Origin of the sequence: Nonomuraea sp. NPDC003804, assembly GCF_040610675.1 — a bacterium.
In the GTDB taxonomy this organism is placed as follows: Bacteria; Actinomycetota; Actinomycetes; order Streptosporangiales; family Streptosporangiaceae; genus Nonomuraea.
Window position 1 is genome coordinate 55868 of record NZ_JBEXMT010000020.1, and the last position, 56793, is coordinate 112660.

The 56793-nt window shown below is 71.0% G+C and carries 51 protein-coding genes and 1 tRNA gene (2 of these 52 only partly in view); 27 read left to right on the forward strand and 25 right to left on the reverse strand.

All coding sequences use genetic code 11. The features are described from left to right. The 8 genes from ABZX22_RS26130 to ABZX22_RS26165 all read left to right on the forward strand — a co-directional run. A protein-coding gene (locus tag ABZX22_RS26130) for a GNAT family N-acetyltransferase (protein WP_354913600.1) crosses the window boundary here: on the forward strand, positions 1-292 show its 3' end. It extends 839 nt beyond the left edge of the window; 292 of the gene's 1131 nt are visible here — the last part of the coding sequence; its start codon lies beyond the left edge, outside the window; the stop codon is at positions 290-292. 220 nt (positions 293-512) lie between these two features. Next, positions 513-1349: a glycosyltransferase family 2 protein gene (locus ABZX22_RS26135; RefSeq protein ID WP_354913602.1), complete on the forward strand. Its 837-nt coding sequence runs from the start codon at positions 513-515 to the stop codon at positions 1347-1349. A 9-nt stretch (positions 1350-1358) separates the two neighbouring features. Further along, positions 1359-2300, forward strand: a complete 942-nt coding sequence (locus tag ABZX22_RS26140; protein ID WP_354913604.1) for a glycosyltransferase family 2 protein — start codon at positions 1359-1361, stop codon at positions 2298-2300. Then, the gene (locus tag ABZX22_RS26145) at positions 2297-3100 is read left to right on the forward strand and encodes a polysaccharide deacetylase family protein (RefSeq protein WP_354913605.1); all 804 of its coding nucleotides are present in this window, start codon (positions 2297-2299) and stop codon (positions 3098-3100) included. Before ABZX22_RS26140 ends, ABZX22_RS26145 begins: the two co-directional genes overlap by 4 nt. After that, positions 3093-4418, forward strand: coding sequence for a hypothetical protein (locus ABZX22_RS26150; RefSeq protein WP_354913607.1), 1326 nt, complete (start codon positions 3093-3095; stop codon positions 4416-4418). Before ABZX22_RS26145 ends, ABZX22_RS26150 begins: the two co-directional genes overlap by 8 nt. Before the next feature lie 8 nt (positions 4419-4426). After that, on the forward strand, positions 4427-7330 hold the full coding sequence (locus ABZX22_RS26155) for a hypothetical protein (RefSeq protein WP_354913608.1): 2904 nt from the start codon (positions 4427-4429) through the stop codon (positions 7328-7330). A gap of 50 nt (positions 7331-7380) precedes the next feature. Further along, positions 7381-8568: a DUF418 domain-containing protein gene (locus ABZX22_RS26160; protein WP_354913610.1), complete on the forward strand. Its 1188-nt coding sequence runs from the start codon at positions 7381-7383 to the stop codon at positions 8566-8568. Positions 8569-8618: 50 nt separating this feature from the next. Further along, complete coding sequence (locus ABZX22_RS26165; protein WP_354913612.1) at positions 8619-9425, forward strand: SDR family NAD(P)-dependent oxidoreductase; 807 nt, start codon at positions 8619-8621, stop codon at positions 9423-9425. Here the strand turns inward: ABZX22_RS26165 and ABZX22_RS26170 are convergent. The 3 genes from ABZX22_RS26170 to ABZX22_RS26180 all read right to left on the reverse strand — a co-directional run bounded on the left by ABZX22_RS26170 (position 9422) and on the right by ABZX22_RS26180 (position 12755). Then, positions 9422-10804 (reverse strand): xylan 1,4-beta-xylosidase, encoded by a 1383-nt coding sequence (locus ABZX22_RS26170; protein ID WP_354913614.1) that lies wholly within the window; start codon positions 10802-10804, stop codon positions 9422-9424. The two genes, ABZX22_RS26165 and ABZX22_RS26170, sit on opposite strands and share 4 nt — an antisense overlap. 108 nt (positions 10805-10912) lie before the next feature. Next, the gene (locus ABZX22_RS26175; RefSeq protein ID WP_354913616.1) at positions 10913-11665 is read right to left on the reverse strand and encodes an SDR family oxidoreductase; all 753 of its coding nucleotides are present in this window, start codon (positions 11663-11665) and stop codon (positions 10913-10915) included. A gap of 43 nt (positions 11666-11708) precedes the next feature. Beyond that, positions 11709-12755 carry a phosphotransferase family protein gene (locus ABZX22_RS26180; RefSeq protein ID WP_354913618.1) on the reverse strand — a complete coding sequence of 349 codons (1047 nt, stop codon included), beginning with the start codon at positions 12753-12755 and terminating at the stop codon, positions 11709-11711. A 260-nt stretch (positions 12756-13015) separates the two neighbouring features. Between ABZX22_RS26180 and ABZX22_RS26185 the strand changes: the two genes are divergently transcribed. Together ABZX22_RS26185 and ABZX22_RS26190 are read left to right on the forward strand one after the other, a co-directional pair. Next, a complete protein-coding gene (locus ABZX22_RS26185) occupies positions 13016-14035 on the forward strand; it encodes a GNAT family N-acetyltransferase (protein ID WP_354913619.1) in 1020 nt (339 codons plus the stop codon). Beyond that, positions 14032-15153, forward strand: a complete 1122-nt coding sequence (locus ABZX22_RS26190; protein WP_354913621.1) for a DegT/DnrJ/EryC1/StrS family aminotransferase — start codon at positions 14032-14034, stop codon at positions 15151-15153. Before ABZX22_RS26185 ends, ABZX22_RS26190 begins: the two co-directional genes overlap by 4 nt. Here the strand turns inward: ABZX22_RS26190 and ABZX22_RS26195 are convergent. Continuing rightward, positions 15134-16516: a PLP-dependent aminotransferase family protein gene (locus ABZX22_RS26195; protein WP_354913830.1), complete on the reverse strand. Its 1383-nt coding sequence runs from the start codon at positions 16514-16516 to the stop codon at positions 15134-15136. The genes ABZX22_RS26190 and ABZX22_RS26195 overlap by 20 nt on opposite strands. A gap of 71 nt (positions 16517-16587) precedes the next feature. On the opposite strand from ABZX22_RS26195, the gene ABZX22_RS26200 reads away from it, so the two are divergent. The 8 genes from ABZX22_RS26200 (at position 16588) to ABZX22_RS26235 (ending at position 25540) form a co-directional block, all read left to right on the forward strand. Beyond that, positions 16588-17223, forward strand: coding sequence for a pyridoxamine 5'-phosphate oxidase family protein (locus tag ABZX22_RS26200; RefSeq protein WP_354913622.1), 636 nt, complete (start codon positions 16588-16590; stop codon positions 17221-17223). A gap of 65 nt (positions 17224-17288) precedes the next feature. Continuing rightward, on the forward strand, positions 17289-19625 hold the full coding sequence (locus ABZX22_RS26205; protein WP_354913624.1) for a serine/threonine-protein kinase: 2337 nt from the start codon (positions 17289-17291) through the stop codon (positions 19623-19625). Between the two features lie 139 nt (positions 19626-19764). After that, positions 19765-21396, forward strand: coding sequence for a protein kinase (locus tag ABZX22_RS26210; RefSeq protein WP_354913625.1), 1632 nt, complete (start codon positions 19765-19767; stop codon positions 21394-21396). A gap of 25 nt (positions 21397-21421) precedes the next feature. Further along, positions 21422-22750: a hypothetical protein gene (locus ABZX22_RS26215; RefSeq protein ID WP_354913627.1), complete on the forward strand. Its 1329-nt coding sequence runs from the start codon at positions 21422-21424 to the stop codon at positions 22748-22750. Between the two features lie 39 nt (positions 22751-22789). After that, positions 22790-24364: a DUF2510 domain-containing protein gene (locus ABZX22_RS26220; protein WP_354913629.1), complete on the forward strand. Its 1575-nt coding sequence runs from the start codon at positions 22790-22792 to the stop codon at positions 24362-24364. Positions 24365-24437: 73 nt separating this feature from the next. Then, positions 24438-25034, forward strand: a complete 597-nt coding sequence (orn, locus tag ABZX22_RS26225; protein ID WP_354913630.1) for an oligoribonuclease — start codon at positions 24438-24440, stop codon at positions 25032-25034. A 62-nt stretch (positions 25035-25096) separates the two neighbouring features. Next, positions 25097-25172, forward strand: a tRNA-His gene (locus tag ABZX22_RS26230). Between the two features lie 185 nt (positions 25173-25357). Beyond that, a complete protein-coding gene (locus tag ABZX22_RS26235) occupies positions 25358-25540 on the forward strand; it encodes a LuxR C-terminal-related transcriptional regulator (protein WP_354913631.1) in 183 nt (60 codons plus the stop codon). A 205-nt stretch (positions 25541-25745) separates the two neighbouring features. Here ABZX22_RS26235 and ABZX22_RS26240 read toward each other — a convergent pair whose 3' ends face one another. From ABZX22_RS26240 to ABZX22_RS26270, 7 genes are all read right to left on the reverse strand, one after another. Next, on the reverse strand, positions 25746-26675 hold the full coding sequence (locus tag ABZX22_RS26240; RefSeq protein WP_354913633.1) for an alpha/beta hydrolase: 930 nt from the start codon (positions 26673-26675) through the stop codon (positions 25746-25748). Then, positions 26672-27214 carry a PadR family transcriptional regulator gene (locus ABZX22_RS26245; RefSeq protein WP_354913634.1) on the reverse strand — a complete coding sequence of 181 codons (543 nt, stop codon included), beginning with the start codon at positions 27212-27214 and terminating at the stop codon, positions 26672-26674. Before ABZX22_RS26245 ends, ABZX22_RS26240 begins: the two co-directional genes overlap by 4 nt. 111 nt (positions 27215-27325) lie before the next feature. Beyond that, positions 27326-28597: an L-lysine 6-transaminase gene (lat, locus tag ABZX22_RS26250; RefSeq protein WP_354913636.1), complete on the reverse strand. Its 1272-nt coding sequence runs from the start codon at positions 28595-28597 to the stop codon at positions 27326-27328. 129 nt (positions 28598-28726) lie between these two features. Further along, positions 28727-29302 carry an HdeD family acid-resistance protein gene (locus tag ABZX22_RS26255; protein WP_354913638.1) on the reverse strand — a complete coding sequence of 192 codons (576 nt, stop codon included), beginning with the start codon at positions 29300-29302 and terminating at the stop codon, positions 28727-28729. Beyond that, positions 29299-29664, reverse strand: a complete 366-nt coding sequence (locus tag ABZX22_RS26260; protein ID WP_354913640.1) for a PPOX class F420-dependent oxidoreductase — start codon at positions 29662-29664, stop codon at positions 29299-29301. Before ABZX22_RS26260 ends, ABZX22_RS26255 begins: the two co-directional genes overlap by 4 nt. After that, positions 29661-30314 (reverse strand): hemolysin III family protein, encoded by a 654-nt coding sequence (locus ABZX22_RS26265; protein ID WP_354913641.1) that lies wholly within the window; start codon positions 30312-30314, stop codon positions 29661-29663. The genes ABZX22_RS26260 and ABZX22_RS26265 overlap by 4 nt, the downstream gene beginning before the upstream one ends. A 20-nt stretch (positions 30315-30334) precedes the next feature. After that, the gene (locus ABZX22_RS26270) at positions 30335-31852 is read right to left on the reverse strand and encodes a penicillin-binding transpeptidase domain-containing protein (RefSeq protein WP_354913643.1); all 1518 of its coding nucleotides are present in this window, start codon (positions 31850-31852) and stop codon (positions 30335-30337) included. A gap of 77 nt (positions 31853-31929) precedes the next feature. Here ABZX22_RS26270 and ABZX22_RS26275 point away from each other — a divergent pair, with 77 nt between their 5' ends. Together ABZX22_RS26275 and ABZX22_RS26280 are read left to right on the forward strand one after the other, a co-directional pair. Continuing rightward, complete coding sequence (locus tag ABZX22_RS26275) at positions 31930-32757, forward strand: fused MFS/spermidine synthase (protein WP_354913831.1); 828 nt, start codon at positions 31930-31932, stop codon at positions 32755-32757. Positions 32758-32810: 53 nt separating this feature from the next. Continuing rightward, positions 32811-33779 (forward strand): pirin family protein, encoded by a 969-nt coding sequence (locus tag ABZX22_RS26280; protein WP_354913645.1) that lies wholly within the window; start codon positions 32811-32813, stop codon positions 33777-33779. Positions 33780-33928: 149 nt separating this feature from the next. Here ABZX22_RS26280 and ABZX22_RS26285 read toward each other — a convergent pair whose 3' ends face one another. Genes ABZX22_RS26285 through ABZX22_RS26305 form a run of 5 tightly spaced genes read right to left on the reverse strand, consistent with a single transcriptional unit; the run spans position 33929 to position 39419 of the window. Continuing rightward, entirely contained in the window at positions 33929-34861 is a 933-nt protein-coding gene (locus tag ABZX22_RS26285) for an oligopeptide/dipeptide ABC transporter ATP-binding protein (RefSeq protein WP_354913647.1), read from the reverse strand. Further along, entirely contained in the window at positions 34861-35805 is a 945-nt protein-coding gene (locus ABZX22_RS26290; protein WP_354913649.1) for an ABC transporter ATP-binding protein, read from the reverse strand. The genes ABZX22_RS26285 and ABZX22_RS26290 overlap by 1 nt, the downstream gene beginning before the upstream one ends. Next, the gene (locus tag ABZX22_RS26295) at positions 35795-36787 is read right to left on the reverse strand and encodes an ABC transporter permease (RefSeq protein WP_354913650.1); all 993 of its coding nucleotides are present in this window, start codon (positions 36785-36787) and stop codon (positions 35795-35797) included. The genes ABZX22_RS26290 and ABZX22_RS26295 overlap by 11 nt, the downstream gene beginning before the upstream one ends. Then, a complete protein-coding gene (locus ABZX22_RS26300; RefSeq protein WP_354913651.1) occupies positions 36784-37731 on the reverse strand; it encodes an ABC transporter permease in 948 nt (315 codons plus the stop codon). The genes ABZX22_RS26295 and ABZX22_RS26300 overlap by 4 nt, the downstream gene beginning before the upstream one ends. Further along, entirely contained in the window at positions 37728-39419 is a 1692-nt protein-coding gene (locus ABZX22_RS26305; protein WP_354913653.1) for an ABC transporter substrate-binding protein, read from the reverse strand. Before ABZX22_RS26305 ends, ABZX22_RS26300 begins: the two co-directional genes overlap by 4 nt. Before the next feature lie 203 nt (positions 39420-39622). Between ABZX22_RS26305 and ABZX22_RS26310 the strand changes: the two genes are divergently transcribed. The 3 genes from ABZX22_RS26310 to ABZX22_RS26320 all read left to right on the forward strand — a co-directional run bounded on the left by ABZX22_RS26310 (position 39623) and on the right by ABZX22_RS26320 (position 44705). Continuing rightward, a complete protein-coding gene (locus ABZX22_RS26310; RefSeq protein ID WP_354913655.1) occupies positions 39623-41920 on the forward strand; it encodes an immune inhibitor A domain-containing protein in 2298 nt (765 codons plus the stop codon). Positions 41921-42011: 91 nt separating this feature from the next. Further along, positions 42012-44027, forward strand: a complete 2016-nt coding sequence (locus ABZX22_RS26315) for a prolyl oligopeptidase family serine peptidase (protein ID WP_354913657.1) — start codon at positions 42012-42014, stop codon at positions 44025-44027. Positions 44028-44177: 150 nt separating this feature from the next. Next, complete coding sequence (locus ABZX22_RS26320; RefSeq protein WP_354913659.1) at positions 44178-44705, forward strand: hypothetical protein; 528 nt, start codon at positions 44178-44180, stop codon at positions 44703-44705. Between the two features lie 88 nt (positions 44706-44793). Here ABZX22_RS26320 and ABZX22_RS26325 read toward each other — a convergent pair whose 3' ends face one another. The 7 genes from ABZX22_RS26325 to ABZX22_RS26355 all read right to left on the reverse strand — a co-directional run bounded on the left by ABZX22_RS26325 (position 44794) and on the right by ABZX22_RS26355 (position 51669). Beyond that, complete coding sequence (locus ABZX22_RS26325) at positions 44794-45321, reverse strand: superoxide dismutase family protein (RefSeq protein WP_354913660.1); 528 nt, start codon at positions 45319-45321, stop codon at positions 44794-44796. Positions 45322-45376: 55 nt separating this feature from the next. Further along, positions 45377-45625 carry a 4a-hydroxytetrahydrobiopterin dehydratase gene (locus ABZX22_RS26330; RefSeq protein WP_354913662.1) on the reverse strand — a complete coding sequence of 83 codons (249 nt, stop codon included), beginning with the start codon at positions 45623-45625 and terminating at the stop codon, positions 45377-45379. 10 nt (positions 45626-45635) lie between these two features. Then, positions 45636-46544, reverse strand: coding sequence for a carbohydrate ABC transporter permease (locus ABZX22_RS26335; RefSeq protein ID WP_354913664.1), 909 nt, complete (start codon positions 46542-46544; stop codon positions 45636-45638). 1 nt (position 46545) lies between these two features. Continuing rightward, a complete protein-coding gene (locus tag ABZX22_RS26340) occupies positions 46546-47466 on the reverse strand; it encodes a sugar ABC transporter permease (protein ID WP_354913666.1) in 921 nt (306 codons plus the stop codon). Positions 47467-47521: 55 nt separating this feature from the next. Continuing rightward, a complete protein-coding gene (gene ngcE, locus ABZX22_RS26345; protein ID WP_354913668.1) occupies positions 47522-48970 on the reverse strand; it encodes an N-acetylglucosamine/diacetylchitobiose ABC transporter substrate-binding protein in 1449 nt (482 codons plus the stop codon). Between the two features lie 567 nt (positions 48971-49537). Beyond that, complete coding sequence (locus ABZX22_RS26350; protein ID WP_354913670.1) at positions 49538-50755, reverse strand: aminotransferase class III-fold pyridoxal phosphate-dependent enzyme; 1218 nt, start codon at positions 50753-50755, stop codon at positions 49538-49540. Continuing rightward, a complete protein-coding gene (locus ABZX22_RS26355; RefSeq protein WP_354913672.1) occupies positions 50752-51669 on the reverse strand; it encodes a PfkB family carbohydrate kinase in 918 nt (305 codons plus the stop codon). The genes ABZX22_RS26350 and ABZX22_RS26355 overlap by 4 nt, the downstream gene beginning before the upstream one ends. Before the next feature lie 48 nt (positions 51670-51717). On the opposite strand from ABZX22_RS26355, the gene ABZX22_RS26360 reads away from it, so the two are divergent. Together ABZX22_RS26360 and ABZX22_RS26365 are read left to right on the forward strand one after the other, a co-directional pair. Continuing rightward, on the forward strand, positions 51718-52302 hold the full coding sequence (locus ABZX22_RS26360; protein WP_354913673.1) for a TetR/AcrR family transcriptional regulator: 585 nt from the start codon (positions 51718-51720) through the stop codon (positions 52300-52302). Beyond that, entirely contained in the window at positions 52299-52949 is a 651-nt protein-coding gene (locus ABZX22_RS26365) for a class II aldolase/adducin family protein (protein ID WP_354913675.1), read from the forward strand. Before ABZX22_RS26360 ends, ABZX22_RS26365 begins: the two co-directional genes overlap by 4 nt. A 107-nt stretch (positions 52950-53056) precedes the next feature. Here the strand turns inward: ABZX22_RS26365 and ABZX22_RS26370 are convergent, their stop codons facing one another. Then, complete coding sequence (locus ABZX22_RS26370) at positions 53057-54631, reverse strand: DUF885 domain-containing protein (protein WP_354913677.1); 1575 nt, start codon at positions 54629-54631, stop codon at positions 53057-53059. A 22-nt stretch (positions 54632-54653) separates the two neighbouring features. Here ABZX22_RS26370 and ABZX22_RS26375 point away from each other — a divergent pair, with 22 nt between their 5' ends. After that, positions 54654-55862 carry a DUF4032 domain-containing protein gene (locus tag ABZX22_RS26375; RefSeq protein ID WP_354913679.1) on the forward strand — a complete coding sequence of 403 codons (1209 nt, stop codon included), beginning with the start codon at positions 54654-54656 and terminating at the stop codon, positions 55860-55862. A gap of 82 nt (positions 55863-55944) precedes the next feature. Here ABZX22_RS26375 and ABZX22_RS26380 read toward each other — a convergent pair whose 3' ends face one another. Then, the gene (locus ABZX22_RS26380) at positions 55945-56550 is read right to left on the reverse strand and encodes an NAD(P)H-binding protein (RefSeq protein WP_354913681.1); all 606 of its coding nucleotides are present in this window, start codon (positions 56548-56550) and stop codon (positions 55945-55947) included. 54 nt (positions 56551-56604) lie between these two features. On the opposite strand from ABZX22_RS26380, the gene ABZX22_RS26385 reads away from it, so the two are divergent. Beyond that, a protein-coding gene (locus ABZX22_RS26385; RefSeq protein ID WP_354913683.1) for a helix-turn-helix domain-containing protein crosses the window boundary here: on the forward strand, positions 56605-56793 show its 5' portion. It continues 171 nt past the right edge of the window; 189 of the gene's 360 nt are visible here — the first part of the coding sequence; it begins with the start codon at positions 56605-56607; its stop codon lies beyond the right edge, outside the window.

Sequence of the window (56793 nt, forward strand, 5' to 3'; positions counted from 1 at the left end):
AGCCGGACTGCTCGCCGTGGACATGGGCAAGGGCGGCAAGGAGTACAAGGACTGGCTGAAGAGCGGAGTCCTCTACGTCTCCGAGGGACGGGTGTCCCGCCCGTCCGCAGCCGCCGCCGTCCACTGGATCGGCAGGACTCCCGTGAACAAGGCGCGAACAATCGTGCTGGACCGACCGTCTCTCTATAAGGTGGCCGATCGCGTACTGAAGGGATTCGGGCGGGTGCGCACGACTCTGCAGTCCGATTCGTCATCGGAACGAGTGGCCAAGGAACCTACGGGAGCGCGCTGAGCGCCCCCGTCCCTCGGCAGCACAGCACCACCAGCACGAGCACCAGCACCATTTGCACCACCAGCACCACTGGCACCACCAGCAGCACCATTGGCACCCTCACTCCACTTGGACCCTTCATGCACCGTTCGTCACTTCTGCCATTCCTGACGATCCGTGTGATCGCGGATGGCCCCGGGTCCGTACGGCAGCGACAGGTCCCGGAAGGAACTAGCGCACCATGAGTCCCGACATCATCAAGACCAACGGCCACAAGGTCCAGGGCGCGGCCCTGCGATCGATGCCGCCGATCGAGCGGTTCACACCGCTCACGCCTCACCTGGCCATCTCCCCGACCGTCAGCGTGGTGGTGCCCGCGATGAACGAGGCGGAGAACCTGCCGCACGTCTTCGCCACCATCCCGCAGTGGATCGACGAGATCGTGCTCGTCGACGGCAACTCCGTCGACGACACCGTGGCCGTGGCCCGCAGGCTCAGGCCGAACGTCAAGATCGTCACCCAGACCGGCAAGGGCAAGGGCGACGCCCTGGCGGCCGGGTTCGCCGCGTGCACCAGCGACATCATCGTGATGATCGACGCCGACGGCTCCACCGACGGCCACGAGATCATCTCGTTCGTGGGCGCGCTCGTCACCGGGGCCGACTTCGTCAAGGGCTCGCGCTACATCTCCGGCGGCGGCAGCGACGACCTGACCTTCAGCCGCTACTTCGGCAACAAGGTGCTGACCACGCTGGTCAACGTCTTCTACCGGACCAAGTACACCGACCTGTGCTACGGCTACAACGCCTTCTGGACCCGTCACCTGCCGGTGCTCGACCTCGACTGCGACGGCTTCGAGGTGGAGACGCTGATGAACGTGCGCGCCGCCAAGGCGGGCCTGCGCGTGCACGAGGTGCCCAGTCATGAGCGCTGCCGGATTCACGGTGAGAGCAACCTGCACGCCGTCCGCGACGGCATCAGGGTGCTGAAGACCATCCTGCGCGAGCGGCGCCGCCGTCCCGCGCGGCCCGTGCCCGAGCCCGCCACTCGCCCGGCGGCTGATCGGGGCGTCGCGTAAAGGTCCGTCATGAAAAGTTCGGTCGTCATCTGCGTCTACACCGAGGACCGCTGGGAGGACATCAGGGAAGCGGTGGAGTCCGTCGAACGCCAGCGGCGTCCCGCGCATGAGCTGATCCTGGTCGTCGACTACAACCCGGATCTGCTGCTCAAGCTGAAGCGGGCCTATCCACGCGCCATCGTGGTGGAGAACGCCCACGACAAGGGGTTGTCGGGCGGCAAGAACACCGGGGCCGACGTGGCGACCGGCGACATCGTCGCCTATCTCGACGACGACGCCGTGGCCGACGCGGGGTGGTTGGAGGCTTTGGAGGAGGGCTTCCAGGACCCCGCAGTGGTCGGCGTGGGAGGCAGGACCGACCCGCTCTGGCAGACCGGCAGGCGCCCCGGCTGGTTCCCCCACGAGTTCGACTGGACCGTGGGGTGCAGCTACCGGGGCATGCCCGCCGTACGGTCGCCCATCCGCAACGTCATGGGCGGCAACGCCGCGTTCAGGCGTCAGGCCGTCGGCGAGGTCGGCGGCTTCCACAGCGGCATCGGCCGCAGCGTGCAGGGCCGCAAGAGCCGCCCGCTGGGCTGCGAGGAGACCGAGTTCTGCATCAGGCTCGCCCAGCGCAGACCCGGTTCCGTCATGCTGTACGAGCCCGCCGCGGTGATCGGCCACAAGGTGCCGGCCCAGCGGGCCACCTTCGCCTACTTCCGTTCCCGCTGCTACGCCGAGGGCCTGTCCAAGGCCCTGGTCACGCAGAGCGTCGGCACGCAGGACGGACTGAAGAGCGAGCGCGCGCACGCGCTGAAGGCGCTGCCGCTGGGCGCGCTGCGCGGCCTGGGCGACGCGGTGCGCGGCGACGCGTCGGGGCTCGGCAGGGCCTTCGCGATCGTGATCGGGCTGGCCTGGACGACCTGGGGTTACGTGGTCGGCTCGGCCCGGCTGAAGGCGGTGCGCACATGATCAGGGTGCCGATCCTGATGTACCACTCGGTCACCGAGCGGCCCAACCAGGACACCAGGCCGCACGCGGTGCGCACCTCCGACTTCGCCGAGCAGGTCGACTACCTGTCGACGCGGGGCTTCACCCCGCTGACGGTGGCCGACCTGGTCGCCGCCGTCCACAAGAACAACGGCCGGTCGCTGCCCGACAAGCCGGTCGTGCTCACCTTCGACGACGGCTACGCCGACTTCCACACCAACGCGCTGCCGATCCTCGAGCAGTACGACTTCCCCGCCACGGTCTTCCTGACCAGCGGCTGGGTCGCCGACGCGGGCAAGGACGCCGCGGGCCGCCCGCTCGACGACATGCTCACCTGGGGCCAGGCGCGCGAGATCGCGCAGTCCGGCATCGAGATCGGCGGCCACAGCCACAGCCACCCCCAGCTCGACCAGCTGCCCGACGCCGAGCTGCGGCAGGAGCTGCGCAGGAACAAGGGGCTGCTCGAGGACAGGATCGGCGCGCCGGTCGCCACGATGGCCTACCCCTACGGCTACTCCAGCGCCAGGGTGCGCCGCGAGGTGCGCAGGGCGGGCTACTGGGCGGCCTGCGCGGTCAACAACGCGCTGGCCGCCGACCGCCACGACCTGCTGGCCATCCCGCGGCTCACCGTGGGCAGGCAGACGTCGATGAGCATGTTCAGGCGCGCCGTCGAGGGCTCCGCGGTGCCGTTGATCTACCTGCGGGAAAGGGTGCTCACCAAGGGCTACGCCGTGGTGCGGCGGACCAGATACGGGCTGCAGCGGGTACGCGGGAATGTCTGAGCGAACGGTCCTGCACAAGCTCCTGCAGGACCTGCGCAACCCGCTGTTCCGCAACGGCTACGCGCTCATGGCCAACACGGCGATCACCGCCACCCTCGGCATGGGCTACTGGCTGCTGGCCACCCGCTTCTACACCCCCGAGGAGTTCGGCAGGGGCCAGGCGCTCATCACCGCGATGCGGCTGTTCGCCTCGCTGACCGCGCTCGGCTTCGTGGGCGCGCTGGCCAGGTACATCCCCGTCGCGGGCCGCGGCACCGGCGCCGTCATCCTGCGCGGGTACGGCATGGCGGCCGCCACGGGCGGCGCCGCCGCCGTCGGCTTCCTGCTGACGCTGCCGGTGTGGGGCGACATCTACGCGGTGCTCGGCACTCCCGCCATGAGCCTGTTCTTCCTCGGCTCGGTGCTGGTGTGGTCGGTGTTCACCCTGCAGGACGTGGCGCTCACCGGGCTGCGCCAGGCCACCTGGGTGCCGGTGAACAACCTGGTCTTCGGCGTGGTCAAGATGGCCCTGCTGGCGGTTCTCGCGAGCCGGCTGCCCGACGGCGGCATCTTCGTCTCCTGGATGATCCCGACGGCGATCGCGCTCGTCCCGATCAACTTCCTGATCTTCGGCATCCAGGTGCCGCGGCACATCCGCGCGACGGCCGAGCAGAACGCCGATCCGCCGCGGCTGCGCGAGATGGGCAGGTTCCTGGCCGGCGACTTCCCCGGCACGCTGTCGATGCTGGCGATCGTCTACCTGGTGCCCGTGCTGGTCGCGGCCAGGCTGGGCGAGGCCGCCTTCGGGCGCTTCTCCATGGCGCACACGCTGGGCTGCATGATCGAGCTGCTGGCGATGAACATGGCGGTCTCGCTGACGGTGGAGGGCTCGTTCGACCGTTCGAGCCTGGCGGCCAACGCGAGGAGGTCGCTGAAGCGCGCCCTGATGATCATCGGACCGATCATCGGCGTGGCGCTGGTCGCCGCCCCGCTCATCCTGACCATCTTCGGCTCGGAGTTCGCCGTCGAGGGCACCACGCTGCTGCGGCTGATGGCGCTGGCGGTCCTGCCGAGGGTGCTCATCGAGGTCTACCTGAGCTCGTTGCGCGCGCTCGGGCAGGCGCGGAAGCTGGCGGTGGTGCAGATCGGGCTGGCGGTGCTCGTGCTCGCCTCGATCATGGCGCTCTTCCCGGTCGCAGGCGTGAACGCCGTGGGATACGGTCTTCTCTTCAGCGAGATTTTGGTAGCGTTGTTGATCTTCAGAAGTCTCCGTAAAATTCTCAGACATGGCGATACCGGGCAACCACGCGTCACGCAAGCGTCGCCCGAGGTCGCATGATGGTCAACGTGAGGCAACCGGCGGGCGAGGCGATGGCAAGGGACACGACCGGCACGTCCGCGGCTTCTGACGCCGCGGAGGTGGAGGAGAGCGACGTGTCGGAGGAGCCCGGCTTCGACCCCGACGCCACCGGCGTGATCCCCCGGATCACGATCCCCCTGGACGAGCCCGCCACTCCCGAGACCGGTGCCCGTGAGCCCGGCGCCCAGGACGAGGACGCCGCCCCGCCACCCGGCGACCCGGAGACCGACGATCCGGAGACCGCCGAGGACGAGGCCACCCAGGAGAGCGCCCTCCCGCGGCTGGCGCAGGCCTCCGACGACGAGACCACCGGGGAGAGCGCCCTCCCGCAGGCGGCGCAGGACAACGACGAGGGCGACGTCACCCTGGAGACCGCCCCGCCCGGGCGGGACGAGGGCGACGGCGACGAGACCAACCCGGTCATCCGGCCGCCCGAGCCGGAGCCGGAGCTCGACGACGTCACCGAGGTCACCCAGGTCGTACGCCTGCCCTCGCCTGCGTCCCGGACCGGCGCGCAGCCCGAGGAGTCCGCTGACGAGCAGGAGGACGGCACCGAGGCCACGACCGTCGCCAAGCGCGTCCCCGTCGCCGAGTTCGCGCACGTCGGCCGTGCCCCCGGAGCCCCCGAAGCCCCCGGAGTCCCTGAAGCCCCTGAAGCCCCCGGAGTCCCCGAAGCTCCAGAAGCGCCCAGGACGCCTGCCGTACCGCAGCGGAAGCCCGCCGCCCCGGGGTGGGGCGCGCGGCTGGCGGCGCTGGCGCAGAGCGCGCCCCGCTGGCTGCCGGTCGTGCTGGTCATCGAGGGCCTGCTCATGTACGTCCTGGCGCTGCGGGTCTCGCCGGGGCCGCTGCGGGGCGTCGACCCCGCCGACATCAGCGGGCTCGGGCTGATCTCCGCGATGCCGTTGAGCGCGTTCTTCGCGATCATCCTCATGATCGTCTCGTTCTTCATGACGGTCACGCAGAGCACCGACCGCAAGTTCCTGCTGCTGTTCCAGATCGCCGCGATCACGTTCGCCCTGCACGGAGCGGGGGCGATCGTGGCCGAGGCGCCACGCTTCCCCACCGCGTACGTGCACGCCGGCTTCGTCGACTTCATCTCCAGAACCGGCGAGACGGCCATCTCCCTCGACGCCCGGATGGCCTGGCCCGGCTTCTTCGCGCTCTTCGCGTTCGTCGGCAAGGCGGCGGGCATCACCGACTTCACGACGATCCTCAACTGGACGCCGCTGCTGTCGAACCTGCTCTACCTGCTGCCCTTCGTGCTGATCCTGCGCCAGGTGGTGGCGACCACGCGGGCAAGGTGGTTCGCGGCGCTGCTGTTCATCCTCGTGCAGTGGATCGGCCAGGACTACTTCTCACCCCAGGGCTTCACCTTCGCCCTCTATCTGGCCTTCGTGGCGATCCTGCTGCGCTGGTTCGGCAAGGTGGAGACGCGCGCCAGGCCGCTGCCGGCCAAGGGCCGCATCCGCAGGCTGCTGGCCAAGCTCGACACGATGCTGCCCGGCGAGCTGGCCTACACCGGCACCTTCAGGGCCGACAAGCTGCTGATGCTGCTCATGCTGATCGCGCTGTTCTTCGCCGCGACGGCCTCGCACCAGATCACCCCGTTCATGATGCTGGGCGTGCTGACCGCCTTCCTGCTGGTCAAGCGGACCTCGCTGACGTGGGCGCTGCCGTTCTTCTTCGGCCTGGTGGTGCTGGCGTGGATCAGCTACCAGACGGTCGGGTTCTGGCAGGGCAACATGGACGCCATCTTCGGCGGCATCGGCCGGCTGCTGGAAAACCTCCAGCGCGGCACCGGTGACCGGATCGCGGGTAGCGACCCCATCCACGCGCTGGTCCTCAAGACGCGTCTCGGCATCTGCGCGGTCGTGCTGCTGCTGGCGGCGGCGGGCCTGTTCAGGCGGCTGCGCCGGGGCGTGTTCGACAGGGCGGCGCTCGTCCTGCTGTGCGTGCCGGTGCTGGCCATGGGCCTGCAGAGCTACGGCGGCGAGATGGGCCTGCGGGTCTACATGTTCATGCTGCCCGGCGCCTGCCTGCTGGCCGCCTACGCCTTCTTCCCCAACCTGCCCGCCGACAGCGAGGACGCCTCCGACGAGACGGTGCCCTTCCGCAAGCGCAACGTCAGGTTCCACCCGCGGACCACCAGGATCGTCTCGATCGTGCTGGCCGCGTGCGTGGCGGTCACCCTGTCGATGGCCTTCCTCATCGCCCGCTACGGCAACGAGAAGTTCGAGCGGGTGACCGCGGGCGAGGTCGCCGCGATGCGCTACGTCTACGAGCACGACCAGCCGAGCGCCAGGGTGCTCTACCTGACGCCCAAGCTCGGCCCCGAGGTCACGCCGATCCTGCCGTGGGGCGAGAAGGACTTCGAGAAGGTCGACTTCACCCAGCAGGCGCTGGTCCACAAGGACCCGACCGACATCAAGGGCGTGGTCGACAAGCTCAAGAGCAGCGAGCGCAACACCTTCCTGGCCGTCACCCGGGGGCAGGCCGCCTACCTGCAGCTGAACGAGGGCTACCCGGACGACTGGTACCAGCGGTTCGTGGCCGCGCTCGACGGCTCCAAGGAGATCAAGAAGGTCTACTCCAACGAGAGCGCCGCGCTCTACACGTGGAAGAAGTTCGTCAAGGGCACCGAGATCCCGTTGCCCCGTTACTCCAGCGGCGGTCCCGGCGATCCGGGCTCTCCCTGGAGCGTCGTCGGCGTGCTGGCCCTGGCCGTCACCTGGCTGGCCCTGTTCTCCTACGAGGTGATCCGCCTGCACGGCAGGGACAAGGCGCCGCGAGCCCGCCGCAGGCTGCTGTGGGTGGCGGTGCCGGCGTTCGTGATCGCGCTCGCCGTGATCGTGGAGCGATTCCTCTACATCGGTCTAAATATGTTCCACTAAATTCCGAAAAGTCACAGCAAACCCTCAGGTTGCGAGATGATGTCCCCTTGATGTGGACATCATCTCGCGCGTCCGGAGACCGGATCGCCGCCGTCGACGCGCTGCGTGGCTTCGCGCTGCTCGGCATCCTTGCCGTCAACATCGCCTTCCTCGGCTCCGGCTACCGGATGGCGGGCCTGCCGGAACCAGGGTTCGACGGCCCCCTCGACTGGGGGGTGCGCTGGTTCGTCACCATGTTCCTGGAGAACAAGTTCTACCTGCTGTTCTCCTTCCTGTTCGGCTACAGCCTCACCCTGCAACTCGACTCGGCCGCCAGGCGCGGCGCGGCGTTCTCGCCGATGTTCCTGCGCCGGCTGGCCGGGCTGTTCCTGCTGGGCCTCGCGCACGGCGTGCTGCTGTTCCCCGGCGACATCCTGGCCACCTACGCCGTGGTCGGGCTCGCGCTGCTCGCGTTACGGACGCTCCCGGCACGGACCGCGCTGATCGCGGCAGTCACGCTGACGTCGTTGCTCGCCGTCGCCTTCGTCCTCGCCGCCGTGGCGGCCGGCCTCGGCTTCCACGTGCCGGGCACGGGTTCGGGCGGGGCGGCCGAGGCGCTCAGGACCGACATGCTGCTGCGCGGAGGACCCGGGATGATCATCGCGGAGCACCTGCACGAGCTGTCGATGATCGCCGTGCTGCGCGTGCTGTTCCAGGGGCCCGCCGTCCTGGCCGCGTGCCTGGTCGGGCTCGCCCTCGGCAAGCAGGGCGCGTTGCGCGCGCCGAACCCGGCGACGCTGCGCACGCTCCAGCGCTACGGCTTCACGGTGGGGATCGCCGGCCAGGCCATCCACGCCTACTCGACCTGGGGCGGCTCGAGCGGGGTGCTGCGCCTGCTCGGCCAGGCGGTCGACCTCGTCACCGCGCCCCTGCTGGCCGCCGCCTACGCGGCCACGCTGCTGCGCCTGTTGCCGCACCTGCCGCGCCTGGGCCGGCTGCTGGCCGCTCCCGGCCGGATGGCGCTGACCAACTACCTCGGGCAGTCGGCCATCTGCTCGCTGATCTTCACCGGGTACGGCCTGGCGCTCGTCGACCGGGTCAGCCCGCCCGCCGAGATGCTCGTCGCGCTCGCCGTCTTCGCCTTCCAGGCGGCCGCCAGCCACTGGTGGCTGCACCGCCATCGCTACGGCCCCGTGGAGTGGCTCCTGCGCGCGCTCACCTACTGGAAGATTCCCGCGAAAAAAGTGCAACCGACCTGAGGGGGCCGGTGTTTCAGGGGATGTATCGACATTCACTGAAAGGTTCACTCATGGATCTGCAGCTCTCCGGCCGCGTGGCCGTCGTCACGGGGGCCTCCAAGGGCATCGGCCTTGCCACCGTCGCCACTCTCCTGCAGGAGGGGGCGAAGGTCGTGGCCGTCTCCCGCAAGAGCAACCCCGAGCTCGACGCGCTGGCCGGACCCAACCTGACGCACGCCGCCATCGACCTGATGGACCCCGACGGGCCCGCCGCCGCGGTGCAGCGTGCCGTCGAGGTCTACGGCGGGCTCGACATCCTGGTGAACAACGCCGGCGGCCCGCCGCCCGGCGTGAAGCTCCCCCGTTTCAGCTTCCTGGCACCGACGGACGCCGACTGGCGGGAGATGTTCGAGTTCAACCTGTTCGCGGTCGTGCGGGCCGTACGGGCGGCGATCCCGCACCTGCTGGAGCGCGGCGGCGGCGCGATCGTGAACGTCACCACCGGCGCGGTGCGGCAGCCCGGCGCGATGAACGTCGACTACCAGGCGGCCAAGGCGGGCCTGCTGAACGTGTCGAAGGCGCTGTCGGAGGAGTACGCGCCGCAGGGCATCAGGGTCAACACCGTGGCCCCCGGCCCGGTCAGGACCGCGTGGTGGACGGAGGAGGGCGGCGCCGCCGACATCCTCGCCGGAGTCACGGGCGCCGACCGTGACAGCGTGATGGACACGGTGGCGCCGCAGATGATGAACCTGGCGACGGGCCGGCTCGTCGAGCCGCAGGAGGTCGCCGACGTGATCGCCCTGCTGGCCTCGCCCCGCTCGGCCAGCACGACGGGCGCGGAGTTCGTCGTCGACGGCGGGTTCCTCAAGGCCGTCTAGCCGGTGCTGCCGCGCTGGCTCCACTTGATCTCGTAGGGCCCGAAGGTGAACTGCTGCCCGTCCACCGTCGCCGTCAGCTGCGCATCGGTGGTGTTGACCATCACCATCTGCTGCGGCTGGGCGAGCACGCGCACCTTCGGGTCGCTCGAGGTCACCTGCTCGAGCCGCACGTCCGCGGGGAACCACTTGACGAACCCGCTCAGCAGGCCCGCCATCGGCATCTCCTCGCCGGTGCCGGGCACCCACAGGCAGGCGTGGCACGCGCCGGCGTCCTTCTTGTGCGGGTTCCAGTAGAGCGCGGTGGTCACGCCGCTCTTGGCGAACTCCATCATCGCGGTGGCCTGCACCGCGGCGGTCCGCTCCTCGGTCCAGCCGGTGTTCTCCGGCTCCATGTAGTACTCGGCCCACCAGACGGGCAGGTCGGGGGCCTGCTGCCGCAACCACGCGGTGATCGCGGTGAACTTGGCCGTCGCGCTGAACTCGTCGGGGGTGGGCGGCTGGTCCCTGGTCATGGTGGCGCCGTCGATGACGACGAAGTCGGCGCCCTTCTTGTTCTTGATCCAGTACTCGATGGCGCCGAGCACCCGCCGGTCGACGGTGCCCCACGGGCCGGTGACGGGCGACTCGCCCGCCGTCGGCGCGTGATGGTCGATCGGCACGTACGGCCCGCCGACCTTGATCTCCGGGTTGACCTGCTTCAGCGCGTCGTAGACCTTGTTGTAGAGGTCGGTGTAGGACTCGGCGTCCCAGGTGTTGGTGGCCTGGTTCCAGAAGCCCTTGAACTCGTTCCAGACCATGAAGTGCTTGACGGTCGGGTAGCGCTTGGCGACGGTCGCGGCCAGCTTGGCGTAGTCGTCGAAGTGCTCGCGCCGGGGGGCGGTGGTGGCGTTCTTCGTCCAGTCGGTACGGCCCGGCGTGCCGCCCCTCATCCAGTCGGGGGCGCAGCACAGCGTGATGATCGGGATGCCCCGCGTCTCGGAGATCAGCTTCATCCGCCGGTCGAGGTCACGGAAGTCGTACCGGCCGGGGCTCGGTTCCGGGTTGCCCGCTCCCCAGCCCATGACGTGCTGGTTCTGCAGCATCGGCTCGCGGCCGAGCACGTTGGCCGCGCCGTTCTTGCCCTCGTCGGTGTCCTGGTCGGCGCTGTACTGGGTGTGGGTGACGCCCCAGCGCGGCCAGCCCTCCGTGACGGGCGGCGCCGCCAGCGTGGGCGCCGCCTGCGACGGCGGGATGGTGGCCGGTTCGCCCGAGGCGCCCCTGGTCCTGGTTCCCGCGTAGATCATGATGCCGGCGACCAGGATCACCGCGACGACTCCGGCGGCCAGGGCGATCGGCCACGGGGAGCGCCGTTGCGCGTGACGGCCGTTCGTCGGTATCACCGGGGTCCTCCTGAAGCGTTCCAACATGACAGAGCCGGGTCGATGTGCCCGGCTTTCCACCAAAGGTAACCGGCTCGGTTACAGAACGCTTGAATGTTGCTCTACCGATTAGCTGGGAATCGGCGGCCGCTGCCCTCCGGCGGGCCCCGGCACGCCAGCATATCGGTAGGGCACCGGCGGCCTGCCTGGCTGGACGATCAGCAGGGTACCGGGGTCGTTGGTGTAGAAGGCCGCTTCCACGGCGCCCGCGACGTCCTCCGCCGTGAGCAGCGGGAAGCCCGCGCCGACGAACATGTCGCGCTGCCCGGCGACGAGCGGGGTGTCGGTGAAGCCGGGACACACCGCGCTGATCCTGATCCCCGTCCTGGCCAGCGGTTCGGCCAGCGCCCTGACCAGGCCGACGACGGCGTGCTTGGTCATCGTGTAGACGGGGTCGCCGTCGTAGCCGACCAGGCCGGCCAGCGAGGCGGTGACGACGATCGCGCCGCCGCCCGAGCCCGCCAGCACGGGCACGGCGGCGTTGACGCCGAAGACGACACCGTCGACGTTGACGCCCATGGCGCGGCGGTAGCGCTCCAGGTCGAAGGCGGCCAGGTCGACGCCGCCGGCGATGCCTGCGTTGAGGTGGACGAGGTCGAGCCTGCCGTACCTCTCGACGGCCAGGTCCACCGCGCGCCGCGAGGTCTCGGGGTCGCTGACGTCGCCGGCCAGCCACGCCCCGCCGACCTCCTTGGCGACGCGTTCGACGCCCGCCTCGTCGAGGTCGACGAGGAGGCATCGCGCCCCTCCCGCCGCCATCCTGCGCGCCACCGCGGCGCCGATGCCGCTGGCGGCTCCGGTGATGAGGACAACGCTGCTCATCGGATCTCCTTCGCTGTCGCTGGTGCGCCCTGCCCCGGCCGGATCACGAGATGCCGTGGTCGAGCGTGCGGTGGTCGAGCGTGCGGTGGGCGCGGGCGAGCAGGAGGGGCACGGCGTCGCCGATGCGGTCGAACCCCTCCCCCACGGTCTTACCCTGCCGGAACCTGGCGTGGATACCCTGCACGATGACCGCGAGCTTGAAGTTGCCGAACGCCACGTAGAAGTCCAGGTCGGCGAGGTCCCTGCCGGACACCTTGGCGTAGTGGGCGGCGAACTCGGCGGCGCTGAGGAAGCCGGGGGCGAGCGTGACGTCGCCCGCCACCGGGATCGAGGCGCGCTCGTCGTCACCGTGGTCGTGCCAGTAGGTGAGCGTGAGACCCAGGTCGGCCAGTGGGTCGCCGAGCGTCGACATCTCCCAGTCGACGACCGCGCGGATCTCCGGTGGGGCGAGCCGTACCAGCGTGTTGTCGAGGCGGTAGTCGCCGTGCACGAGCGTGGCGGCCGAGGTGGCGGGCATGCGCTCGCGCAGGCGGGCCACGAGGCGGTCGTAGACGGGGTCCTCGCGGTCCGCGGAACGGGCCCACTGCTGGCACCAGCGATCGAGCTGCCTGGCCAGGTAGCCGTCGGGGCGGCCGAAGTCGCCGAGGCCCACGGCCGTGTAGTCGACCGCGTGGATCTCGGCCAGCACCTCGGCCAGCCGCTGCGACAGCCGCCTGGTCTCCTCCACCCCCGGGGCGCCCAGCTCGTCCCTGTCGCGGACGGCCGCGCCGTCGACGTGGCCCATGAGGTAGAACGGCGCCCCGATCACGTCCTCGTCGGAGCAGAAGGCGAGCGGCGGGGGGACCGGTACCGGCGTGCCGTCCAGGGCGGAGATGACCCGCCACTCGCGGCGCATGTCGTGCGCGGTCGGCAGGACGTGGCCGAGCGGAGGGCGGCGCAGCACCACCCGCTGTTCGGTCGCCTCGACCAGATAGGTCAGGTTGGACCTGCCGCCGGAGATCAGCGACACCGAGACGGGCGCGCCCGCCGCCGGCACGTGCTCGCCCATCCACGCGGCCAGACGCGGCCAGTCAATGCCAGGTACCGTCATGGAACCACATTAGAACCTGGTTCTGTTCACGCCACCAACATGAGAACTCCCTAAATTTGCCAGCAGTGGCGGCCCACCACTCCCCCTCATCCCTTAACGTTTGCTGTGAACCGCCATGCATGGTCTGCTCAGGAAGTACCCCCGACACCCGACCATGCCGCACGGCGGGCGGGGACCGCACACCCCAGTAGGAGCCCATGCGCATCACTCTTGTTCACCCCCGTGACCTGGGGCGCCCGGAAGTGGACCGATGGAGGGCCTTGCAGGAGGCCGACCCGTCCTTCGACAATCCCTTCCTCTCGCCGGAGTTCACGATCGCGGTAGGCGAGTCGCGCGACCAGACACGCGTCGCCGTCCTCGAGGACGGCACCGACGTGGTCGGATTCTTCCCCTTCGAGCGGCATCCGCTCGGCATCGGCAGGCCGGTGGCCGCCGGCCTGACCGACGCCCAGGGCATGGTCATGCACACCAAGGCGGAGATCGACGCGCAGAAGCTGATCAAGAGCTGCGGGCTGGGCGTCTTCGAGTTCGACCATCTGGTGGCCGGGCAGCCGATGCTGGCCGAACGACACGAGCTGCACCCCTCGCCGGTCATCGACCTGAGCGACGGCTGGGCGCCGTACACCGACTACCTCATGGCCAACTCCGGCAAGACGTACAAGAGCACGCTGGCCAAGTCGCGCAAGCTCCAGCGCGACGTCGGGCCGCTGCGCCACGACTACGCCGTCACCGATCCGGCGCCCCTCCACACGCTGCTGGCCTGGAAGACCGACCAGTACCGCCGCACGGGCCGCACCGACAGGTTCGCCACCCGCTGGATCGTCGAGCTGGTCGAGCGGCTGCTCGCCACGCAGACCGAGGCGTTCGCCGGCGTGCTCGACATGGTCTACGTCGACGGCGTCCCGATGGCGGGCCACTTCGGCCTGCGCACCAGGCACACGCTCGTGGGCTGGTTCCCCGCCTACGACACCGCCTACGCCAAGTCGTCGCCCGGCCTGATCCACCACCTGGCCATGGCCGAGGCCGCGGCGGCCGCCGGGATCAGGCTCATCGACATGGGCCGGGGCCCCAAGGAGTACAAGGAGAAGCTCAAGACCGGCGACCTCCACGTCGCAGAGGGCAGGGTCGCGCGCGCCAGCGCGGGGGCCGGCGTCCACTGGATGATCAGGGTTCCGGTGCGCAAGGCGCGCGGCGCGGTCATGGCCAACCCGCTCCTGCTGAAGACCGCCGACCGCGCGCTGAAGACCTACGGCCGCCTGCGCACGGCCCTGCAGGCGTGAGCGCCGTCCGGGCGCTCGAGGAGCGCACCGGCCGGCACTGTCTCGCGCTGCCGTCCAACCGGCTGGGCCTCTACCTCGCGCTGCGCCACTTCTGCGCGCCGGGGCAGCGGCTGCTGATGTCGCCGATCTCCGCCGACGAGATCCTCTTCCTCGTCCTCGCGGCGGGCCTGGTGCCGGTGATCGCGCCGCTGTCGCGCCGTACCGGCAACATCGACCCGGCCCGCGCGGACCTGTCCGACGTCGACGCCGTGCTCACCACCAACCTGTACGGCCTGCCCGACGATCTGCCCGCCTTCGACGGCAAGCTCCTCATCGAGGACGTCGCCCACGCGATGGAGACCACGGTCGGCGGCCGGCCGCTCGGGACGTTCGGCGCGGCGGGGGTCTACAGCCTCTCCAAGCACGCGGGCGCGGGCTCGGGCGGAGTGCTGGCCGTCGCGGACGCCGCCGACGCCAAGGCGCTGGCGCAGGCGCGCGACCTGCTGCTGCAGCCCGGGTCCTGGCGTGCCGAACTGCTGAGCGTGGCCAGCTCGATGGCCCGCCAGGCGGCCCTCACCTTCGACCTGGTCCGTCCCGCGCTGAGGCTGATGCGGGCCCTCGGCATGGAGGAGGAGCGCGAGGGCTACCGCATCGCGCTGCGCGCCCCCGAGCTGCGGGCGGCCATGGCGGGCGGCCCCGCGCTGCCGCCCTTCGACCCGTGGGTGCGCGCCGACCTCCACTCCTACCGCACCAGGCGCGGCGGGCCGGCCCGGTGGTACCAGGGCCGCAAGGTGGCCAAGGTGGCGCGCGTGCGGCCGCGGCGGCTGGCCGGGGTGCGGCGGCTGGCCGAGCTGCCGAGCGTGGCCGAGGGTGTCCTCGACCACCTGGACCAGCCCCTGTTCAGGGTGCCGCTGCTGGTGGAGGAGCGGGATCGGGCCATCGCCGCGCTCGAACGCCGCGGCGTGGCCACCGGCTACCTCTACGCGCCGCCCTACGACGACTACGCCCCCGGGTTCACGACCCCCTCGCCCGCTCCCGCCGACGCCCGCTGGTGGGCCGAGCACGTGCTGCCCGTCGATCCGGTCTACGCCGACCGCGCCCTGCCCGTGCTGAGGGAGCTCACTCCAGCCCGCGGATGAGGTCGGCCAGGATCTGGCAGCCGCGCCGCACGTCGGCGAGCGAGGCGGAGCCGTACCCGATGACCAGGCCGTGCACCCGTGGCGGCCCGTGGTGGTGGCGGGCGGTGGTGTCGAGCAGGACGCCCGCCGCGGCCGCCGCCGTCACGAGACCGGCCACCGCCGAGGGTCGCAGCTCGGCCAGGACGTGCAGGCCCGCCGTGTCGCCGTGCAGGCGGCAGACCGGGCCGAGGAGCTCCACCACGGCCGCGCGGCGGCGGGCGTACTCCAGGCGCATCCTGCGCAGGTGCCGGTCGAGGTCGCCGCGCTCCAGCAGGGTGGCGACGGCCTGCTGGACCGGGCCGCTGGTGCGATCGGACAGGTCGTCCCTGATGGCGGCGATCCGCCGCAGCAGCTCCGGTTCGCCGACCAGCCAGCCCACCCCCACGTCGGGGGCCAGCGACTTCGACAGCGTGCCGAGCAGCACCACGCGGGCCGGGTCGAGGCCGTACAGGGCGGGCAGCGGGGCCACGTCGTAGCGGAACTCCGCGTCGTAGTCGTCCTCCACGACCGTCGCCCCGGTGCGCCGCGCCCAGGCCAGCAGCCGTTCCCTGCGCGGGATCGGCAGGCGCCCGCCCATCGGGTACTGGTGGGCGGGAGTGGTGTAGAGGACGCGCAGATCGCCGGGCAGGTCGTCGACGATCACGCCGTCCTCGTCCACGGGGCACGGCACGATCGCCGCACCCCTGGCGGCGAAGACGGCGCGGGCCACCCGGTAGCCGGGCTCCTCGACGCCCGCCCGCGCCCCGTGGCCGAGCAGGGCCATGGCGACCAGGTCGAGGCCGTTGCCGGTGCCCCTGGTGACCAGGACGTTCTCCGGGCCCACCGCGATCGCCCGCGTCCTGCGCAGGTGCTCGGCCAGCAGCTCCCGCAGGAACGGCAGGCCGTAGGGGTCGGGGTCGGCGCCCGGTGGCAGGTCGGCGGCCCTGCGCCAGGCCCGCTTCCACGCCGCCGGGTCGTAGTCCTTGACCCACGGCCCGCCGGGGGTGAGGTCGATCAGCGGGGCGGCCCGCCGTACCGGGGGGACCACGGCGGGGGCGGGCGCGGGTGCGGGGCGGGGCGTCTCCTGCGACAGGTCGGCCACGTAGGTGCCCGAGCCGTGGCGGCCGTCGAGCCAGCCCTCGGCGTAGAGCTGCTGGTAGGCCTCCGTGACCACGGTACGGCTGACGCCGAGCTGCGCGGCCAGCCCCCGCGAGGACGGCAGGCGGATCCCCGCGGTGAGGGCGCCCGCGCGCATGGCGTCGCGCAGCCAGTCGCCGAGCTGCACGGACAGCGGCACCGCCGAATCCCTGGTCAGGACAACGGGCAGGTCGACGAGGGTGCGCACCGAAGTGGTCTCCAAGAAGCGGTTATTAGTGGACATTAACGACAGGTCCACTATCTCAATAGCGTGACGGCATGCTCTCCACCACACCCCGCACGACGCTCGGACGCGAGAAGCACCGCGGCAGCACCGACAGGAACGACCTCTACGAGGTGCTCGACTCCGGCCTCATCTGCCATCTGGGCGTGGTGATGAACGGTCACCCCATGGTCGTGCCCACCGGCTACGGCCGCATCGGCGACACCCTCTACCTGCACGGCTCCACCGGCGCCCGCTCGCTGCGGGCGGGGTCGGGCGAGCAGGTCTGCGTCACCGTCACCCACCTCGACGGCCTGGTGCTGGCCCGCTCGGTCTTCAACCACTCCGTCAACTACCGATCGGCGATCATCTACGGCGCGGCCAGGCTGGTCACCGACGAGGAGGAGCGCATGGCCGGCCTGCGGGCGCTGACCGAGCAGCTCGCCCCCGGCCAGTGGGACTACGCCAGGCAGCCGACCCGCAAGGAGCTGGCTGCCACGGCGGTGCTCGCGCTGTCGCTGGAGGAGGCGTCGGTCAAGGTGCGCGGCGGCGCGCCCGTCGACGAGGACGAGGACTACGCGCTGCCGGTCTGGGCCGGGGTGCTCCCGCTGGTCACCTCGTGGGGGGCGCCCGTGCCTGACCCGGTGCTGCCCGAGGGGATCGACACACCGGGCCATATCAAGGAGCGTTGACCGCCAACCAGAACGGCGGATCGTACGTCTCATCAGGTGGGCCAGACTCCTGATGGGAGAGCGCCATGGTTTGGAGCGCCCCCGGCTACACCGAGATACGGCAACTCGGGGCGGGCGGAAGCGGCAGGGTCGTGCTCGCCGTGCACGACGACACGGGCGTCAGCGTCGCCGTCAAGTACCTTTCGGAGCGGGTGCGCCACGAGCCCGGGGCGCTGGCCGCCTTCAGGGCCGAGGCCGAGGTGCTGACCACGCTGGTGGATCCGCACATCGCCAGGATGTGGGAGTACATCCAGGAGCCCGACGGCGCCGCCATCGTCATGGAGCTGGTCAACGGCGTGTCGCTGCGGGCGCTGCTGCGCGAGCACGGCACGACCGGGCCCGAGGCGGCGCTGGTGGTGCTCAAGGGTTCCCTTCTCGGCCTGGAGCGGGCGCACGCGGCCCACCTGGTCCACCGTGACTACAAGCCGGAGAACGTCATCGTCAGGGACGACGGCGTCAGCAAACTCGTCGACTTCGGCATCGCCGTACGGCACGGCACCGCCACGCGGGCGACGGGCACCCCGCCGTACATGGCCCCCGAGCTGTGGTCGGGCCGGCCCGCCTCCCCCGCGACCGACGTCTACGCGGCCACCGTGGTGTTCTACGAGTGCCTGACCGGGCACCGGCCGTACCGCTCGACGGAGTCGCACGTCCTCGGCTACCAGCACCTGCACGCGCCCATCCCCCTGCGCGACGCGCCCGAGGGCGTGCGGGAGCTGATGGCGCGCGGCCTGGCCAAGGACCCCGCCGACCGCCCGGCGAGCGCGGCCGCGTTCGTGGGCGAGGTGGAGCGGGCGGCGCTGGCCGCCTACGGCGAGGAATGGGAGGAGGACGGCAGGCGCCGGCTGGCCGCCCTGGTGGGGCTGCTGGCGCTGCTGCTGCCGCAGCCGGCGACCCCGCCGCCCGCCACGAGCTCGTCCTTCTTCCGGACCGTCTTCAGGAACACCGGACGTACGGCCCGGCGGCACGGCAAGCGGCTGCTGATCGGCACCACGGCGGTCGCGGTGGCCGCGGGCGTGACCGGCTACGTGCTGGCCGGCAGGGACCGGCCGCCCGCCGCGACGATCGACGTGGTGGCTTCGGAGCCCTCGGCCGCGGCCGTGCCGCCGAGCCCGGCGACGCTGCCGACCGGCACGCCGGAGGCCGGCGGCGAGCCGACCGGCGAGCCGGACGTCGGCGCCGGATCGAACACCGGCCAGGAGACGCAGGCCCCGCCCTCTCCCACCGGTTCACCGGCGGGGCCGCCCTCCGCCTCACCGTCGCCGAAGCCGCCCACAACGACTCCCACGCCGCGGCCGTCCACCCCGACCCCGACACCGACGCCGACCCGCACCCCGACACCCACGCCCTCCCCCACTCCCACACCCACTCCCACACCGACGCCCGGCACCCCGACGCCGCGGCCGGTGACGAACGTGTCGGCGCTGAACGTCGGCGCCCTGTCGGTCGACGCGGCCGGGCGGGCCGCCGCCACCGTCTCCCTGCGCACCACGGGCACCGGGCCCGTCACGATCACCACCCGCCTGGCCGTCGACGGCCAGGTCGTGCGCACCGCACGCAACCGGGTCAGCGGCGCGACCACCTACACCCGCCCCGTCGGCCACGACCTCGGCGAGCGGCGCTGCGGCAGGATCGTCACGCTCACGGTCACCACCTCACCCGCCGCGCCAGGCGGCGCGAAGACCGTCAGCGCGCCGCTGCCCGCGTGCCCGACGACCGTCACCGGGCTGCGGGTCTCCCTCGCCGTGGCGCAGGCGCCCGGACGGGCCGCGCGCGCCAGGATCGCCGTCGAGACCAGCGGCACGGGCGAGGTGCCCGTCACCGCCACGATGGCGCTCAACGGCGACCAGGTCGCCGCCAAGACGCTCTCGCTGTCGGGGGACACCTCCTACACCGGCGCGTTCGACCACACCTTCGGCGAGCGGCCCTGCGGCGGGACGGTCACGGTGGCCGTACGGGCGGGCGACAGGCAGGACAGCGCCAGCGCCGACGTGCCGTGCCCCGCCGCGGTGCGGCAGGTCTCGATCGCCAGGGCCGCGCTGAACGCGCGCGGCCGTGCCACCGTGATCGTCACCGTCGCCGCCGCGAACACCCAGCCGGTACGGCTGAGCGTCGCCTTCGGCGTCGCCGGCCAGGTCCGGCACACCGAGTCGGTCGAGCTGTCCGGCCAGACCGCCTACACCGCGACGGTCGGCTTCACCGTCCCCGACCTGCCCTGCGGATCGTCCTGGACGGTGACGGCGGGCACCAGCCCGGCCGCCGCGAACGGCACCGCCTCCGCCGGCGGCAAGACGCCCACGTGCGAACCGCCGGCCGAGACGCCCACTCCACAGCCGGGCGAGAGTGATGATCACTCCTCATGAGAATCGTGGCCCCTGGACTGCCGATACGGCGCTGAGCTGCGAAAAGAAATGGCCGGAAGTCCGATAGCCACGTTTCTCCTGAGTAAGCTACGATCCGTTCTGATGTGGGTGGGGGCCCAGAGGATTCAGAGGTGATCTGATGGACCGGTGGGGGGTCCCCGGCTACACCGAGGTGCGCGAGCTCGGCTCCGGCGCCTCGGGACGGGTGATGCTGGCCAGGCGTGACCACGACGGTGTCGAGGTCGCGATCAAGTACCTGTCCGACCGGCTGCGTGACGACGTCGGGTTCGTGGCCAGGTTCCGGCACGAGGCTCGGATGCTCGGCAGCATGCGCAGCCCGTACAACGTCCGCCTGCTCGGCTACGTCGAGGACGGCCAGGGCGCGGCGATCATCATGGAGCTCGTCGACGGCGTCTCGCTGCGGGCGCTGCTCGACTCCGAGGGGCCGACGGGGCCTGAGGCGGCCCTGGCCGTGCTCAAGGGGGCGCTGAAGGGTCTGGCCGCGGCGCACGCGATCGGCGTCGTGCACCGCGACTTCAAGCCCGAGAACGTGATGGTGCAGGGCGACGGCAGCAGCAAGCTGGTCGACTTCGGCATCGCCGTCCGGCAGGGCGAGGGCGCCAACTCCGCGGGGACCCCCGCCTACATGGCCCCCGAGCAGTGGTCGGGCGGGCCCGCCACCGCCGCGAGCGACGTCTACGCGGCCACGATCGTCTTCTTCGAGTGCCTGACCGGCATGCGGCCCTTCCGCGCCGCCACGGTCGCCGCGCTGGCCCGGCAGCACCACGCCACCCCGCCACCGGTCGACGAGGTGCCCGAGGCGCTCCAGCCACTGGTGGAGCGCGGGCTGTCCAAGCACCCGGTCGAGCGCCCGGCCTCGGCCGACGACTTCCTCGACGAGCTGGAGGTCGTGGCCGCCCGCGCCTACGGCCCCGACTGGGAGGAGCGGGGCAGGCGCCGCCTGGCCAGGCTCGCGGGCCTGCTGCTGGTGCTCTTCCCCGGCACCCGCGAGGAGACGCTGGAGACCAGCACGACGCTGGCCGAGAGCGAGTTCGCCGAGCCGCGCGGAATCGTCTCGAGGCTGGGCGTGAAGACGCTGGTGTGCGTCGGCCTCGTCGTCGTGATCGGCACGGTCACCACCATGCTGCTCACCTCGGGCGACGACGACCCGGCGCTGAGGGCGCAGACCTCGCCCGCGACGCCGGCGATGTCGCTGATCGAGGCGCCGTCGCCGACGGAGTCCGCCACGGAGGAGCCCACGGCCGAGGAACCGTCCGCCGAGGAGACGGTCGCGCCGGCCACCACCTCGACGCCGACGCCGACGCCCTCGCCGACCGTCGCCGCACCCAAGAAGACCACCGCGACGCCGAAGCCGCCGAAGCCGTCGAAGCAGCCGGTGCGCCGGTCCACCCCGCCGCCCCCGCCGCCCACCGCGAGCAAGAAGCCGACGCCCACTCCTGAGCCGGACGTGACACTGCGCGGCAGGTCCGACAACGACCCCGCGCCGTCGCGGACGCCCTCGCAGACGGCGACCACGTCCGCGCCGCCGCCTCCGCAGAACACCCCGTCGGAGACGCCCAGGGAGACGACCTCCTCCGAGCCGTCCCCGTCCAACTCCGACGACGGCGGGGAGACGCCCAGGGTCACCGAGACCCCGTCGGCGACGGCGGTCCCGGGGCTGCTGGCGATCGGCCTGATGACGTCCGGCGCGGTACCGGTCACACTTGCGGTGAAGCGCCGTGTCGCTGGACGGCACAGGAAGCAGAGGTAGCGGGGGCGAGGCACCGGGGGAACTGATGAGCATGATCGCCGGCTTCCTGCTCACGGACCGGAAACGGATCACCGAGCTCGGTACGTGGATCGAGGCGACGGGCCCCGGCGGCAGCCGCGGCGGGGCCCTGCGGTTCGACTCCCGGCTCGTGTCCGTGCCCGGCGCCCGCGAGCGCCTGGTCGAGGCCGTGCTGGCCGACCGCGGGCTGGCCGCAGGCGGGATGACGGGGCTCGTCCCGGTCGCCGACCTGGTCACCGCCGGACCCGAGGTGTGGCTGCTGACCGGCCACGGGATCTCACCCGTCCTGTCGGACCTGCTGACCACGCCCGCGATGGACGCGGCCGGCGCCGCCGCCGTCCTCGTCGAGACGGCGCAGACCCTCGCCGCGCTCCACGCGGCGGGACTGGCCCACGGCTCGCTCCATCCCGGCACCGTGGTGATCGCGGAGGACGGGGCGGCGCTGCTGTCCGAGCGCGGGCTCGCCGACGCCGTCCGGGGCCTGCCGCCCGCCCCCGACCGGGACGTCGCGGCCTGGGCCGCGCTGGCCCGCGGCCTGGCCGCCACGTGGGCAGCGGGCTCCCCCGGCGCGGCGGACCTGCTGGAGAGGGTCGCGGCCACCGCCACCACGCACGGGCTGGCCGCGGCCAGAGACACCCTGCTTGCCGGACGGGACGCCCTGCCCGGCGGGCTGATCAGCCGCGACGTGCTCGCCGAGACCGCACGCCGCTGGGCGACCCCGGCGACACCGGGCACGTCCCCGGTCAGGGACGAAGGCGAGATCGCCACCATGCTGCGGGTCCCCGGGCCGACTCACGGGCCGGCCCGTTTCGGCCCCGGTGTCACCTCCTCCGGCACCCACGGCCAGACCACCGCGGAGAAGATCTGGCGGGACGGCAACCGCCCCGGCCCTCCCACGTACGGCGAGCGGGCGCGCAAGGCCGCCCGGGCACGCCGCCGCAGGACCGTGGTGTCGGCGGCGGTGCTCGCGCTGGTCATCGCGGGCGCCGTGCTGGCGTGGTTCTCCGTGCGCTCCCCCGCCGACCTGGTCGTGCAGTCCGCGACGGTGAGCGCGCCCAAGACGCTGGGCTGCCGCAAGACCGCCACCATCACAGGAAACCTGGTCACCAACGGCTCGGGCGGCAGCGTCAGGTTCCAGTGGCTGCGCAGCGACAGGAAGGAGCCGATCGAGCAGACCGAGACCGTCCCGTCGGGCAAGACGACCCACACGGTGTTGCTGAAGTGGACGGTCAAGGGAGAGGCGACGGCCAAGCTGACGGCCCGGCTGCGGGTCCTGTCTCCAGTGCCCCAGGGACAGAAGATCGAGGATAAGGCGACATTCACCTACAAGTGCTGATCTACCCACTGCCAAGCGGTTGTCATTAGTCTGGCGGCCATGACCACGCAGACCCCCGCAGGCTGGTATCCCGACCCCTACGGCTCGCCGCAGCTGCGGTGGTGGGACGGCACCCAGTGGACCGACGCCACACACCCGACCGAGCCCGGCGCGCGTCCTCAGGCGCACGGCGGCGGCCCTACCCAGACGGCCGGGCCGGGTCCCATCGTGGGAAGCACGCCGTACCACGGGGCGGACGGGCCGGGTGCCGGGCAGCCCGACAGCGGCCCCGGACCGGCGTACCAGGCGCCCTCCGGAGGGCCCGAGGCGGGGCGGGGAGCGTGGGATTCGCCCGGTGGCGGTCCTGCTGCCGGCGGGGACCAGGGCTCCGGTCCGTGGGCGCCGCCTCAGGGGCCGGGCGCGGGCCCCGCGGCGCAGCCGTACCAGGGGCCGGGAGCGGGCCCTGACGCGCGGCCTGAGCACGGGCAGGGCTTCGGCCCGCAGTTCCAGCCGCCAGGACCGGGCGCGCAGTTCCAGCCGCCGGGATCCGGCCCTCAGTACCAGGTACCGGGATCCGGCCCGCAGCACCAGGCGCCCGGCCCCGGTCCGGGCCCGCAGTACCAGCCGCCGGGATCGGGCCCGCAGTTCCAGGCGCCGGCACCGGGTGCGCAGTTCCAGGCGCCCGGATCAGGTCCGGGCCCGCAGTACCAGGGGCCGGGACCGGGTGGGCAGTACCAGGGGCCGGGACCGGGTGGGCAGTACCAGGGGCCGGGGCAGCAGTACGGGCAGCAGCCCTACGGCGGCGCCACGATGCGGCTGCCCGCGCCCGACTTCGGGCCGCCGCCGAAGTCGGGCGGCGCGATGCCGTGGATCCTCGGCGGCATCGGCGCGGTGCTGGTGATCGCGCTGATCGCGACGGCGGCGATCTTCATCGCCAACCGGGGCGGCCAGACGACGACCATGCCGAGCCCCAGCCCCACGAGCGAGGCGCCGACCGCCGAGACACCCACCGAGTCCCCCACTGAGTCCCCTACTGAGTCGCCTACCGAGTCACCCACGGACTCGCCCACCCAGGGGGCCGGCGCCGACCTGCCCACCCCGGCCGACGGGCGCATCACCGACCCCACGACCGGGCTGTCCTACCCGGCGCCGGGCGAGCCGTGGAGCGTGCCCTCGTCCGCCGAGATCAACCCCAACCCGAACGCCCAGCAGTGGTCGGCCGGGATGAGCGCCGTCTCGCAGGAGAAGTACGACGGCGAGAGCGACTGGACGGGCAGCCTCTACTCCGGCGAGCTCGACGAGAGCTACCCCTACCAGGGTGAGGCCGACCTGCGCTCGGCCATGGGCACGGTCTTCATCGACTTCGCCCGCTTCTACCCGATCAAGCACGAGCGGAAGATCCTCCAGGACAAGGCGATCACCGTCGACGGCCACGCGGGCCGCGTTCTGGAGTTCGAGATGGACTTCAGCGCCGAGTCGGCCAAGAAGAGCTACCAGTGGAAGAAGGAGCGCGCGGCCATCGTCCTCGTCGACAGGGGCGAGGGCAAGCGGCCCGCGCTGCTCTACGTCTCGGTGCCGGACAATCTGGATACCGGTCTCGTCACTCAGACGCTGAACTCTCTCAAGCTCTCCTGACCTGGGCACTACGCTGGAGTCAATGAGCAAGCGGGCGGGTAGCTCCGAGCCGCTGGGCGAGGAGATTGATCGTATGAGTGAGTTGCTGGTCTGGATCGACTGTGAGATGACGGGGCTCGACCTCGGGCGCGATGCGCTCATCGAGGTGGCCTGTGTCGTCACCGACAGCGAGCTCCGGCAGCTGGACGAAGGCGTCGACGTGGTCATCAAGCCGCCGTCCGAAGCGTTGGAGCAGATGTCGGAAGTGGTCCGCGAGATGCACACCGCCTCGGGCCTGCTGCCGGAGCTGGCCGAGGGGGTCACGCTCGCGGAGGCCGAGTCGCTCGTGCTCGACTACATCCGCGGCCACATCCCCGAGCCGAAGAAGGCGCCGTTGTGCGGCAACTCCATCGGCACGGACCGCACGTTCATCTCCCGTGACATGCCGGCCGTGGACGCCTACCTGCACTACCGCATGATCGACGTGTCCTCGATCAAGGAGCTGGTCCGCCGCTGGTACCCGCGTGTCTACTTCGCGGCGCCCGAGAAGCAGGGCGGGCACCGGGCGCTGGCCGACATCACCGAGAGCGTCAGGGAGCTCCGCTACTACCGCGCGGCGGTGTTCGTGGGCCAGCCCGGACCCGACTCGGCGACCGCGAGAACCCTCGCGGACAGTGTGTCACTCGGCTGAGTGGCGCAAAGGGTCCCGAAGACCGCTACACTTTTCCATGTGCTGCTGCGGCAGTGCGCATGGTGGGTGTAGCTCAGTTGGCAGAGCGCCAGGTTGTGGTCCTGGATGTCGGGGGTTCAAGTCCCCTCACTCACCCCACATCAGAAAGGCCGGTCCCGTACGGGATCGGCCTTCTGCTTTTCTCCGATGACTTTGGCCCCAAATCAGGACAATGCGAGTTATGCTCGCTGTCAACCGCTGACGCCGGGAGCACGGGGGCCAATCGGCGATCTGACCGACTTCGCTGTTCCGGAGGCCGGATGAGAGTCGACCACGTCGCACGCTTGAGCAAGCGTGAGGCTGAGGTGATGGACCTGATCGCGACCGGTCAGTCCAACGGGGAGATCGCGCAACGACTGTTTCTCAGTGAGAAGACGGTCAAGAACCACGTCAACAGGATCTACGCCAAGCTCGGCGCCGACTGCCGGGTCACCGCCATAGGTTTATGGCTCAACAGGGACACGTAGAGGCTCCGCCTGTTGCGGGACCGGCGTTTCCCGCTGCCGGGAAGCGCCGGTGATCACGCGGTTCGCCGTACGGTGACGAACCTCACAGCTAGCCGCTGGGGCGGATGTCGCCGTGCCGTTCCCCACCACATTCCGCAAGGCGTGCCGCCCGTTTTCGGGCTCGCGATGTCGTGCAGGGGCTCGCCGAAGGGCGGGGGTGCGGGGGTTACTCCGCGGCGATCCGCGCCAGGATCTCGTCCTGGTAGGCGAACGCCGCGAAATGCCCGCCGGGCACGAATCGCGCGGTCCCGCCGGGCAGCCGGTCGGCCAGCCGGCGCGCCAGCGCCACCGGCACCTTCGGGTCCTCCAGCCCGTGCCACAGGTGCACGGGCCCCCGCACACCGGCCGGGTCGAACCCCCACGGCCGCAGGTAGTCCAGCAGGTCGCCGGCCATGGCCGCCCCACCCTGCCCGCAGCTCTCCTTGACGTCCGCGACGAAGGCCGCCTTCGCGGCGTCTCCCCCGTCAGCGAGCAGCCGCCGGAAGACGCGCAGGTCCGCCGGGATCAGCGACCGCTCGACCCGCCCGACGAGCCGGTCGGCGTCGCCGCGGGCGCCTGCCGACATCGTCGTGGCCGCCAGCGAGCACAGCCGGCGCAGCAGCCGCGGAGCCCGCCGTGCCAGCCGCCAGTAGAAGGCGTCGGCCCGGCTGTCGGGGGCCCAGCGGCCCACGCCGTCCACGGGGGCCATCCCGCCCAGGATCGTCGTGCTGGTGACGAGGTCGGGCCGCTTGGCCGCCAGCGCCAGGACGGGCCCCGCCCCCATCGACACGCCGATCGTCGCGACCCGGTCGAGCCTCAGGTGGCCGGCGAGCGCCGCGGCGTCGTCGGCCCACCCGGGGAAGCCCGCTCCCGGAGCGGCCGTGGACCTGCCGTACCCGGGCCGGTCCACGGAGACGACCCGCAGGCCGTGGCGGCGCAGCACGGCGTCGGACAGCGCCCACCCGGCCACCCACCTGGACGAGCCGTATCCGTGGACGAGCAGGCACGGCCGCCCCGCCGGGTCGCCGAAGACGGCGTAGCCGATCCGCCTGCCGTCCGCGAGGGTGAGGCTCTCCGCCGCGGTCGTGCCCATCGCCGCCCTCAGTTCCTCGGTCATGAAGCCGCCGCCTCGCCGGTGGCGGGCCAGGTCCCCACCACGTCGATCGCCCATGCGGCCCAGGAGATCATCGCCTCCAGCCGCCGCACGCCCGCCTCGAGGCCGAGCAGCGACGCCCGGTCGGCGGGCCGGCTGAGGTCGAGCCCCTTCATCAGGGCCCGCATGCCCCGCAGCCGCGCCCGGTGATACTCCATCTCCTCCCGGAGGAAGGCCTGGGCCTCCTCCGGGTCGACCAGCCACAGCGCGAAGGACCTGAGCACCGTCTCGTTGCGCTGGCTGTGGTCGGCCGACGTGGTCGTCAGCCACTCCCGCAGCAGCCGCTCACCCTCCTCGGTGATCTCGTACGGCCGGCGACCGCGCGCCCCTTCACCTTGCTCCCTGATGAGCCCCTCGGACGCCAGCCGCTTGAGCTCGGGATAGACCTGGGTGGGTTTGGCGTGCCAGACGAACTTCAGGACGCCGTCGAACTCCTGCCCGATGTCGTAACCGCTGCGCGGCGCCCCCGCGATCAGGGTGAGCAGCGCCATGCGAAGCGACATGCCGAATCTCCCTCCTTCACCAGACGAAGATGACAGTAGCACACTAAAAAATTTTAGTGTCACGAGCCAGGTGAAAGGAGGACACGACGGACGGTCGGCCGGAGGAAGGTGTCAGAGCGGGCGGGAGAGCGCGTGGCCGATGGCGGCCAGGCCGTGCTCGAGATCCTCGTCGGGGATGTTGAGCGCGGGCCTGAGCCGTACCGACCGCTCGCCGCACGGCAGCACCACGACGCCCTCCTCCTCGCGCAACCGGATGATCAGCGCGCTCCTGCGCGCGCCGTCGGGCAGGTCGAAGGCGCACATGAAGCCGCGCCCGCGCACGTTCGACACCAGCGCCGGATGCTCGGCCTGGAGCTTGCCCAGCCCTTCGACCAGCCGGGCGCCGGCCTCGGCGGTGCGCGGGATGAGCCCGTCACGCTCGATGATCTCCAGCATGGCGCGCGAGCGCACCATGTCGACGAGCCCGCCGCCCCAGGTGGAGTTGATGCGCCCGCTGACGGTGAAGACGTTGTCGGGGACGAGGTCCACCCGCCGGCCCGCCATGATGCCGCCGACCTGCACCTTCTTGGCGAAGGCGACGATGTCGGGGGCCAGGCCGAGCTGCTGGTAGGCCCAGGGGGTGCCGGTGGTGCCGCCGCCGGTCTGCACCTCGTCGAGGACGAACAGGGCGTCGTGCTCGTGGCAGAGGTCCTGCATGGCCTGGAGGAACTCGGCGCGCATGTGGTTGTCGCCGCCCTCGCCCTGGATGGGCTCGGCGATGAAGCAGGCGATGTCGTGGGGATGGCGTTCGAAGGCGGCGACGGCCTGGGCGAGCGCCCTGGCCTCGAGGTCCTCGACGTCGCCCAGGTGGGTGGCCGGCACCTCGATGCGCGGCCAGTCGAACAGGGGGAAGCGCTCCGTCTTGAGCGGCTCGGTGTTGGTGAGGGACAGGGTGTAGCCGGAGCGGCCGTGGAAGGCCCTGGTCAGGTGCATGACGCGGCTGCCGAGCTCGCGGGGGCGCCCCTCCGCCTCGTTGCGGCGGCTCTTCCAGTCGAAGGCGGTCTTGAGCGCGTTCTCGACGGCGAGGGCGCCGCCTTCGACGAAGAACAGCCGCGGCAGGTCGGGGTCGCCGAGGACGCGGGTGAAGGTCTCGACGAAGTCGGCCAGGTGCTCGCTGTACATGTCGGGGTTGGCCGGCTTGTTGAGCGCGATCCTGCCGAGGAGTTCCTGGTCGAGCGGCGGGTTCACGCCGAGCGGCGCGGAGGCGAAGAAGGTGTAGAAGTCCAGGTAGCGGCGGCCGGTGCGGGCGTCGACGAGCCAGGATCCCCGGCTTCTGTCGAGATCCAGAACCAGCCGGTAGCCGTCGACGAGTAGGTGGCGGGCGAGCCGGTCATGGACGTCCATGTGCCCTCCTCTGTGAGCTGGATCACGACATACATTCCCCATATTTATGCGTCTATGTAAAGACTTTCCGCCCACGAGGCTTGATCACACAAGGTTCTCCGGCTGCGCGGCCGAACGGGACGGGCGGCCTCACGCGAGGCTCTTCACCTTGACCGACAGGATGATGATCGCGATCCCGTAGATGATCGCGAAGGCGCCGATCAGCCAGGTCAACGCCACCGCGCCGGAGGCCGGCCAGATCAGCAGCAGCACACCGAACACCACCGACAGCAAACCGCCGATGATCAGCATCCACTCGTTGTCGATGAGCTTGCGCAGCCGGATCCCCGCGATCACCTCCGCGATGCCCGTGAAGATGGCCCAGAACGCGATGATGTACAGCAGGGCGAGCGTCGTGACCCCCGGCCAGACGAAGGTGACGATTCCGGCCAGGATCCCGAGCACGCCGGACAGAATGAGCCATGCCCGGGACTCGACGTTGTGCCGGAAGGCGGAGATCAGCGAGAAGATGCCGTTGACGAGCGCGTAGGCACCGAAGAAGATCACAAGCACGAGGACCGTCATCCCCGGCCAGATGATCGCCAGGATGCCGAAGATCACCGCACAGATGCCCCGAATGAGGATGAGCCACCAGGTGCTTGCCAATTGCTCCATACCTGGTCTGCTATCCCAAAGCCTGGCGAATGCAGACCAGGCCGGAGTCAAATATCGGTGATCCGGACACCGACCGTGCCGGTGCGGCCCCTGCGCAGCAGGCTGCCGAGGATCACCAGCCTGCCCTGCAGGCCGTACTTGGCCCGCAGCAGTCCCCTGACGCGCTCGGTCTGCCCGGCGGAGAGGATCTCGGCGCGGCCCCGCACCGGCTCGCCGCGCAGCCGGCCGCGCACGTCGCAGGGGGCGACGGTCACTTCCGGGTTGGCCCGCATGCGTTTGACCTTGCCGGAGTCGGCGACGGTCCAGATCACGACGGCGTCGCCGTCCTGGGCCACCCAGACGGGGGTGGGCACGGGGGTGCCGTCCTTGCGATAGGTCGTCACGGAGACGTACTGCTCATGGCCGAGGTTCACGTCTGCGAGTAGACCACGATCGAGACGGCGATGTACTGCACCAGGTAGGCGGCGATCGTGAAGGCGTGGAAGACCTCGTGGAAGCCGAACCACCGAGGGGACGGGTCGGGCCTGCGTAGGCCGTACACGACGGCTCCGGCGCTGTAGAGGACGCCGCCGACGGCCACGAGCGCGACGGCCACCGGGCCGGCGCCCCGCAGGAGCTGGGGCATCACGAAGATCGCGGTCCAGCCCAGCGCCAGGTACAGGACGGTGTAGAGCCAGCGGGGCGCCGACATCCACAGCACCCGGAACAGCACGCCCGCCAGCGCGCCGCCCCAGGTGACGGCCAGCACGAGGATCCTGGGCAGCCCGTCGAGGGCCAGCAGTGCGAAGGGGGTGTAGGTGCCCGCGATGATCAGGTAGATGTTCGCGTGGTCGAACCGGCGCAGGACCTCGGCCAGGCGCGGGCCGAGCGTGCTGCGGTGGTAGGTGGCCGAGATGCCGAACAGCAGGCCCGAGGTGATCGCGTAGACGGCCGAGGCGAGCCTGGCCTGGACGGTCGGACCGAGGGCGACCAGGACGAAACCGGCGATCAGTGCCACGGGCAGGGCCCCGGTGTGCAGCCAGCCGCGGAGCCGAGGCTTGGGGAAGGTGGCGACACTCGTCATGAAACCTACGGTAGCGTAGGTTAGAGCGCCCCGAGGAAGCGGGCGGCTATGGGAACGGCCACTTTCGCCCCGGATCCGCCGTTCCTGACAAAGACGCAGAAGGCCAGATCGCCCTGGTAGCCGACGAACCAGGCGTGCGGCCTGCCCCCGGGCACCTCGGCCGTGCCGGTCTTGCCCGCGACGTCGGCGGCGAGCCCGGCGTCCTTGGCGGTGCCCTCGCTGACCACCTGCCGCATCATCGAGCGCAGGTCCTGGACGATCCGCTGGTCCAGGGTGACCTCGGCGGGCGGCGTCTCGTCGAGGCTCCTGGCCGCCTTGGCGGTCACCAGGCGCGGCGTCCGCCAGGTGCCGCTGTCGACGGCGGCGGCCAGCGCCGCCATGCACAGCGGCGAGGCCTCGACCGTGCCCTGGCCGATGGAGTTGAGCGCCAGCACGCTCCGGTCGGCCCCCGGCTGCAGCCGTCCGCAACGCCCGCCCACGCCGGTCGCGAGGTTCCTGCCGTCGAACCCCCAGTCGCGCGCCGCCTGCTCCAGCCGCGCGGCGCCCAGCCTGTCCAGCGCCTGCTGGACGAAGGTGGTGTTGCAGGAGACCGCGAACGCGCCGGCGAGGGTGGTGGCCGTCTGGTCGCCCGAGTTGACGATGCCCGCGTGGCTCGGCGGGCAGCTGATCGGGCTGGAGGCCGTCATCCCCGCCTTGAGCAGTCCCGCCGCCGTCACCACCTTGAACGTCGAGCCCGGTGGGAACAGCCGCTCGAAGGCGCCCGCCGCGTCCAGCCGGTCGGCCACGGCCAGGATCTCCCCGGTGCTCGCCTTGACCGCGACGATCGCGGCCTGCTCGGGCACGCCGTCCAGCGCCCTGGCCGCCGCCGCCTGCACCGGGCGCGAGAGCGTGACGTGCACCTGCCGCGCGGGCGGCGGCTGGAAGACGACCAGCGGCCTGGGGGCCGCGCCCCACGCGGTCGCCTTGATCGTCCAGCCGGTGTTCGTCTCGTCGAGCCGTTCCTTGAGCCGGTCGAGGTACGGCTCGGCGGCGCTGTCGCGCGGTAACGCCGCCCCCGACCTGGTGACCAGCTCGACGCCGGACACCTCGGTCTCCTCCAGCGACAGCACGCCGCCGTCGCGCAGCGCGGGGTGCAGGGTCTCGGGCCCCCAGAGCACCTTCCACGCGCCGTTCCGCACGGCCAGCCGCAGCGTCCCGGTGAACGCCCACGGCCCCATCCCCGTCAGCTCCCTGGTGCCGCTGAACGGCAGTTCGGCCGTCTCCTCGCCGGTGACCCTGAGACCGCCGGGCCGGAGGGTGAGCGCGTTGACCTTGAACTGCTCGCTGAAGGCGAGGTGCCGGTCGGCGAAGTCGGCGGGCGGGTCGGCCACCAGTCCTTCCATGGAGGTGACGTCGCTGCGCTGCCAGGCGGCCAGGTAGGCGTCGGCGGTGGCCATGGCGCTGCCGTGCACCCCTGAGGAGGCCACGAACGCGAAGGCGCCCGCGCCCCCCACCGCGCCCAGTGCGACGAGCAGCCCGACCAGCCTTCGCCTACGCATACGGTTCTCCCAGGGACAACTTCCACCTCGATATACCAGACAGGGAGCCGAACGTGACACGTGGACCGCGGGAGCCGATGCCCGGCCGCTATCCGGTGACCTTCGGCGAAGTCGAACTGTTGAAAGATCTGGACCGGCCGAACGGATGGATACTGTCCAAGGATGGCGTACCGCAGTCGTATGTGGATCTAGAAGATCCGACATATTTGGATTTTGAGTATGTACGGCTCATGGCGGACGTCATCGACGTCCTGCCGGAAGGGCCGCTGAACTGCGTGCACGTCGGAGGCGGGGCCTGTACGGTGCCCCGCTACGTCAGCGCCACCCGCCCCGGCTCCCGGCACATCGTCATCGAGCCCGACGCGGCGCTGGTCGAGCTCGTGCGTTCCCAGCTCGACCTGCGCTCGGTGCCCAAGCTGAAGGTGCGACCGCAGGGCGGCCGCGAGGGGACGGCGGACATCTGGGACGGTTCCACCGACCTGTTCGTGCTCGACGCCTTCTCCGGCGCCGCGATGCCCGTCGAGCTGGCGACGGCCGAGTACATCGCCGACGTCGCCCGCGTGCTGCGCGCGACGGGCACGCTGCTGGTCAACCTGGCCGACGGCAAGGGCCTGGCCTTCGCCAGGCGGGTGGTGGCGACCGTCCGCGACGCGTTCGGGTACGTCGCGCTGCTGGCCGACCCGGGTGTCATGCGCGGCCGCAGGTTCGGCAACCTGATCATCGCCGCCTCTCCCGTCGAGCTGCCCGTCGACCTGCTGACCAGGCGCGCGGCGGGCGGTCTCACCCAGGCACGCTGCGTGTACGGCGAGGCGCTGACCAACTTCGTCGCCGGCGCCTCCCCCATCCACGACGGCGACGCGGTTCTCGCCCCGGCCCCTCCCCCTGCGGTCTTCGGCCTGGAATAGTTGAATCCTAAACTTGGTTAGGGCAGTCGAACACCGCAGGAAAGGAGCGCGACATGCCCGCCGTCACCGTAGAGAACCTGCTCACACTGCCCCGCCTGCCCCAGCCCGACGTGACCGTGCCCGAGCGCAAGGTCCTGACGGTCGCCACCGCGCCCAGCGGGTTCGAGGGCGAGGGCTTCCCGGTGCGCAAGGCCCTGGCGACGATCAAGCCGGCCTACCTCGACCCGTTCGTGATGATGGACCAGATGGGCGAGGTGGACTACGCCCCTGGCGAGCCGAAGGGCACACCGTGGCACCCGCACCGCGGCTTCGAGACCGTCACGTACATGATCGACGGGGTCATGGACCACACCGACTCCCACGGCGGCGGCGGCACCATCACCGACGGCGACACCCAGTGGATGACGGCGGGCAGCGGCATCCTGCACAAGGAGGCCCCGCCCGAGTGGCTGGTCCAGAAGGGCGGCCTGTTCCACGGCATCCAGCTGTGGGTCAACCTGCCCGGCAAGGACAAGATGATGGCGCCGAAGTACCAGGACATCGGACGCTCCAACGTGGTCCTGCTGAGCAGCCACGACGGCGGCGCGCTGGTCCGCCTCATCGCCGGCGACGTGGCGGGGAACGTCGGTCCCGGCAGCACGCACACCCCGATCACGCTCCTGCACGCGACCGTCAGCCCCGGTGCGCAGCTCACGCTGCCGTGGCGCAAGGACTTCAACGCCCTCGCCTACGTCCTGTCCGGACACGGCACGGCCGGCGCCGACCGGCAGCCGATCACCAGTGGCCAGCTGGCGGTGTTCGACGGCTTCGGCGCCAGGCCGGGGCTGACCACCGACGGCGAGTGGCTGCGGATCGCCGCGCGGCCGAAGGACACGCTGGAGGTCATCGTGCTGGGCGGGCAGCCGATCGGCGAGCCGGTGGCACACTACGGCCCGTTCGTGATGAACACCCGCGCCGAACTGGTCCAGGCCTTCGAGGACTACCAGTCCGGCAGATTCGGCAGCATCCCCGCCGGTCACTGACCGCCACGCCGCACGCGGCCCCCGGGTCGCGTCCGGCGAGCACGGCCCCGCGCCACGCGAAAGCGCGGGGCCGCGGCTTCCGCGGCACTGCCGATTCTGCGGCACTGCCGATTCTGCGGCTTCTCCGGCTCCGGCGTGGAACCGTGCCGTCAGTCGGGGAAGTGGCAGGCCACCTCCCTGTCCCGATGGATCCGCAGCAGCGGGCGTTCGGCCGAGCACACCTCCTGGGCCTTCGGGCAGCGCGGGTGGAACGAGCAGCCCGGGGGCGGCGCGGCCGGGGACGGCGGGTCGCCCCTGAGCACGATCCGCTCCCGCTTGCGCTCCACCCGGGGGTCCGGCACCGGCACGGCCGACAGCAGCGCCTGGGTGTAGGGGTGGGCCGGGCTCTCGTAGAGGTGCCGCCGGTCGCCGATCTCCACGATCCTGCCGAGGTACATCACCGCGACGCGGTCGCTGACCCTGCGCACCACCGACAGGTCGTGGGCGATGAAGACGTAGGTCAGGCCGAGCTCGCGCTGGAGCTCCTCCAGCAGGTTGACGATCTGCGCCTGCACGGAGACGTCGAGCGCGGACACCGGCTCGTCGGCGATGACCAGTTTGGGCCGGGTGGCCAGGGCGCGGGCGATGCCGATCCGCTGGGCCTGCCCGCCGGAGAACTCGTGCGGGTAGCGGTCGGCGTGCTCGGGGATCAGGCCGACCATGTCGAGCAGTTCGCCCACCTTCGCCTTGACCCCGTCGACGCCCTGGACGACCAGCGGGTTGGCGACGATCTGCCCCACGGTCTGCCGCGGGTTCAGCGACGAGTAGGGGTCCTGGAAGATCATCTGAAGGTCGCGGCGCAGCGGGCGCATCTCACTCTGGCTGATGTGGGTGATGTCCCGGCCGTCGAACGTCATCGATCCCGCGGTCGGTTCGAGCAACCGGACGATCATGCGCCCCGTGGTCGACTTGCCGCAGCCGGACTCACCCACCAGGCCGAGCGTCTCGCCGCTGCCGACGGTGAACGACACCCCGTCCACGGCACGCACGGCCACGCCGCGCCGTACCTTGAACCGCATCTCCAGATCGGACACCGTCAGCATCAGGAACCTCCCAGGTGGCAGGCGGCGAGGTGGCCGGGAAGCGGCTCGGTCAGGGGCGGCAGGGTCGTCTCGCAGACGTCCATCCGGTGCGGGCACCTCGGGTGGAACGGGCAGCCGGGCGGCGGCGCGAGCAGCGAGGGCGGCGAACCCGGGATCGTCCACATGGGGTCGTCGTCCGCCTCGTCCAGCCGGGGCAGCGAGTCGAGCAGGCCGCGGGTGTAGGGGTGGCGGGAGGCGTCGAAGAGCGCGTCGGCGCCGGCCCGCTCGGCCACCCGCCCGCCGTACATGACCAGCACCTCGTCGGCCACGCGGGCGATCACGCCCAGGTCGTGCGTGACCATGATCACCGCCAGGCCGCGGTCCGCCTGAAGCCGGCTGATCAGCTCGAGGATCTGGGCCTGGACGGTCACGTCGAGCGCGGTCGTCGGCTCGTCGGCGATGAGCAGGTCGGGCTCGCAGGCCAGAGCCATGGCGATCATGACGCGCTGGCGCATGCCGCCGGAGAACCGGTGCGGGTGGTCCCCGGCCCGCTCGCGCGGGGAGGGGATGCCGACCTCGGCCAGCGTCTCGACCGCGCGCGCCGCCGCCACCCTCCTGGAGGCCCCGAAGTGCAGCCGGTACGCCTCGGCGATCTGCTCGCCCACCGTGTAGTACGGGTGCAGCGACGACAGCGGGTCCTGGAAGATCATCGCCATCCGGCGGCCGCGCAGCCGCCGCAGCGTCTCCTCCTGCGCTCCCACCAGTTCCTGCCCGTCGAAGACGACGGACCCGGTCACCTCGGCGCCCAGGTGCAGGCCCATCAGGGCGAGGCTGGTGACCGACTTGCCTGAGCCGGACTCACCCACGATGCCGAGGGTCCGGCCCCGGTCCAGGCTGAAGCCGACATCCTGGACGGCGCGCAGGCCCCCGAAGGACACGCCGAGTCCTCTGACGTCAAGAAGCATGGCGCACCCTCGGGTCCACGACGCCGTAGAGCAGGTCCACGACCAGGTTGGCGATGACGATGAAGAACGCGGCCAGCAGCGTGGTGCCGAGGATCACCGGGTAGTCCTGGCCCGTGATGCTGGACGCGGTGATCTTGCCGATGCCGGGGAGGCTGAAGATGCTCTCGGTGATGATCGCGCCACCGAGCAGCGCGCCCAGGTCCATCCCGAAGATGGTGACGATCGGCGTCAGCGCGGCGCGCAGGCCGTGCTTGACCACGACGGTACGGCGGCGCAGCCCTTTGGCCCTGGCGGTGCGGATGTACGGCTCCGCCATCGTCTCGATCATCGAGGAACGGCTCTGCCTGGCGTACATGGCGGCCGACAGCATGGCCAGCGCGATCCAGGCGAGCAGCAGGTTCTGCGCCCACAGCAGCGGGTCCTCGCTGAAGGCCACGTAGGTCGGGTAGGGGATGAGCTCGAGCCAGCGCACCGTGACGAACAACAGCATGGGCCCGACGAAGTAGATCGGCAGGGCGGCGGTGATCACGGTCGAGCCGACCAGCAACCGGTCCGCGACGGTGTCCTTGCGCAGCGCCGAGATCACGCCGACGGCCAGCCCGCCGACGAGCCAGAGCGCGGCGGCGCCGATCGCCAGCGAGAAGGTGATGGGCAGGCCCTCCAGCAGGATGTCCCAGACGAGTTGGCCGGTCTGCCAGGAGTAGCCCAGGCAGGGGAAGCCGCACTCGATCGCGTACTGCCCGCTGCCCATCGAACGTCCGGCGAAGATGCCGGTGACGTAGTCGGTGAACTGCGCCAGGACCGGCTGGTTCAGGCCCATCTGGTTGCTGATCTCGGCCAGCCGTTCGGCCGTGCAGCTCTTGCCGCAGGCGATGAGCGCCGGGTTGCTGGGCAGCAGGGTGAAGATGACGAAGGTCACCATGCAGATCGCCAGCAGGACGGCCGCCGCCGCGGCCAGCCGCCGCAGGATGTAGAGGATCATGTCCGCGCGCCCTTGGGGTCGATGGCGTCCCGCAGCCCGTCACCCAGCAGGCTGAAGCCGAGGATGACGAGGAACAGGCAGAGGCTGGGGATGGCGAAGTAGGTCGGGACGATGTCGTAGTAGAGGACCGCGTCGGACAGGATCTGCCCCCACGACGGGGTGGGCGGGCGGATGCCCACCCCGAGGAACGACAGCGCGGCCTCGGCGCTGATCAGCCCGGGGATCAGCAGCGCGCCGAAGGCGATGATCGGCCCCGACACGTTCGGCAGGATCTCCCGCAGCAGGATGCGGCCGGGACGGGCGCCGCTGGTGCGGGCCGCGTCGACGAACTCCCGGTGCCTGACCGACAGGGTCTCACCCCGGACGATGCGGGCGATGCCCGGCCAGCCGAAGAACCCGATGACCGAGATCAGCATGACGACCCGGTTGACGTCCGGGGTCACCGACATGATCGCGATCATGAAGATCAGGCCGGGGAACGACATCAGCAGGTCCATGAACCGGCTGATCAGCACGTCCACCCAGCCGCCGAAGTAGCCGGCGGCGATCCCGAACAGCACGCCGAGCGTCAGCACCACGGTGGCGCCGGCGAAGGCGATGAACATCGAGACCTGGGTGCCCATCACGACCCGGGAGAACAGGTCCCGGCCGCTGACCGGCTCGACGCCGAACCAGTGCTCGGCGCCGATCCCGCCCCAGGACCCCCGGGGGATCCCCGCCAGGGCGGCGTCGACGGCCGTGGGGTCGCGCTGGGCGGGGTCCCAGCCGTTGAGCAGCACCAGCAGCGGGGCCGTCAGCGCCACCAGGACGAAGAAGATCACCAGGCCGAGGCCGACCATCGCGGACCTGTTGCGGCGCAGCCGGGCGAATGCCTGCCGCCAGGGGCCGCGTGCCGCCGGGGTGGCCGGATCGGCCGCCCCGGTCTGTCGCGTGATCGTGCTCACCTGGCGATGCTCGGGTCCTTGAGCCCGATCTCGGCGAAGTCGGGGTTGCCCTCCCACACCGGGTGGCCCTTGACGTTGGCCACGTTGGAGCCGAAGAGGTTGTTCTGCTTGTTGAGCTGGAACGGGATGTAGGCACCGGTGGCCATGACCTGGGACTCCAGCGTCAGCCAGCCCTGGTCGGAGGCGATGGGGTCGACGAGCGCCTCGATCTCGTCAATCTTGGCGTCGATCGCGGGGTCCTTGAGCAGCGCCGCGTTGCCGCCGTGGTAGCCCTCGCCGATCAGCCGGCTGTCGGTGATCAGCGGCAGGAACGTGGAGCCGGACGGGTAGTCGGGGCACCAGCCGCCGATCTGCAGTTCGGGCATCTTGGACGGCGTGCCGTTGATGCCGCCCACCGCTGAGGCGTCGATCGTGTCGACCTGGAGCTCGAAGCCGGCCCGCTTGAGACCGGCCTGCAGGGCCTCGGCCTGCGGCTTGCCGCCGGGCGTGGTGACGAGGCGGATCTTCACGGGGAGCGGGACGCCCGACTCGGCCAGCAGCGCCTTGGCCTTCGCCACGTCGCCGGTCTGCGGGATCTTCAGGATGTCGCGCGGCACGCCGCCGGTGAGGCTGGGCGGCAGGATCGCGCCGACGATCTCGGCCACCTGCGGGCCGCCGCCCGCGGTCTGCATGGCGACCTTGTCCACCGCGTACTGCGCCGCCAGGCGGACCTTCTGGTTGTCGAAGGGCGGCTTGGCGGTGTTGAGGTAGACGATGCCGGTGCAGCCGTCGACCATGCTGCTCATCCGCGCCTTGACCTTCGGATTGGTGAAGATCTTCGGCAGGACGGCGAGCGAGACGTCGATGTACCCGAGGGCGGAGCGGTCGGCGCCCTGGTCGGCGATGAGCCGGGTGTCGGTCGTGGCGCTCCCGGCGGCCATCTTGACGACGATCCTGTCGGGGTAGGCCTTGCGGACGGAGTCGGTGGCCGGGTCCCAGTGCTCGTTGCGGACCAGGACCATCTCGGTCTTGCGCTGGTACTTCTCGATCTTGTAAGGGCCGGAGGAGAACGGCCGGTCGTCGTACCTGACGCCCGCCTCCTTGGCCGCCGGGACCGGGGCGAAGGTCGGCAGCGTCACGGTCTGTGCGAACTCGGCGACCGGCCGCTTGAGGCGGAAGATGATCGTCTTGTCGTCCGGCGTCTCGATCGAGTCCAGGTGCTTGCCGGACAGCGGGCCCTCGTACTTGTCGCTGACGAGGTACTTGCGAGCGTAGTCCGGGCCGCCGGTGAGGTCGGGCGAGAACGAGCGCTCGACGTTGTACTTGATGTCCTGTGCCCTGACGGGGGTGCCGTCCTCGTACTTGAGGCCGACTTTGAGGGTGAACTTCCAGGTCTTGCCGTTGTCGGAGGGCGTGCCCAGATCCGTGGCCAGGTCGGGGACGATCTCCGAGCTGTTGGCCTTGAAGGTGGTGAGCGTCCGGTAGAGGAGCCGGGCGCCGAAGCCCATGTCCCGCATGGTCCAGTTGCGGGCCGGATCGAGATGGTTGAAGTCGGCGCTGTTGAAGACGGTGAGGGTACCGCCCTTCACCGGCCCGCCGCCGGCCGTGGCCGCGGCGCCGGGCGGGGGCGACGATCCCCCACCGCCGCAGGCGGTCAGCCCTGCCACAAGCGTCGCGCATAACGCGAGCACGCCCTTGTTCCTCTTCATATGGCCCTCCGAGCGCGAATGGTCCAAGTCGCCCCGTAACTTAAATGTGTGACATAGCACTGACAACCCCTCGTTACCGAGCTGTTGTCTACTCGCCGACCAACTGAAGTTGACCGTTCAAATGACTCAAAGGTGGACCTTCCGCTGATGCATGAAATATGACACATTATGCGCCGATCTTTCTCTCGGAAGGAAGGCCACCCATGCGCACGCTGTCCGCCGTGCTCGCGGCCGGGCTGACCCTGGCGTTATCGCCGGGGCTCGCCGCGGCCGATCCCGCCCCGTCCCCCGCCACGAGCGCCTCCCCCGTGGCCGGCCCCGCGCCCGGCCCCGTCAAGAGCGGCCCCGCCGAGGACGGCCGCCGGGAGCAGCCCGTCAACCCCATCGCCGCCGAGCAACGCGCGTTACGCACCAAGGCCATGGAGCAGGTTCTCGCCGCAGGACCGCAGGCGCGCGGCCGCGGCGGCAAGCCCCGGGTCGGCAGGCAGTACGTCGAGCTGGCCTTAGAAAGAAAAGACCGGATATTCACCGTCCTGTCCGAATTCGGCGACCGCATTGACAACACCACGACGCACAACGGCCAGATCAGGTACGGCGGGACGCCCGGCCCGCTGCACAACACCATTCCCCGGCCGGATCCGCGCCACGACAACCACACCCTGTGGCGGAAGGACTTCGACCGGGCCTACTACCAGGACACCTACTTCGGGTCCGGCAACTCCCTGCGCAGCTTCTACCACCTCCAGTCCTCCGGCCGGTACGACATCGACGGCTACGTCTCCGACTGGGTGAAGGTCCCGTACAACGAGGCCCGGTACGGCACGCCGCGCTGCTCGGGCGGGCTGGACTGCGACACCCCGCTCTTCGACTTCGTCCGCGACTCGGTCGGCGCCTGGTACGAGGGCGAGCGGGCCAGGGGCCGCAGCGTCGCCGACATCACCGCCCAGCTCAAGACCTTCGACGTCTGGGACCGTGACGACTTCGACAACGACGGCGACTTCGACGAGCCGGACGGCTACCTCGACCGGTTCCAGGTGATCCACGCCGGCGTCGACGAGACCTGGGGCGGCGGCGCGCAGGGCGCCGACGCGCTGTGGGCGGTCAGCCACGACGCCTACTGGAACCTGCGCGGCCAGGCGGGACCGCCCGGCAACCCGCGCGGCGGCGTGCAGATCGGCGACACGGGGATCTGGGTCGGCAAGTTCCTCACCGCGGGCGAGAACAGCGGCGTCGGCCTCATCGCCCACGAGTACGGCCACGACCTGGGCCTGCCCGACCTCTACGCGTACGGCACGGGCGGCGACAACGGCGTGAAGTTCTGGTCGCTGATGTCGGACGCCTCCTACCTGGGCGACAGGAACGGGCCGACCGCCGAGTACCCCGGTGACCTCGACGCCTGGAGCAAGCTGCGACTGGGCTGGCTCAGCCACGAGCGGGCCAGGGCCGCCACCGACTCCACCCACACCCTGGGCGTCAGCTCGTACAACACCGACGACCCGCAGGCCGTCCTGGTCGACCTGCCGCCGCGCACGGTCAGCACGGAGCTGACCGACCCCGCGCAGGGCGCCTTCCAGTGGTGGAGCGGGAAGGGCGACTATCTCAACGAGACGCTCACCCGGCAGCTCGACCTCACCTCGGTGTCGTCGGCCGTGCTGACCGCCAAGGTCTGGTACCGGATCGAGCAGGACTTCGACTACCTCTACACCGAGGTGTCCGAGGACGGCACGACGTGGACCCGCGTCGGCCCGAGCCTGACCGGCACCTCGGACTGGACCGACCTGCGCGTGGACCTGGGCGCCTACGCCGGGAAGAAGATCTGGTTCCGCTTCCGGTACTCCACCGACACCAACACGGTCGAGAACGGGTTCCTGGTGGACGCCATCGACCTGCCGGGCGTGTTCTCCGATGACGCGGAGAACGGCGACAACGGGTGGACCGCGGTGGGCTTCAGCCGCGTCGGCCGGGTCGGCACCAAGGACCATCCGCGGGCCTACCTCGTGGAGAACCGGCGTTACGTGGGCTACGGGTCGTACCTGAAGACCGGCCCGTACAGCGCGGGCTTCCGCAACGACCCGAAGCGGGCGGAGATCTACGAGCGGTTCCCCTACCAGGACGGCGTGCTGGTCTGGCTCTGGGACACCTTCTACACCGACAACAACACCCAGCAGCATCTCGGCGAGGGCATGATCCTGCCGATCGACGCCCGCGCCGTCCCCCTCCAGTGGAACGACCACACCCGCGTGGGCGGGCGCACCCAGGTCTTCGACGCCACCTTCGGGCTCACCGCGACCGACCGCCTGCGCCTGCACAAGGACGGCGCCGCCACGGTCTTCCCGTCCGTTCCCGGCGTCCCCTCCTTCGACGACCGCACCGGCGTCTACTGGTACAGCACCTATCCGACGCTCGGTGTCCGTCCCCCGGACACCAACACCAGGATCGAGGTGACCGGGCAGGCCCGGCGCGGCCTGCGGACCACGATCCACGTGGGACCCGCCTCCTGACCGACCCGAGCGGGATGCCGCATCGGTCCTCGGTGCCGGAGATCGATGCGGCATCTCTCCCAGCCGCAAAAAATGTGATATGTCACACTGTGTGGCTGACCTCACTCTCCTCTCTCGCACCGGCCGTTTCACCTACGGCTCGCCCCGGGCGCTGACCGCCTTCGCGGACCGGGTCCTCTTCCTGCGGTCGACGGGCCCCGAGGACCCGGTCGAACGCCTGTGGTCCCTCGACCTCCCCAGCGGCGAGGAACGCCTGCTGGCCGACCCCACCGCCCTCACCGGCCGCTCCCCCGACCTCCCGGCGGAGGAGCGCGCGCTGCGCGAACGGCTGCGCCTGTGGGCTCCGGGCATCGGCTCCTACGACTCCGACGGCGTCCACGCGGTCTTCGCCCTCGGCGGCGAGCTGTTCCGCACCGACCTGGCCACCGGCGTCACCGAGGAGCTCGCGACCGCGAGCCCCGCCTTCGACCCCCGGGTCAAGGACGACAAGGTCGCCTACGTCTCCTCCGGCCGCCTCCACGTCCTGGACGGCGCCACGACCAGGGTCCTGGCCACCGAACCCGGCATCTCCTGGGGCACCGCCGAGTTCGTGGCCGCCGAGGAGCTGGGCCGCACCAGGGGGCACTGGTGGTCCCCCGGCGGCGACGCGCTGCTGGTCACCAGGGTCGACGAGCGTCTGGTGCCACGCCGCCGCCTGGCCGACCCCGCCGATCCCGAACGCGAGGCCGAGCCCCTGGCCTACCCCCAGGCGGGCGGCCACAACGCGATCGTCGAGCTGCACCTGCTCGGGCTGGACGGCACCCGCAGGCAGGTCATGTGGGACGACCGCCGCTTCCCCTACCTGTCCGCCGTGGACTGGGCCGAGCGCGACCGGCCGGTGATCACCGTGCTGGACCGGCTGCAGCAGCACGGCCGGCTGCTCGCGGTCGACCCGGCCACCGGCGCCACCACGGAGCTGCACGCGTTCGCCCACCCCCAGTGGATCGAGAACGCGCCCTTCCTCCACGAGGGCCGGATCCTGGAGATCGTCGAGGTGGACGACACCCAGGCCCTGGCCATCGACGGCGTCGTCGTCACCCCGACGTCGCTGTACGTCCGGCGGGTGGCCGGCTCCCACGGCGACGACCTCCTCCTCGAGGCCGCCGAGGAAGAACCGGCCGAGCAGCACGTCTACCGCCTGGCCCGCGACGGCGCCCTGACCAGGATCACCGGCGAGCCCGGCGTGCACAGCGCCCTGACCGGCGGCCCGACGATGGTGCTGACCAGCGGCACCATGGAGACCATGCGGACCCGCCGGATCGTCGGCGACCTTGAGCTGCGCGACCTGTCGGCGGCCGTGCCGTACCGCCCCCGCCCGGTCCTGGACCGCGTCACCGAGCACCGGCTCCCCTCCTCCGTGCTCTACCCGACCGGCCACGTTCCCGGCGAGAAGCTGCCCGTGCTGCTCGACGTGTACGGCGGGCCCGGGTACCAGGCGGTCGCCCTCGAGCCGGGACGGTGGATCCGCCGCCAGTGGTGGGCCGACCAGGGCTTCGCCGTCGTCACGGTCGACAACAGGGGCACGCCCCACGTGTCGGTCTCCTTCGGCCGGGCGATCTTCCGGCGCTTCTCCCAGGTGGCGCTGGACGACCAGGTGGCGGCCCTGCGCGAGCTGGCGGGCAAGCACCCCGACCTCGACCTGTCCCGGGTGGGCGTGCGCGGCTGGTCCTACGGCGGCTACTTCGCCGCGCTGGCCGTCCTGCGGCGGCCCGACGTCTTCCACGCGGCCTGCGCGGGCGCCCCGCCCACCGACTTCCGCTGGTACGACACCGCCTACACCGAGCGTTACCTGGGCCTGCCGGAGGACAACCCCGACGGCTACACGGCGGACTCGCTGATCCCCGACGCGCCGGGGCTGGAGCGGCCGCTGCTCCTGCTGCACGGCCTGGCCGACGACAACGTCTACCCGCTGCACACCCTTCGCCTGTCGGCGGCGCTGACCCGTGCCGGGCGGCCGCACGCCACCGTGCTGCTGCCCGGCGTGAGCCACATGACCCCGGACGGCGTCGCCGAGAACCTCATGGCGATGGAGCTGGACTTTCTCCGGCGCGAGCTCCAGAGGGGGTGATCGAGGCGGGCTCCCCGAAGGGTGCCGGCAGCCGGGCGATTTGAACGCTCAAATTCGCTCTCCGTTCGCCCGCAACTAACGATCTTGAAAGGTTCGCCCGGCGAAATGGGAACCCCGGGCAGCCCGCCCGGGATCCAAGGGAGGGGAACCATGAGAAAGATCGTCATCGGCGCGGCGCTCGCCGGCGTGTTCGCCGTCGCCGCCCCCGTGGCCGCCTCGGCCTCGACCACCACGACGCTCACCACGTGCAGCGCCTGGAAGCCGGTGGGCAACCGCTACTTCCAGTCCTGCATCGACGTCACCGGCACCCAGGTCACCACGTACGGCCTGGTCAGCTCGGCCGGCGCCACCGCGCCGAGCGACACCGGCGTCGGCCTCACCAGCCGCGACGAGAACGGCGGCGGCGGACACCTGGGCCGCAAGGAGGGAACGGTCCACGTCGACAACAACACGGTGCGCTTCGACGGGTACACCACCACGGTCACGGCGGGCGCCCGCGTCCGTTCCACCGTGTACGTCCCCGGCGTGATCGGCACCGGCACCCTGGTCGGCACCGACGGCGCCACGTTCTACGACTCCGACGTCCCGCAGGGCCCCAGCGGCCCGGTGGGACCCGGCGGCTACCCGACCCCGACACACCAGGCCCAGATCACCACCTGGGTCACCGTCGCGGGCTGACGTCCCCTGACCGGATCGCCCGGACCAACCGGTCCGGGCGATCCCGGCCGTCCGGGCGGCCTGGACCGACCTGGCGGATCCGGGTGGATCACTTGAGGGTGAGGCAGGCGACGCGGCCACCCGCGGTGCCGTCGGGCGCGGTGGCCTTCTCGTGGATGACCAGGGAGTGCGGCACCCGGTCGGGCGACAGCGCCCACGGCTGGCGCGCGGTCGACGTGGCCGCTCCCGAGCCGTCGGTCTTGATGTCGAGCCACACCTCGTTGGACGCGTTGACGGTGCCGTGGGTGTGCTGGAAGTGCGGGCCCGAGTCGTCAGGCTTGGACCCGCACGGGTTGGCGTGCAGGTGCACGCCGTAGGCCCGGTTGGGCAGCAGCCCCTCCGCGACGAAGGACGACCGGGTCTGCCCGTCGGCCGACTCGACCGTGACGCTGGCCTTCGCCCCCTCGGGCACCAGTTTGGTGTTGTAGACGATGGCCAAGGGGTCCTTGGCGCTGAACTCGCCGCCGCCGGACAGCCGCACCCCGATCTGGGGCGTCGGCGTCGGCGCGACGGCGGTGGTGGGCGCGGCACAGGCCCCGGCGGTCAGCAGGGCGAGAAGGAGTGCTGGCAGGCGCATGACGAACTCTCCAGAAGCGAGCGGCGGAGGCCCACTCTACTGAGTAGTCGTACGCTTACGCGCCGTGTTCGCGAGCGATGTCGTCGATGATGGCCGCCAGCGTATGGTCGAGTTCGGTGAGATGGCCCGCGTCGTGCGTGGTCAGGGCGAGATGCAGGGTCCGCCAGCGGATGTCGATGTCGGGGTGGTGGTTGAGTTCCTCGGCCTTGACCGCGATCGCGTCGACGATGCGGATGGCCGTGGGGAAGTCCGGCGCGACGATGCTGCGCCGGAGCACCTCCCCCTCTTGCTTCCAGTCGCTCATACGGGCCACGTTACTTCAGGGCGCCCGCCCCGAGACCCGACTGGATCTGGCGCTGGAAGATGATGTAGATCACCAGAACCGGGATGATCGCCAGGTTCAGGGCGGCGAACAGGGCGGGCCAGTCGGCCTCGTAGCCCGCGATGGTGGAGATGTCCGCGATGCCCTGCGTGATGACCCACTTCTCCTTGTCGCCCGGCACCAGCGCCAGCGGCAGCAGGTACTGGTTCCACTGGCCCAGCACGTTGAAGATCGTGATGCTGACGATGCCCGGCCTGGCCATCGGCAGCATCACCTGGAAGAACGTGCGGGTGTGCGAGGCGCCGTCGATCCGCGCGGCCTCGGCGACGGCCTCGGGCAGCGTCCTGAAGAACGCCGCGAGGAAGAAGACCGTGAAGGGCAGCGAGTAGGCGATGTAGACGATGACCAGGCCGACGTGCGAGTCGAGCAGGCCGAACTGCTTGACGATGAAGAACAGCGGGCCGATGGCGAGGAACACGGGGAAGGCCATGCCCGCCACGAACAGCAGGTAGATCAGGCGCCGGCCGGGGAAGGTGTAGCGGGCCAGGACGTAGGCGGCCATGGAGCCGAACAGCATGGTGCCCGCCGTACCGAAGAACACCACGATGGCGGTGTTGATCATGTAGGTGCCGACGCGGGCCTTGTCCCACGCCCGCGCCCAGTTGTCCCAGCGCACCGCGCCGGGGAGCTGGAGCGCGTCGCCGAAGATCTCGGTGTTGTTCTTGAAGGCCGCCAGGAACGTCCACAGCAACGGCAGGATGATCAGTAGGGCCCAGATGGCGAGCGCGAGGTGCGAAAGCCCGCTGAAGACGTTGCGCCCGCCGCGGACGGCCTGGCGAGAAGACGTCGAGGGGCGGGCCGGCGACGAGCGCATCGGCTCCTGCACGGTCTTGTTCGGCATGTCAGAGCTCGATCTTCTCGCGCCTGGAGACGCGCAGGGTCAGCACCGCGAAGGTGATGGTCAGGAAGAACAGCGCGACGCCCATCGCGGAGGCGTAGCCGACCTTGTTGTAGGAGAAGGCGGTCTTGTAGATCTCCACGGGAAGCACGGTGGTGGCGCCGTCTGGGCCGCCCGCGTCCACCGACAGCACCTGGACGAGCGCGAAGCAGTCGAACGCGGCGATCCCGAGATAGACCCAGCCGACCTGGATGGTGTCGCGCAGCAGCGGCAGCGTGATGGAGAAGAACAGCCGCAGGCGGCCGGCCCCGTCGAGCGCGGCGGCCTCGAAGTAGTCCTTCGGGATGGCCGCCATGCCGGCGGAGAACAGCACCACGTAGAAGCCGACCGCCTGCCAGATCATCACCGCCAGCAGGGACCAGAGGGCCAGGCTGGGCTCGGTGAGCCAGCCGACGGGGTCGACGCCCATCTTGATCAACGCGCCGTTGACGACGCCGCTCTCGTCCGGCCGGTAGATCGCCTTCCAGAGCACGCCGACGACGGCGACCGCGAGGACCTGGGGGGCGAAGAAGACCACCTTGTAGAAGGTCGACCCCCACACCCCCCTCATGCCCGCCCCGCGCGACCCGCCGCCCAGGTTGATCAGGAAGGCGAACAGCAGCGCGAGGGCGATCGTCACGAGCGGCAGCACGAGCAGGATCACCGCGTGGTTGCGTATCGCCTGCCAGAAGATCTCGTCGTCGAACAGCCGGCCGAAGTTGGCCAGGCCGATGTAGGCCGGGTTCCGCTGGTAGCCGTTCCAGTTCGTCAGCGAGAGCTGGAACGCCTGGATGTACGGACTGATCACGAAGACCAGGTAGAGGGCCAGGGGGACGACGAGGAACCCGGCGACGAACCCGTACTTGCGCAACCGCTCCGTGTTCATTGGCCGCCCACCGCTCCTCTCTCGCCACGTCGGGTTCGCTCCGTGCCCATGAGTCCTAGACGTTCCTCGTCTGCTTCGCGATGGAGGAGTCGGCCTTGACCGCGTCGGCCTTCTTCTGGACCCGGTCCAGGTACTCGTCGACGGTCAGCCGACCGGCCATCAGCGTGTTCTGCTGCTGCCAGGCGTAGTCGAACAGCTGCTTGTACCAGCCCTCGAAGCGCGCGTCGGTGATGATGTCCTGGCCCGCGGCGTCCTGCGCCTTCGCCGCGCTGACCAGGCCGGGGGTCAGGTCGAGGCCCTCCGCGGCGCCGTTGACGACGGTGAGGTTCTTGGTCTTCTCGGTGAAGCCCCTCGCGCCCTCCTTGGAGAGCATGAGGCGGAAGTACTCCAGGCCGCCCTGCGGGTTCTTGCCCTTGGCGGCGACGACGAAGTTCTCGCCCACGCCGACCTGGATCGCCCCGTAGGGCATCTTGTCGGAGGCGGTCACGCTCGGGAAGGGCGCGATGGCGTACTCGAAGGTCTTGGGCTTGTCCTTGGCCATCTCGTTCTCGAGCCAGGAGCCGCACGGGTAGAACAGCACCTTGTGCTGCAGGTGCTTGATCTGCGTCTGGGTGTGGTCGAGGCCCAGGTAGGCCTTGTCGCCGTAGGCCGTCTGGATCTCCAGCCACGCGGTGACCGACGCCTTGACCGCCGGGGACTTCCACGCGTTGTCGACGAGGTTGTCGATGTCGATGATGACCTGGTTCCCGCCGATCTTGGCGGCGGTGTAGAGCATGTTCCAGAGCTGGTAGTACGGACCCTTCTGGCCCGGGTAGGCGAACAGGACGATGCCTTCCTTCTTCGCCGTCTCGCCGAGCGCCTTGAACTCCTCCCAGGTGGTCGGCAGCGTCCAGCCCTTCTCGGCGAAGAGCTTGGCGTCGTACCAGAGGGCGCGGTGCGACACCGTGTAGTTCAGCACCAGGTCCTGGCCGTTGAGTTTGGCGTTCTCGATGGCCGCGGGGGTGATGGTGTCGCGGACCTTCTTGTTCGGGTCGTCGACCGACGGGGCGTCCCACAGCGCGGTCAGGTCGGCCAGATGTCCCTCCGCGGCGAGGGCGGCCAGGTCGAGCGCCTCGGGTCCGGAGTTGTTGACCACGTCGGGCACCTCGCCGCTGAGGAAGCGGGGACGCAGCTGGGTGCCGATGTTCTGGGTGCCGACGTGCTTGATCTGGGCGCCGGCGTGCGCCTTGACGTAGAGGCCCTCGTGGATGTCCTTGGCGTAGGCGTCGCCGTAACCGCCGCTGAAGATGACCACTTCGAGAGGCTTCTTGGCGTCCACGCCCAGCGGGTTGGCGGCCGACACCAGATTGGAGGCGGCCGCGCTCGCACCGGCCGACGCGGCGGGCTCGGCGCCGCCGCCGGTCGCGCAGGCGGACAGGAGGCCCGCGCCGGGGCCTGCGGCGAGAGCGGTGATGCCGATCCGGCGCAGGAGCTGGCGCCTGGTGATCTCTCCCGGGTGGGTCATGAGGTCTCCCGACTGGATCAATTAGGAAAGTTTCCTAAACGTTTGCCTGAAGGTACGGACGGCCGACGACCTGGGTCAAGACCTCGAGACGCAGCTGTGACCTTGAGAGGCCACACCGTGATTTCCGGGGGCGGCGCAGCATCCGCGATCGAGGGCGTACGGCAGGGCGGCGGGGTTGCCAGCATCCTCGACAACGGCATGGACGGCAAGGGTGTCGGGACGATCTTCGACAGCCGGCCAGGCCTCTTGTGGGCCGGCCCAACCGCCTGCCGGGAAGCCGGGCGGACTGGCACCGAGCCGAAGCCTGTCGCCGGAGGCGCCCGTCCTGGGACACCGGCCCGGTGGGGCAGCCACCATGGCGAACGTCGCGCGCTCAAGAGCAGTGCACGAAGGGCCCGTGCGGTGGCGAACCTGCGGGGTCCTTTCGGGCGCGGCCTGGCGATGCCCCGAAAACGAAAGGTCGCGCGGGGTGCGGGTTGCGCGGGGCGGCGGTGCGGGTTGCGCGGGGCGGCGGTGCGGGTTGGGGGTTGCGCGGGGCGGCCGGGAGCGCCGCCCCGCGCCGGGTCGTCAGCCGCCGAAGTGGGCGCGGGTCTCGGCGAAGGCCCGGTCGGTGCCCTCCAGGGCGCGGGCCACGTCGGCCTCGGTGTGGGCCGCCGACATGAACCAGTTGTGCCACGGGTGCAGGTAGACGCCGTTGCGCAGGCAGGCATCGCTCCAGTGCACCGCCACCGACAGGTCGGCGTCGCCCTCGAAGCTCAGCCACGGGATGGTCACGGGCCCGGTCTGGTTGACGGTGAAGCCGTGGGCGCCGGCCTGGGCGTACAGGCCCTCGCGCAGCAGGGTCCCCGACGTGACCATGGTGGCGATGCCGTCGGTGTCGCGCAACGTCTCGATCGTCGCCTTCGCGGCGGCCATCGCGACCGCCGAGAACCAGAACGAGCCGGTGGAGTACAGCGTCTGGGCGGGCCCGCGCAGCGCGTCGGTGCCGGTGACGGCGGCGATCGGGTAGCCGTTGCCCATGGCCTTCGACCAGGCCGTCAGGTCGGGGCGCACGCCGTACTGCTCCCACGAGCCGCGCAGGTCGATGCGGAAGCCGGCCCGCACGTCGTCGATGACCAGGGCGGCGCCGAGGCGGTCGGCGAGGGCGCGGGCGCCGCGGGCGAAGGCGGGCTCGACGAGTTCCTGGTCCTCGAAGGAGTCGTGCTTGAACGGGGTGACGATGATCGCGGCCACGTCACCGTCGACGGTGGCGGCGGCGGCCTCCAGCGACTCCAGCGAGTTGTAGGTGAACTCGACCAGGTCGGCCCGCTCGTTGGGCGTCGTGCCGGCGGGCGAGGGCGTGCACCAGGGGTCGGCGCCGTGGTAGGCGCCGTGCGCCATCAGCACCTTGGTACGGCCGGTCGCCGCGCGGGCCACCATGAGCGCCTGGGTGGTGGCGTCGGTGCCGTTCTTGGAGAACATCGCCCAGTCGGCGCTCGGGATGGTGTCGACGAGCAGTTCGGCCAGCTCGACCATGACGGGGCCGGGGCCGTTGAGGCAGTCGCCGAGGGCGAGCTGGCGGGCGGCGGCCGACTCGACGGCGGGATGCCGGTGGCCCAGCACGACCGGGCCCCACGAGCACATGAGGTCGACGTACTCGCGGCCGTCCACGTCCCACTGCCGGCAGCCTTCGGCGCGGGCGAAGAACTGGGGGTAGCCGGGGGCGAAGATGGCGGCGTTGAGGTGGCCGTACATGCCGCCGGGGATGACCTGCTGGGCGCGCTTGCGCAGCTCGGCGTCCTTCACGACAGTCCTTTCAGGGTCGAGTCGAGGTCGGTCAGCCCGGCGTCGGAGCCGAGTCCGGTGGCGACGCGGGCGGCGGCGGCCGTGCCCCAGCGGGCGGCGGTGAGGACGTCCTGGCCGTGCAGGAGGCCGGTGAGGAACCCGGCGCAGTAGGCGTCGCCGCATCCCGTGGTGTCGCTGACCTCCACGGGCAGGGCCAGGACGCGGGTCGCGCCGTCGGCGGTGGCGACCAGGCTGCCCTCCGCCCCGAGCGTCACCAGCACGCCGGTGGCCCCGTCGGCCAGGAGCGCCGCGGCGGCGGCCTCGACGGTGCCGGCGCCGGTCATGGCGAGGGCCTGGGCGGCGTTGGGCAGCACGTAGTCGACGTGCGGCACGAACGCCCGTGCCATGCCCAGCAGGTCGGGCAGCTCGGACAGCAGGTCCATGGTGACGACGGTGCCGCCCTGCCGCAGCTCGTCGAGGAGGGCGAAGAAGGCGGGCTCGCCCAGCGCGAAGGTGACGTCCATGCCGCCCAGGTGGACGGCCCGCGCGCGGCGCAGCACCTCGAGGTCGAGGTCGGCGAGGGTGACGCTCAGGTTGGCGCCCGGCACGTGGAAGCTGGGCCGGCCGCCGTCCGGCCTGATGGGCAGGATGGAGGCGGCGGTCTGCTCCCCCGTACGGCGGGCGAGCCCCGACACGTCCACGCCGTGCCTCGCCATGATCATGAGGAGGAAGTCGCCCAGCTCGTCGTCGCCGATCGCGCCCATGGAGGTGACCTCGTTGCCGAGCTTCACCAGGTCGACGGCGGTGCCGGCGGCCGAGCCCGCGGCCGTGAGACGGATCTGGTCGACCAGGACGGTGTCCTGCCCGGTGGGGATGGCCTCGACCGGCCGGGTCAGGACGTCCACGATGTGCACACCGACGGTCACAACGGTCATGGCCGGTAGTAGACAGACGTCCGACTAAAAAGTCAATATGCTGGAGGCATGCCGAAGATCGTTGACCACGACGAGCGCCGCCGCGAGGTGCTGTCCGCCGCGAGCACCGTCATCGTGCGCGACGGGATCGACGCCGCCACCAGCCGCGCCATCGCGAAGGAGGCGGGCCTGTCCAACGGCGTGCTCGGCCACTACTTCACCGACAAGGACGAGATCCTGCTGTCGGCGCTGCGCCACTCGCACCAGCGCATCCGCGAGCGCATCACCCGCCGGGTCGAGGGCCTGACCGGCCTGGCGGCGCTGCGCGAGGTGCTGCTGGACAACCTGCCCCTCGACGACGAGCGCGACCAGGAGACGCGGCTCGAGATCAGCTTCTGGAGCCGGAGCCTGGCGGTGGAACGGCTGGCCGAGGTGCAGCGCGCCGAAGCGGCCGAGCTGCGCGCCGCCGTACGGCTTCTGCTGGAGCAGGCGCGCGAGGCGGGAGAGATCGGCGCGGACGGCGACCTCGACGTGGCCGCGGAGCGGCTGCTGGCCCTGGTCGACGGGCTGAGCCTGCGGGCGCTGCTCTACCCTGATCAACTGGGCCGGGCCGAGATGGAGCGCATCATGATCACGACGCTGGAGGCATTGTGAGCGCCGTCGACCTCCTCAGGCAGGAGATCTGCGAGTACGGCAGGCGGGCCGTCGAGCTCGGCCTGGTGCTCGGCACGTCGGGCAACCTGAGCGCCCGCGACGGCGATCTGGTGGCGGTCACCCCCGCGGGTGTCGCGCTCGACCGGCTGACCCCGGAGATGTGCCCGGTCGTGGACGTCGAGGGTCACCTGGTGGAGGGCGACCTGCAGCCGTCGTCCGAGACGCCCATGCATCTGGCGATCTATGACTCGACCGCGGCGCGCGCCGTCGTGCACACGCACTCGGTGTTCGGGACCGTGGTGGCCACCACGATGACCGAGCTGCCGCCCGTCCACTACAACGCGCTGCTGCTGGGCGGCGCGGTGAAGGTCGCCGAGTACGCCACCTACGGCACGCCCGAGCTGGCCGCCAACATCAGGGCCGCGATGGAGGGCAGGCAGGCGGCGCTGATGGCCAACCACGGAGGGGTGACCATCGGCGCCACGATGGAGCAGGCCTTCGAGGCGGCCCGGCTGCTGGAGTGGCTGTGCGAGGTCTACGTGCGCGGGCTGTCGGTCGGCAAACCCGTGGTGCTCACCGACGAGCAGCTCGCGGCGGTGGTCGAGCGCTCGCTCAACCCCCCGACGTTCCCGCGCCGCCCTCGCTGACGGACCCTGCGGTCACGGGCCGCGCTCACCCGCACGGACGGCGGCCCCGCGCCGCCCTCGCTGACGGGAGCGGCGGTCACGGGCTCGCCGTGACCGCCGCCGTCGCCTCACGCCCGTCCGAGCGCGGCCTTCTCCGCCAGACCGAGCGGCAGGCTGCCCGAGCCCGCGATCCGGTCGTGGAACTCCTTCAGCGAGCCGGTGAACGCGCCACTGATCCGGTCGATCTCCAGCGCGCCCGTCAGGTAGGAGGGCGCCTGCGTGGGCCAGGCGCAGTAGCGGTTGACCTCGCCCTTGGCCGTCTCGGGCGAGAGCGAGGAGTTGGCCAGCATGTACGCCTCGGCGTCGGCGATCGACATGTCCTCGCAGTGGAGGGCGGTGTCGACGACCATGCGGGCGGCGCGGAAGATGCGCGCGTCGAGGAAGCCCAGCTCGGTGGCCGGGGTGTCGAAGTACCCCTGCTCACTGATCATCTTCTCGACGTAGAGGCCCCAGCCCTCGTTGAAGTAGGGCGTGCTGAACACCTTGCGGATGGTCCTGGGGTTGCCCGCCTTGTGCGCCAGGTGCCAGTGGTGTCCCGGGTAGGCCTCGTGCACGGAGATCGCGGGCATCTGGAAGCGGCTGTTGGTGCGCAGGCGCTGCCGTACCTGCTCGTCGGTGAAGCCGTCGGGGGTGTAGGGCACGAAGAAGTAGCCGCGCCGCGAGCTGGTCAGCGGCGGCGGCGCGATGTAGTGGGCGACGGACAGGATCGGCCTGTTGTACTCCGCCGACGGCAGGACCAGGCACTCCTCGCCTTCGGGGAAGGTGACGAGGTCGCGCTCGCGGACGAACTCCCTGGCGCGCTGGGTCTCCGCCTCGTACTCGGCGCGCATGGCCTCCAAGGTCGGCGGGTGGTCGTCGGCGAGGATCGCCAGCGCGGCGCGCCAGTCGGCGGAGCCGTCGAACCTGCGCGCCGCCTCCTGCATCTGGGCGTCCAGCAGCGCGACCTGCTGCCTGCCGCGCTCGTGCAGCCCCGCGGCGCCGTACCCGAGCAGCTCCTTCTCGGTCAGCAGCGTGGAGTAGAGCTTCTCCCCCATGCGCCAGGTGCCGCCCGCGGTGAAGTTCTCCAGGAAGGTGACGAAGGCGTCGAAGGCGTCGGCGGCGGGCTCGGCCGCCGCGAGGAACCTGGCGCGCGCCGCCTCGTCGGCGATCATCGCGGGGATGGTGCGGGTGACCAGCCCCCTGGCCGTGCGCGCCTGGCCGAGGGCGCGCTGCACCTGAAGGTCCGAGGCCAGGTCGGGGTCGAGGTTGGTACGGCAGGCCGCCAGCACGCCCGGCACCTCGCCGAGCTGCGCCACCGCGGCCTCGACCAGCTCGTGCTCGGGCTTGAGCGCGCGCTGGAACGGCACGAACAGCGAGGAGAAGATCCCGCCGAGGTAGGCGGTGGGGTCGCGGCGCCACCACGGCCAGGTGGCCAGCGCCAGCTCGCCGCGCAGGTGGGAGGCGGCCAGGTCGCGGTCGATCTCGTCGTCGAGCGTGGGGGTCTCCCACGTCGCGAGCCGTTCGAGCCACGCCGCCTGCTCGCGCTCGTAGGCGAGCAGGCCCTGCTCGGTGTAGTCGCCGAGCGTCCGGTCGTGGCCCTCGGCGCCGAGAAGGGTGGCGGAGACGGGGTTACGGTTGAAGTACCAGGTCAGAAACTCGTCCACGCTGGCACCATATCCTGGTCAAATGCCGCTACAGATCACCGGCGCCCTCGGCGACCCCGACCTCATCAGACTCCCGTGGGAGCTGCCGCTCGCGGAGTGGCCCGCCCGTCACCTGGTGGACCTGCCCCGCGGCATCTCCCGCCATGTCGTGCGCTTCGCCCGGCTGGGCGGGAAGGTGTACGCGATCAAGGAGATCAGCGAGCGGTACGCCAAGCGGGAGTACAGGCTGCTGTGGGACCTGGCCAGGCTCGACGCTCCGGCCGTCGAGCCCGTGGCGTACGTGACGGGCAGGGAGGAGGGGCTCGACTCCGCGCTCATCACCCGGCACCTGCAGTTCTCGCTGCCCTACCGGGCCGTCATGTCGGGGACGCTGCGCCCCGACACGCTCACCAGGCTGCTCGACGCGCTGGCCGTGCTGCTGGTGCGGCTGCACCTCAACGGCTTCTACTGGGGCGACTGCTCGCTGTCGAACACGCTGTTCCGCAGGGACGCGGGCGCCTTCGCCGCCTACCTGGTCGACGCGGAGACCGGCGAGATGCACCCGATGATCAGTGAGGGTCAGCGGCTACAGGACATCGAGGTCGCCTACACCAATCTGTTCGGCGAGATGCTCGACCTGGAGGCGGGCGGGTTGCTGCACCCGTCGATCGACCCGTACGACACCGCCGAGCAGATCACCTCGCGCTACCACCGGCTCTGGGAGGAGATCACCCAGGACGAGATCATCGAGGAGGTCGACTGGCACAAGGTGGAGAACCGCATCCGCCGGCTCAACCTGCTCGGCTTCGACGTGGCCGAGATGATGGTGCGCCGCAAGGTCGGCACCGGGCGGCTGATCGTCCGGCCCAAGGTCGTGGACGCCGGTCACCACCAGCGCAGGCTGCTGCGCCTGACCGGGCTCGACACCGAGGAGAACCAGGCCCGGCGGCTGCTGAACGATCTCGACGGCTTCCGCGTGGCCAAGGGCCTGCGCCACGAGGACGAGGCGATCGTGGCGCACAGGTGGCTGGCCGAGGTCTTCCAGCCGACGATAGAGGCCATTCCCGACGAGTTGCGGCGCAAGCTGGAGCCCGCGCAGCTCTTCCACGAGGTGCTCGACCACCGCTGGTTCCTGTCGGAGAAGGCCGGGAGCGACATGGGGCTCCCGGCCGCCGTCCGTTCGTACGTCGAGACCGTCCTGGTCCACAAGCCCGACGAGAAGGCGTTGCTGCCCGACGAGCCTCAGTACTGATGAGAAACGTGGCCATCAGACTGCCGAGCCGCTCTTTTCGCAGGTCAGCGCCGTATCGGCAGTCCAGCGGCCACGTTTTTCATCAGTAGGCGACGGTGAACCTGCGCCGCACGTGCTCGGCCTTCTCGATCTCGTCGGCGACGGCCACGGCGTAGTCCTCGGCACTGATGACGCTGTTGCCCTGCTCGTCGGCGAGCAGCCGGTCGCCGCCGAGGCGGAAGGTGCCGGTGCGCTCCCCCGGCTGGATGATCGCGGCCGGGGCGACGTAGGTCCAGTCGAGGTCGGTGACCTCCCGGTAGAGCCCGAGCGCGGCCCGCTGGGACAGCGCCTCCTTCTTGTAGATCTGCGGGAAGTCGGGGGTGTCGACGAGGTCGAGGCCGGGCGCCACCTCGAGGCCGCCGGCGCCGCCCACGGTGATCAGGCGCCGGACGCCGGCCTCGCGGACACCGTCGATCAGGGCCCTGGTGGCGGCGAGGAAGGGCGCCTCGGGCTCGGTGCCGTCGCGCGGCGGGGCGATCGCCGAGATCACCACGTCGTGGCCGGCGGCGAGCTCGGCCGCCTGCGTGACGTCGCCCTTGACCGGGCCCGACCTGCTCAATCCGGTGACGTCGTGGCCACGGTTGACGAGTTCGGTGACGATGCGCTGACCGATCATGCCGGTGGCGCCGAAAACCAGGATCTTCTTCATGACATCGATAGTATCCATTGGATACTGGTTACTTCATCGTGCTATAGGTACCTTATGGATACTGGCGACGCCTTCGACCCCAACTGCCCGACCCGGCTGGTCCTCGACCGCATCGGAGACAAGTGGTCGGTCCTCGTTCTGCTGAGCCTGTCCCGCGGGCCGATGCGCTTCACCGAGCTGCGCGATCGCATCGGCGGCGTCACCCCGAAGGTGCTGACCCAGACACTGCGGGCCATGGAGTAC

Bases quoted from the DNA above. Each gene is read 5' to 3' on its own strand.
- ABZX22_RS26135 (WP_354913602.1), top strand. From the start codon at position 513: ATGAGTCCCGACATCATCAAGACCAACGGCCACAAGGTCCAGGGCGCG.
- ABZX22_RS26140 (WP_354913604.1), top strand. From the start codon at position 1,359: ATGAAAAGTTCGGTCGTCATCTGCGTCTACACCGAGGACCGCTGGGAG.
- ABZX22_RS26145 (WP_354913605.1), top strand. From the start codon at position 2,297: ATGATCAGGGTGCCGATCCTGATGTACCACTCGGTCACCGAGCGGCCC.
- ABZX22_RS26150 (WP_354913607.1), top strand. From the start codon at position 3,093: ATGTCTGAGCGAACGGTCCTGCACAAGCTCCTGCAGGACCTGCGCAAC.
- ABZX22_RS26160 (WP_354913610.1), top strand. From the start codon at position 7,381: ATGTGGACATCATCTCGCGCGTCCGGAGACCGGATCGCCGCCGTCGAC.
- ABZX22_RS26165 (WP_354913612.1), top strand. From the start codon at position 8,619: ATGGATCTGCAGCTCTCCGGCCGCGTGGCCGTCGTCACGGGGGCCTCC.
- ABZX22_RS26175 (WP_354913616.1), bottom strand. From the start codon at position 11,665: ATGAGCAGCGTTGTCCTCATCACCGGAGCCGCCAGCGGCATCGGCGCC.
- ABZX22_RS26180 (WP_354913618.1), bottom strand. From the start codon at position 12,755: ATGACGGTACCTGGCATTGACTGGCCGCGTCTGGCCGCGTGGATGGGC.
- ABZX22_RS26200 (WP_354913622.1), top strand. From the start codon at position 16,588: ATGCTCTCCACCACACCCCGCACGACGCTCGGACGCGAGAAGCACCGC.
- ABZX22_RS26205 (WP_354913624.1), top strand. From the start codon at position 17,289: ATGGTTTGGAGCGCCCCCGGCTACACCGAGATACGGCAACTCGGGGCG.
- ABZX22_RS26210 (WP_354913625.1), top strand. From the start codon at position 19,765: ATGGACCGGTGGGGGGTCCCCGGCTACACCGAGGTGCGCGAGCTCGGC.
- ABZX22_RS26215 (WP_354913627.1), top strand. From the start codon at position 21,422: ATGAGCATGATCGCCGGCTTCCTGCTCACGGACCGGAAACGGATCACC.
- ABZX22_RS26220 (WP_354913629.1), top strand. From the start codon at position 22,790: ATGACCACGCAGACCCCCGCAGGCTGGTATCCCGACCCCTACGGCTCG.
- orn (WP_354913630.1), top strand. From the start codon at position 24,438: ATGAGTGAGTTGCTGGTCTGGATCGACTGTGAGATGACGGGGCTCGAC.
- ABZX22_RS26240 (WP_354913633.1), bottom strand. From the start codon at position 26,675: ATGACCGAGGAACTGAGGGCGGCGATGGGCACGACCGCGGCGGAGAGC.
- ABZX22_RS26245 (WP_354913634.1), bottom strand. From the start codon at position 27,214: ATGTCGCTTCGCATGGCGCTGCTCACCCTGATCGCGGGGGCGCCGCGC.
- lat (WP_354913636.1), bottom strand. From the start codon at position 28,597: ATGGACGTCCATGACCGGCTCGCCCGCCACCTACTCGTCGACGGCTAC.
- ABZX22_RS26265 (WP_354913641.1), bottom strand. From the start codon at position 30,314: ATGACGAGTGTCGCCACCTTCCCCAAGCCTCGGCTCCGCGGCTGGCTG.
- ABZX22_RS26270 (WP_354913643.1), bottom strand. From the start codon at position 31,852: ATGCGTAGGCGAAGGCTGGTCGGGCTGCTCGTCGCACTGGGCGCGGTG.
- ABZX22_RS26275 (WP_354913831.1), top strand. From the start codon at position 31,930: ATGCCCGGCCGCTATCCGGTGACCTTCGGCGAAGTCGAACTGTTGAAA.
- ABZX22_RS26280 (WP_354913645.1), top strand. From the start codon at position 32,811: ATGCCCGCCGTCACCGTAGAGAACCTGCTCACACTGCCCCGCCTGCCC.
- ABZX22_RS26285 (WP_354913647.1), bottom strand. From the start codon at position 34,861: ATGCTGACGGTGTCCGATCTGGAGATGCGGTTCAAGGTACGGCGCGGC.
- ABZX22_RS26290 (WP_354913649.1), bottom strand. From the start codon at position 35,805: ATGCTTCTTGACGTCAGAGGACTCGGCGTGTCCTTCGGGGGCCTGCGC.
- ABZX22_RS26295 (WP_354913650.1), bottom strand. From the start codon at position 36,787: ATGATCCTCTACATCCTGCGGCGGCTGGCCGCGGCGGCGGCCGTCCTG.
- ABZX22_RS26305 (WP_354913653.1), bottom strand. From the start codon at position 39,419: ATGAAGAGGAACAAGGGCGTGCTCGCGTTATGCGCGACGCTTGTGGCA.
- ABZX22_RS26310 (WP_354913655.1), top strand. From the start codon at position 39,623: ATGCGCACGCTGTCCGCCGTGCTCGCGGCCGGGCTGACCCTGGCGTTA.
- ABZX22_RS26320 (WP_354913659.1), top strand. From the start codon at position 44,178: ATGAGAAAGATCGTCATCGGCGCGGCGCTCGCCGGCGTGTTCGCCGTC.
- ABZX22_RS26325 (WP_354913660.1), bottom strand. From the start codon at position 45,321: ATGCGCCTGCCAGCACTCCTTCTCGCCCTGCTGACCGCCGGGGCCTGT.
- ABZX22_RS26330 (WP_354913662.1), bottom strand. From the start codon at position 45,625: ATGAGCGACTGGAAGCAAGAGGGGGAGGTGCTCCGGCGCAGCATCGTC.
- ABZX22_RS26335 (WP_354913664.1), bottom strand. From the start codon at position 46,544: ATGCCGAACAAGACCGTGCAGGAGCCGATGCGCTCGTCGCCGGCCCGC.
- ABZX22_RS26340 (WP_354913666.1), bottom strand. From the start codon at position 47,466: ATGAACACGGAGCGGTTGCGCAAGTACGGGTTCGTCGCCGGGTTCCTC.
- ngcE (WP_354913668.1), bottom strand. From the start codon at position 48,970: ATGACCCACCCGGGAGAGATCACCAGGCGCCAGCTCCTGCGCCGGATC.
- ABZX22_RS26355 (WP_354913672.1), bottom strand. From the start codon at position 51,669: ATGACCGTTGTGACCGTCGGTGTGCACATCGTGGACGTCCTGACCCGG.
- ABZX22_RS26360 (WP_354913673.1), top strand. From the start codon at position 51,718: ATGCCGAAGATCGTTGACCACGACGAGCGCCGCCGCGAGGTGCTGTCC.
- ABZX22_RS26375 (WP_354913679.1), top strand. From the start codon at position 54,654: ATGCCGCTACAGATCACCGGCGCCCTCGGCGACCCCGACCTCATCAGA.
- ABZX22_RS26380 (WP_354913681.1), bottom strand. From the start codon at position 56,550: ATGAAGAAGATCCTGGTTTTCGGCGCCACCGGCATGATCGGTCAGCGC.